Origin of the sequence: Runella zeae DSM 19591 (assembly GCF_000423565.1) — a bacterium.
GTDB classification, from domain to species: Bacteria; Bacteroidota; Bacteroidia; order Cytophagales; family Spirosomataceae; genus Runella; species Runella zeae.
The window spans coordinates 1-45,605 of record NZ_AUIF01000059.1; the positions used below are offsets into that span (position 1 = coordinate 1).

Sequence of the window (45,605 nt, forward strand, 5' to 3'; positions counted from 1 at the left end):
AAAGAGAAAATAAGAGAAAAACTAAATTCAGAAGAAGGAATCAAACATCGAAAACAACGACCCCAAGATGTAGAAGCCACCTTCGGGCAGATAAAATCCAACCACAACTTCAAAAGGCTACGTCTAAAAGGCTTAGCTAAGGTAGAAATTGAAGTTGGGCTGGCTTGTATTGCCCACAATCTGAGGAAAAAAGCCTATAAAGATGCCCCAAAGAACGAAAAAGTGAAAAATAAACCGCAGAAACAGTCGAAATTGCAAAAAACAACCATTTTATCTTTACCACAACAAAAATTTAGACAAAATCAGCCGCTTGCTGCTTAAAATCAAAGAGACCGTCCCAAAATTGCTTTTGAGACGGCCTCATTTTATTTAGAAAATAATCAATTCCTTTGTGACGTAATATTGATGCTCAAAATTACTAAGCAGGTATTTATTACACTTTGTTAGTAATCAGAAAATTGATAGACTTTTACCCTACTTTAAAAGTTATGATTCAAACGCCCAATTAAAGCCGTGTTGCTTTAATTGGGCGTATTTACATTCCGATAGTAGCTTTTACAACTAGGCCCTTTGAGAGTACAATTTTTCGGATTTTACTTTGCCACTACTACATGTTGACTCAAACGATAGGCTCCCGCCTGCACTTGCAAAACATACATACCTGAGGGCAAAAAATTAGCTTTCAAAAAGCGTTCTTGTTTACCCACATTTACATTGAGGGGCTCTTGTTGAAGTATCCTTCCAGTCAAATCAAGTAGCGATACAGTACCTGTCATGCTAGTTAGGCTTTCAAACTGATAATTGATAACATCACTACGGACAGGATTAGGGGCTACTTGAAGATTGGTAAGAGAGAGTGGCTTTACCGACGAAATGGTGTTGTATTCAAACTTGCATAAAAAAACTTCTCTCCCTTTTAGCGTAATCGTCTTTTGCCAGTTTTGATACGAAAGCTTCACTTCAGTGACTTGGGTATCGGAGGTCGTATAGGGATTTTGGGCCGCAATCAAAATTTCATCTCCTTTGATGGCACCACGCCATAGAGGTGATTTGGTACGTGCCGACTCCACCGCTGGTTGGGGAATGACTAATTCGTAATTTCCTTCAAAAAATCCTTTAAACTGAGACAAGCGGTGCAGTCCCGCAATAAAATGTTCGTAAACTGCATAGTTATCTTGGCGGCTTGCCACGGGGCCTTCCCAAAGCCAAAGCCCTTTGGCGCCTGAGAAAAAAGGAAATATAGCCGTAGCTTCTGCCACAAAGTTTGGCACGAACGGAATAGTGGGATTGAAAGCATCATGGTAGCGAAGCCATACAAAAGGAATCACGGGCTTGTCGGACCAAGCACGATTGGCTTCTACCACAAAGAGCAGATAGGATAAGTAATCTTTACCCAAGGGGGATGTATTGTAATCATAATAATAATAGCAAGAAGGCGTCAGGAAATTGAGCTGATTATAAAACGGCCCTCCTACTTTTCCTGTGATTGTGTCGCGCATCACATGGAGTACCAAATTGGGGTCGGTCGTCCAATCTTTCCAAGGGGTTAGCGTCATGGCAAGCCAATTATTAAAACTACCCCGAATCAACACATCGCTGTAGCTACCCAACTTGGTAGAAGCAGGTGCGAGGGTTCGGAAGTATTCTCCCGGAGCCGCATAGAGCTTTTGAATATCTTTTTTATACCTATCAACAAACTGATTATCAGATAAATTACGATAATTAGCCGGTACGCGGGCATTGGTTTTAATGCCTAGTATTTCGCGGTCGGTATCATGGATTCGCTCAATATCAAACGCCACAATGTCGTAGGCAGGACGGTCAGAACCTTGTGTATCATTAAAAATATTAGCATAGCCACGCAATTGGCTATTCCACGAGTTTCGGTATTGAGTCAAATCATTCCCCCAAGGACTTTCTAGGGTACGCTCTGCCCACGGTTGACTACTTACATCGGTTGCAATATGATACCACGTAATCGCCCTTTTCGTAGCAGGCAATGTGGCCCCTTCATTTCCGGAAAAAGTAGCCAAATGACTAAACCCACGACTCAAAGGCAGCGAGCGGCTATCACCGAAGCGAGGGCCTTCATAAACAAGCGTAAAAGGAAGCGAAAACTCAGGAAATTTTTCCCATTCAATAACGTTATTACTTTCAACAGGCTTCCAAGTCAAAGGTGATGGACAATCTTGCGCAAAAGAAGTGGAAAAACACATCAAAGCCGCCGCAACCAAGCCACATAAATTATATCGCATATCTAAAAATTTATTGATAATTTAAACAACCTAAGCACTTATTTATCAGAACCATAAGCTACAATCAACGAAAACATTTACGCTTTTGAATTAAACAATAATCAGAGAAAAGTGCTAAATTTGGTACCAAATATAACCTGTAAATGAAAGCTATGAAAAAACTAATGTCCATTTGTGCGGTATTGCTCGCGTTTGCTTTGGGAGGTTGTAACCGCCAAAGTAGCGACGTTACGCCCACAGACTCCGAAACTACGACAAGAGTTTTAACGACCAACCCGTGGAAGTTAGACAAAATTACGGATTTGAATGGGAATGTCATCAACCCAAATTTACTTCCCCCCGAAGGAAAAAGCTTTTTTGGGGTAAATATCTTATTTAGTGAAGATAAGACAGTTCGCGCCATTGACCCTATCGCCCGCACAGTGGTCAACGGAGGTTCTTGGGATTTTTTGGATGATGCCAAAGCGCTTAATATAGATTTAGGAAAAGATTTTAAAGGTAAATATCCTATCAATAAGTTGGAACGCTCAAGCATGAGTCTCCGTAACACAATGGAATACAACGGAATAAAATTTGAAGTGAACCTAGAGTTAGTACCTGCGCTATAATCATTTCCTGAATCACCTCACAAGAAAAGGGACGGTCGCTATGACCGTCCCTTTTCTTGTGAAGTATATCTTAAAAACAATTAATCTTTCACTTTGCTCCACCCAAGCGTAGCGACCATCCAATCAGGCAAATGTGTTTGTTTTTTACGCTTTTTGAGATTCAAATAGATGCCGAATTTTTTTAGGATAGGCACACGGTGGGTTTCCACAAACTCAATCAACGTGCCATCAGGGTCTTCTACATACGAGAATCTTCCTGCTGCCTCTCCCATATCAAACGAATCGGCACTATCGACGGTAAAAGGAAAGCCATTTTTTTCACAACGAGTTTTGAGAGCGTCCATATCAAGAGCGTCAAAACACAAATGAATAAATCCAGCATCGCCCCAATCACGGTTTTCAAAAATTTTGCGGGGTTTGCGGTCAAGAGCTTGAACTAATTCGATTTCGATTCCCCCCAATAGCTTTCCAAAAGCTCCGTCTTTGCCCAAATGTTTACGCAACAATACCCTACGGAAACGTTGCTGATGAGCATTCAAAAATTTAAAATCTTCAAAAGTGCCGGTTTTATCATAAACGACTTGGTCAATCTGTAATGTATTGGCATAAAACTTTATGGCTTTGTCAATATCACTTACCCCAATTACAGCGCCACATACGCCCCCCGTCAAGAAACCATTGGGTTTAAACCATGACTCGTTAGGTACGATTTGCAGGGGATTACTACGGCAGTCGTTTAGCCAAAAATAAGGCTGATTTTCGGGCGAATTTACCAGCGACGATTTGGCCTCAGAAGACATCAATTGCCCATGAAATTTTGTTACATCAAGGCTTTTTATTTTGATTGAAAAAATCCCAAGGTCACCCAATTCAGGCACAAAAGAAGGTTCGACAGGAATGCGATTTTTGTACTGCCAAATTTCCACTCCCCCACCTCCTGCCATATTTAAGGCCATAATGGCATGACGACGGCGTACCTCTCCCGATGTATAGTTGGTCATGAGTTTGGCATCCGCTTCATCATTAAAAATTGGCACATTCAATCCCAGCGTTTTTCGATACCATTTCCACACTTCATCGGCATTCGGCACTCCAATCCCCACTTGCTGGATTCCACTAATTAACTTATTCATAGAGGTTAGATGTAAGAAAGTTTGTTAAGTACAAGTTATGTTATTCGATATAAAGAAATATTGTGGTTGTTTCGGCACTACAACCATCTTTCTTTTATTTAAAATCAGAAGACAATTCAGCAACACTATTCCCCCATGCGGCATTGGGAGCTGATTGCATTTTCAACACCAACTCGCCTCCTTGTTCTATTTGCTGATGTGAAATATAAGCTTTATCATACGTTTTTCCATTCAAAACCGCAGAGCCAATATAACAATTTTTGGGAGCGTTGTCCAACACCTTTATTTTAAAGGTGTTGCCTGAGCGAGTTTTAACCGAAATTTCGTCAAAACTAGGACTACCTATGATATAGTACGGTTTTCCGGGACATACTGGATAAAATCCCATCATACTAAATACCAACCATGCCGACATTTGTCCGCCGTCTTCGTTGCCACTCAAGCCTCCTGCACCAGTAGTGTACTCATCGTTGATGAGCTGCCTTACCCACCGTTGAGTTTTCCAAGGTACTCCTGCAAAAGCGTACAAATATACAGTATGATGACCCGGCTCGTTGCCATGCCAATATTTTCCCTGCTCAAACATCGTATCTAATTTTGCCACAAAACGCTCTTTTCCACCCACTTGCTTCATAAGTCCTGCTACATCATGCGGCACAAACCACGTGTACTGCGCAGGCGAGCCTTCCGTAATGTAAGAAGTACGAAGCGCAAAGGGATCTGAGTTTTGACTCCAACGCCCGTCGGCATGTCGGCCACGTGCCCAGCCTGTAGAAGGGTTTATTACATTCTGATAATTCAACGCTCTTTTGCTCAACAAAGTATAATCTTGTTTTTTGCCCAGTGCTTTGGCCAACTGTCCCACACAAAAATCATCATAAGCGTATTCTAGGGTACGAGAGGTTTGTTCGCGTTTATGAAACGCCTGCCACACCGAGTCTTCAAGAGGTACATAGTTGTATTTCAAATAACTATCCAAAGCGCGGCGGCCTTTCCCCGCTTCATAGCTTTTGGGATCGGGGTTTGGCACAAAAGCATTTTTACGAAGATACAAATAAGCTTTTTCTACGTCAAATTTTCTGACTCCTTTCACATACGCATCGGCCATTACGGCACCCACGTGGTCACCAATCATAGCAGCTGTGTAATGATTCCAACACGGAAAGATGGGCATCCAACCACCCTGCTCGGCTTTGACTACAAGCGATTGCATAAAATTAGCTGAGCGCTCCGGCTGTAGCAGCACATGTAGAGGCATAGCAGCACGAAAAGTATCCCAAAGACTAAAATCACAATAGTAATCAAAGCCGTTGGTCTTCTGAATTTGGTCGTTTTCTGCAAACCCAGGATAACTACCATCCACATCCGAAAAGAGACGGGGAGTTTGTTTGGTATGGTAGAGGGCAGTATAAAATTTCACTTTGTCAGACTCATTTCCCTGCACTAAAATTTTGTCTAGTTCCTGATTCCAAGCTTTTTCGGCTTGTTGTTGGGTCGAGACAAAATCCCAATCTTTTATTTCAGCCAATAGATTCTTTCTCGCTCCTTCGACATGGGCAAAAGAAGAGCCTACTTTCACCTTTACTACCCGATTGGAGTTGAGATCTATCTCTACAAAACCACCTACATTTTCACCTTTTTTAGTCCCTTTGGCTAGCTTTTGCCCTTTTTTTACATCGTTAGATTTCCATACACCATATGATTTAAAGGGTTTTTCGAAGGTAATCACATAGTACCCACTAAAACCAGCCGATTGGCCATTGCCTTGATAAATACGGTGCACGGGATTAGTAACGATGATTTCTTGTCGCTCTGGATTGATTTCTACGGTTCCTTCTCCTTCATCGCTGTTAGGCTCAATGAGAATATAGGCGGGTTCATTTTTGCGAAAAGTAAACTGAAGAAAACCTGTCCGCTGCGCCCCTGTCAATTCGGCTTTGATGTCCAAATCTTGTAATTCGACACTATAATATGCCGGCGTAGCAACTTCCTGACTATGCAAATAAGTCGAAGCCCTTTCAGCTGGACTAACTTGGAGATTTCCCGCAAAAGGCATGATTGTCAGGCTACCATAGTCCTGTACGCAACTACCATTGAGCCAATGAGTCCCTCGAAAACCATTGATTTTGGTATCGTTATAATAATAGGGAGCAATGCACTTTGTTTCGGTAGCTCGGGTCTGTGGTGTCCAAGTAGTCATGCCATGAGGCCACCCGATAGCAGGCGAAATCTGCCCTCTTAGCTCACTTGCCGCTTCACTATGTCGGCGGGCACTTTCGGTAGCTGCTGGTGCCGAGCCTATCAGCGGATTGACATATTGAATAGGCGTTTTTTGGGCAAAACAAGGAAGGGTAACAAACAAAAAGTAACAAAAACGGTTCATGAAAATGGCTTTAACCATAAAAACAACAAGATTCGGTTTCTTTACTGTAAAGGAAATTAATTTGAAACCTGAATTTTCTCAAATTTAGATGATTCTTAAAAAAACCTTCTGATTTGTATTTAAGCAATGTCTTCTGATGCTCTCCTCTATCAAGCCTATGTCTGACGTCTCCGAAGTCGAGTGTTTATTATAAGAAAATGCTGTTAGTAGAATAATAACTTCGGAGAAGTCAAATTTAGTTTTCGCCGATAGCCTTCATAAAATCTTCTACGTATTGCTCTCCTACTGGAATAATCGCCTCTCCGATATGAATTTTAAGATTACGAACCGATTGAATTTTGTCAAGAGATACAATATATGATTTATGAATCCGCATAAAATCTTGAGAAGGCAATTTTTGCTCTATTCCCTTCAGAGTCATGCGGGTAATCACCGGATGCCTCGCCGACGTCACGTATATCTTAACATAATCTTTAAGACCTTCGATATACATAATTTCATCATATCTAATCTTGACAAGGGCATAATTAGCATTCACAAAAAAATGAGTCGCCGTAACTTCCACCGGAGTTTGTTGGCGCAATCTAAACAACTCATAAGCACGGTTAGCGGCTTTCAAAAAGCGTTCGAAAGCGACAGGTTTGAGCATATAATCGACCACATCCAAATCAAATCCCTCAATGGCATACTCTTCATAAGCCGTGATAAGAATCACCATAGGAGAGGAAGATTGGCCTTGTAGAGATTTCAAAAATTGAATTCCGGTAATGCCTGGCATTTGGATGTCAAGAAAGAGTAAGTCAACAGTCTGTTCTTGTTCATGAAGCAAATCCATGACCTCAAAAGCATCGTGACAACTACCCACCAATTCTAGAAAAGGAACTTGTCGAATATTATCTTCCAACAGTTCGAGGGCTAAGGGTTCATCATCAACGGCAATACAACGTAGTTTTTGCATAGGTTTACTTCAAAATAATTTCTAAATCAGTTATAAACATACTTTTATCCTTTGAGATTTTTAGGGTATGTGTATCAGGATAAAGTAATTCCAAACGCCTCTTGACATTGGCCAATCCAATCCCTGAGCTATTGTCTTTACTACCGCTAAATTCACTATTATAGCGATTTTGTACTCTAAATCTTAATTTTTTTGACTCAGTAGAAAGGGCAATTTGGATAGCAGGCTCTTTGATAAGCCCAGTGCCGTGTTTGAAGGCATTTTCCACAAAGGGTATCAGAAGCATGGGCTCTAAAGCCATGCCTTGCAGTAGCGCATCAAAATCCATATCGACTTTTACCTTGTTGCCAAAACGCATCTGCTGTAGCTCTACGTAGCTTTTAAGGTAGTTGATTTCTTTGTCGAGGGGGATTTTGGCATCATCAGAATCATAGAGCATATATCGAAGCAAATCCGACATTTTTACAATCATAGGCTCCAACAAATCCGATTTTTTTCGTGCCAAAGCCGCCAAACTATTCATGAGATTGAACATAAAATGCGGGCTAATTTGCGAGCGCAAAAAAGATAGTTCAGACTGAAGGCGGGCTTTTTCACGCTCATTTTGAAGTCTATGCTCTCGTTGGTAATCACTCAAAAGCTGAAAACAGGTACTAATCCCAATCACCGAAATCAACGAATAAAAAGTAGAATACGTAAACCATGTACGAGGTGCAAAGCCCATCAACCAATACCTAAAAAAATAGGTAATGGTAAGTACCAAAATCAGGGTCACTAAGATGATTAAAAGATAGATTCCTAACCCATGCTTTTTAAAAACTTTGGGAAGTAAAATTTCGGAATTACAGTAAAACAACAATACCGAAAAAAACTGTCCAAAATAAAAAGTCAATTGCCATATCCGATCACGCTGCTCAGCCGTAAGCCTGGGTTGGCTATCCACTGAGGGCTGCTGCGACTGTATCAGAATAAAAGGCAAGAAAATAAAACAGGCCCAAAAGAAAATATGAGTAACGACCACTAGTACTTGTCGCCATCGGATTTTTCGGGTGGAGGTCGGTAACGAAAGAGTTTGATTAACTAGGCTCTGGGATAACATACTTATTCAATTAAGATAAGGAAGGAGGTAAAATACCTGCCGAGAGACATTTTCTAGCAAGTATATATTTTTTAAATCTTTATTCTATTAATTGAAAGTTAGTAAAAGTTTAAATACCGCTTACCTACGAAGCGACGTTTCGCTCAAATTTTTAGACGAAATTAGCTCTCAGTTATCCCAACTCTACTAATTTCCGCTGATGAGGTTGCTTCATTTTTTCAGGAATGACGGCCAATATTTCGGCTTTCATAGCCTCAATAGGCCCGCGCCGCAAATGATGCCGTAGCGTGACTAGGCTCACTTCTCTTATCGGTTTAGGGTTGTGAAACTGTCTCACTTGTTGAAGTTGGGTCTCTGACAAGTCGGTCAGCGACAGTTCAGGCAGGATTGTGACTCCCCCATACGACTCTACCATGCGCTTGAGCGTTTCGATACTCCCGGATTCATATTCAAAATTACGATTTACAGGGTTTTGCTTCCTGAGCTCGCAAATATTGAGGATTTGCCCTCGAAAACAATGCCCCTCTTCTAAAAGCCATAGACGACTCAAGTCAATATCTTCTGAAAGCAAAAACTCTTTTTGATAAGCAATCTCATTTTCAGACACATACGCCACAAATTCTTCGTAAAAAAGCGGTTCTTCAAAAACCCTTTCATCGTGCAGTGGTGTAGCCACAATCCCCACATCAATCAAATCCTTGTTCAATTTCGCCAATAAATTCTCGGTCGTCAGTTCTTTGATTTTGACTTTAACGTGAGGATATTTTTGGATAAAATTAGCTAAGAAAAGAGGCAGAAGGTAAGGGGCCAAAGTGGGGATAATCCCTATTCGTATTTCACCCGCTACAATTCCCCGATGCTCATCCACAATCTCACGGGTTTTGAGGGCTTCTCTTAGTAATACCCTCGCTTGACGAATCACGGCCTCTCCGATTTCGGTAGGTACTACGGGCTGCTTGCTACGGTCAAAAAGTTTTACGCCCAATTCGTCCTCTAATTTTTGGATTTGCATACTAAGCGTGGGCTGCGTTACAAAGCAATTTTCGGCTGCCGTGGCAAAATGCCGATAAGTATCTAAGGCTACTAAGTACTCAAGTTGTACAAAAGTCATATTCAATTCTCCTTTATTTCGTCAACTCTTGATAAAGTTGATTATTTAAAACAAAGATAGACATATTCTACATTTGGGGCTCTAAATACTCACTTCTCACCCTGTACGACGCGCACTCTTACCAGCATTCGTAATCCTTAGCCGACTATTTTAGTCAACCTTATCGTACAAATATCCCAAAACGAAAAACAAAATAATCACTAATTTATCTAATAATTATGCTAAATTTAAACCTTATTGTACCTTTACCCGACAAGAAGTTTTGAGGTTTAAGTAATAATCGTTCATAGGATTTGTAGTAATGATAGACAACGACTACCTAATCAAACAACTTTCAAATGGGTGCGAACAATCGTTTAGATTGCTCTACGAACGCTATTTTGCATGCGTTTATCGAACGGCTAATAAGTACCTTCATTCTGAAAATCTTGCGCAAGATGTAGTCCAAGAAGTATTTACCAAGATATGGCTCAATCGCACCTCACTCACCGATATACAAAACCTTGAAAGCTATCTGGTAGTGATGACCAAAAATCATACTTTCCGTGAATTGAAAAAAATAGCCTTCGAACAGCACCAACAACAAACTTACTTATCGCAGCTTGAGTTAGACACCAACTTCACAGAAGTGACCCTCGACTCCCAACAACTCGACGAGCTGCTGTTGGAAGCAGTCGAACAGCTTCCTCCCCAACAAAAAACGGTCTTTATTTTAGGCAAGATGCAAAACATGAGCCACGAAGACATCGCTCATCACCTCAACCTGTCTCAAGGAACTGTTAAAAATCACATGGTGAGAGCGCTTAAATTTGTCAGAAAACACCTAGCTCCCCATTTAGCTTCTTTTATCCTCCTTCATTTTTTTTCTAATTAAAAAAATCGGGCAGCGACACAAAGCCCCAATTGCTCTCATTTTCTGACACTTACCCATTCCTCTTTGTTACTAAAAGCAGGATAAATAAAATATTTTCAAAAAAAAGTCAAATTCGACTGTCCCTTCCTCCCTTCAATATGACTCTAAGGGATATATTAGAATAACACCAACTATTCTCAATAAAAGTACACACCTATTTTTACCATATTTGACCTATACCATGATGAAAGAAAGATTTATTTACTTATTAGACAAGCATAAAAACAAAACCCTCTCTGAGACCGAAAAAACGGAACTCATGGGCCTGCTTGTAAGCAATCAATTTGACGAAATTCTCCAACGTGACATTGCCCACACCCTCACAAACGAGTTATCTCAGCCAGTTCTGAATCCTCCCAAAGAGCTTGATTCGGAACGAATAATTCAAGAAATTCTGACACAGCACCCTAGCGCTTCCACACAACCGCTTCCTGTTCAGAAACGCTTATCTTATTTTTGGTGGGCAGCAGCGGCGGCGATTGTTTTGGGCTTAGGAATATACCTCCGAATCCAATCACCTCCGAATCAACCAATTGCCCAACAAACACCTCCACCAACACCTCAAAAATTCACTTATACCAACAAAGAGTTTATCTATTTGCCAGACGGAAGTACAGTACTCCTCAATTCTGAAAGCACGCTTACTTACTTCAACAACTTCAAAAATCAACGCGAAATATTTTTGAGTGGTGAGGCATTTTTTGACATAAAAAAAGACCCCTTACATCCATTTATCATACACACCGGCGATATCACAACCAAAGTTTTAGGAACTGCTTTTAATATCAATTCTCACAATGACAAAGTCATCGTAACCGTGACTAGAGGTATGGTCCAAGTGGAGAAGAAAGATAAAATTTTGGGAATATTAAAACCCAATCAGCAAATCTCCGTCAATAAGAAATCGGCTGATTTTCAGCAGCAAAGTATCCAAGCAGAACAATCCCTTACTTGGAAAGCCAACAGCTTAATCATGGATGACATCACTTTTACGGATGCCATTCATCTTTTGGAGAAACGTTTCAAAACATCTATTAAAATCGAAAATACCGAAATCAATGATTGCCGTATCCGAGCGTCCTTTCTTAACGACGAAAGCTTAGACGAAATCCTGACGCTCATTTGTGGAGCACGCCAAGCCGAATTTGAGCGAGACAAAGACCAGATTATCATTACGGGTGGCTACCCTTGTAAATAAGACATTCTCTAACCTTTAAAAAATTACTAACTCTCAAACGTCAAATTGCCTATGTAAAACCCAAGTGCCGTTTCCCTACCCAATAAAAAAAGGCCATCTGAGGTAGGAGTCAGATGACCTGCGTCATTAAGTAGTCCAAACAACTATTAAAAACAAACAAAGTTATGCATTTATTTTTATCCAAATTCAGGATAGAGACAAATACTCTATGCTCTGAAAAAAAACGAAAAACCCTTCGATTTGTCATGCAGGTAAGTTTAATCAATTTAGCACTCCTGTTGTGTACGATGCAAATGCTGATGGCATTTGACAGTAAAGGACAAAAGCTGGCGGATAGAATCATTCAGTTTGAAGCGCAAAAAGCGAGCCTTTCTCAAGTATTGAAAGACATTGAGAAAAAAACGCAACTTTCGTTCGTATTGCCTGTCGAAGAAGTGGAAGCTATCAGAGACATTACGATTTACAAAGGTGTCCACAATGTACAAGATATATTGACCACTGCTCTCAAAAACACCAGACTTTCGTTCAGGCAAGTCAACGACAAAATGGTACTCATCTACGTAAAAAGTAAAAATCAAGCCAAACGCCTAGAAGAGTCTATCACGGTGCCGAGTATTGAAACAGTCAAATACATAGATATTACTATTACGGGAAAAGTAACCGATGATAAAGGAGAAGGGTTGCCCGGCGTAAGTATCGTCCAAAAGGGTACCACCAAAGGTACTGTCACTAGTCCTTCGGGCGAATACAGCATTTCGGTACCAGATGGTAATGCCGTCTTGGTGTTTTCGTACGTTGGATACCTAACGCAGGAAATCGAAGTAGGCAATCGCACCGTCTTAAACGTCACCTTCAAAGCCGATGAAAAAGCCCTGCAAGAGGTAGTAGTAGTAGGGTACGGAACAGCCAAAAAGCGGGATGTGACGGGTGCCGTTGTGAGAGCCAATATTGAGTCTTTTAGCGAGTCACCCAATGTCAGTATTTTACAATCCCTCCAAGGAGCCGTACCCGGCCTAAACGTTGGGGCTGTGACTCAAGCAGGTAGCGACCCTTCTATCTCTATCAGAGGACGAAACTCCATTTCTGGCGGCACTTCTCCCCTCATCGTTTTGGACGGTATCATCTACCGAGGCAATTTAGTAGATATCAACCCCAACGACATCGCTTCTATTGATGTACTCAAAGATGCTAGTGCGGCGGCTATTTACGGTTCGCAGGCAAGTAATGGCGTGATTTTGATTACTTCCAAAACCGGCAAAAACCAGAAAAAACCGACCATTGAATACAGTACGTCGTATTCGATTCAGCAAGTCTCAAACAAAGCCATGCTACCTGAAGATGGTGCTGGGTTTATTCGCCGTATTGGTGATCGCTTTCTGAACGAGAGCCGCACTGGCACCGATATGCTTACCATGAATCCCAAGTGGGATCCTACCAGCAAATTTTTTGGTCCTGATATTTTGGCAGGGTATCAAAATGGAGTGGAAACCAATTGGTGGAATTTGCTGACCAACAAAAACCCCTCTATCAAAAACCACAACGTAAGCATCAGTGGTAGAAGCGACTTGAGTTCTTATTTCTTTTCGTTGGGATATACCAATCAAGACAATATAGTCATCAATGATAGCTACAAACGCTACAATTTTCGTATCAACCTTGATACCAAAGTTACGAATTGGATGAAAGTAGGGATACAATCCTTTATGGGAATTAGCAACTACTCCAATGTATCTCCTTCGGTGGGCAATGTCATTCAGCTTCCTCCCCAAATACCTTACTTAGACGCCAATGGGGGATACATCCTACAACCTTATCGAGGGATTTTAAATCCTTTTTTACAAATGGACCAAGATAACCTCGATAAACGCAACAATTTATTTGGGTTGATTTATGCCGATATCAATATCCCTTTTATCAAAGGGCTTAGCTATCGCCTCAATTATTCACAAAACCTGATAGAGGGCAAAACCTATAATTTTAATTCATACGCCCAAAACTTTACGGGAGAAGCGTCGAAGCTCAATTCATCCCAACATTTAATGACCCTCGACAATATCGTCTCGTATCAAAATACCTTTGGAGACCATGCCCTCAACGGAACCTTTGTGTATGGTATTGAGCAAAGAAGTTTTGAAAACACGACGGCTACTGCTATCCAATTTGCCAATAATATCCTTGGTTACAACAAACTGGATGCGGGTCAGGCAGGTTTGCAAACTACCAATTCTACGGCTTGGAAAGAGTCTAGCCTTTACCAAATGCTAAGGCTGAGCTATACTTACAAAAACAACTACATCCTCACGGCCACTGTACGAAAAGACGGCTTCTCTGGATTTGGTCCCAACAACAAATTTGGGGTCTTTCCCTCGGCGGCTTTTGCTTGGTGGCTAAGCGAAGAACGTTTCATAAAAGACAACGTTAGGGTGATTGACGAGCTCAAACTACGGGTATCTTATGGTGTCAACGGAAACAGAACCATAGATCGTTATCAAACCTTAGCCAAAATTGGCTCTTCTGTAGCCAATGGCTATTTGTTTGGGGATGGCGCTGCTGCTCAGATTGGCCAAAATATGACTAGCCTTGCCAATAGCGACCTTAAATGGGAATCTACCCGTTCGCTCAATATTGGAGCCGATTTTTCTTTATTTAAAAATCGCCTATCAGGAAGTTTTGAATATTATAATTCCAATACCCACGACTTGCTTTTTAATATCAATATCCCTTCTCTCAATGGTTTTACTTCTACTCCGACCAATATCGGGAAATTAAAAAACAATGGTCAAGAAATCACGCTCACAGGAGTACCTGTGCAGAAAAAGGATTTTCGGTGGGATGTAACATTCAATTTTGCCCGCAACCGCAACAAAGTAATGAGTATTCTAGGGCTTGACAACAACAAAGACGGTAAAGAAGATGATTTGATTTCTTCCAAAATCTTCATCAATCATCCTTACGGAGTGGCTTACGATTTCAATATTATAGGCATGTGGCAACTAGCTGATAGAGAGGCGGGGCTTATTCCGAGTGGTTTTACCTATGGGACTTATAAAGTTGAAGATATCAACGGCGACAAAGCCTACACCGCCGCCGCCGACCGCAAAATTCTGGGCTATACCGACCCTTCATATCGTTTTAGTATTTTCAATACCCTCAAATACAAAGATTGGGAGTTTAAGTTTTTCATAAATTCAATTCAAGGTGGGAAAAACTATTATTATGGACAACCCGGCTCTTCTCTTGCCAATCCAGATAATATTTATGGTTCCAATTTGTTTAAATTTGACTATTGGACTCCCGAAAACCCCAATGCCCGCTACCGCCAAATCGGATATTATACCGTGGCTCTGGGCGAAACATTCTCACCTTATATCCAGCGAAGTTTTGTAAGATTGCAAGACGTAACCCTCTCCTATTCAGTGCCTAGAGTATGGCTTCAAAAGGTAAAACTCAATCGAGCTAAGTTATTCTTAAATGGCAAAAACTTAGTAACTCTTAGCGATTGGGATGGCTGGGACCCTGAGACTGGCTCTGGGCTTGATGTATCGGCCTATCCTCTTCTTCGAAGCTACACCGTAGGTTTAAACATTGAATTTTAAAATACTTTACTCATGAAAAAAATAGCTTTTTATATATGCATCTTGCTTCTAGGAAGCACGATTTCTTGTAATGAGAAAACATTTCTCGAAGAAGAACCCTTGGATTTTTATACCCCTGGCAATTCCCTAGAAAACCGACCACAATTTGAAGCAGCGATTAATTACCTTCACAATCGACTGAGATTCACCTTGTTTGGCGGAATCAACTTAGACGCCAACTTTGCATTTCGCTATGCCACGGATTTTGCGGTCAATGGCACCGATTATAATCCAGCCGTAAAGCTCAATGATTATAAAAACACCATGGTTCCTACTTTCAACGTTCCGCAGGTTATTTGGGAGGCTCTTTATGTCATCATTTCTAATGCCAACGTCGTCATAGACCGCGCTCCCGCTTCTAGCAAACTATCGGAGACAGAAAAGAAGTCATTTCGGGCACAAGCTTTATTTTTTAGAGCATGGTCTTACAAAATACTGGCTAATCTCTTCGGAGGTGTACCTTTGGTAATAGAAGAAATCAAAGTTCCTCGCCGCGACTACGTCAGAGCTACCCGCGACGCAGTCTATTCCCAATGCAAAACTGATTTGGAGGAGGCCATTGCTAGCCTTGGAAACGTGGACCAAGTAAAAGACGGAGCCGTCAACAAACAAGCTGCCCAGCACCTTTTGACTGAAATTTACATTTCTTTGAAACAGTACAATGAGGCAATCAATACCGCCACCCAAGTAATCAATTATTCAGGTGTAAAACTCATGACCGAGCGTTTTGGCCGCCATGCCAATCGCCCAGGTGATGTGTATCGGGATCTTTTTGAAGCCAATAATTTCAATCGAAGTAGCGGGAATCGCGAAGGACTATATGTGATACAGTCTGATTACTTAAATCCAGCCTCTACCCAAAGAGATATTATTCAATGGGCGCTGATTCCCAACATGGGAAGCCTCACTATCCGCACAAAAGTAAATGGAGTCGAACAAAGCGTATCTGCTATCAAAGCATTCAACGACAAACTAGCCGGTCGAGGAGTAGGCTGGATGCGCCCCACCTCTCACTTTTTGTACAATATTTGGCAAAACAGTAAAAACGATATTCGTAATTCTGAATACAATATCATCAGAGATTTTCAAATCGATGGTGTCGCACCTACCTCGCCAGATTATGGAAAGTGGTATGTTAAAGATGGATACAAAGCGAAGGTGGTCAATTTTGGAGACACTATCCGTAACTGGTTTCCAATTTTGAAAAAAGTGACAATGTCGGAAGGCGATTTCCCTGACCAAGTCGTCAGCAAAGATGCTTCGGGCAATGCTCTCGTTTCTCCTTTTGGTGGCAAACTCTTGCTCAATGCTAGTCAAGATATGTTTAGAGACCAATACCTGATGCGTTTGGCCGAAACCTACCTCTTAAGAGCCGAAGCCAATATTTTAAAAGGTGATAATGCGGCGGCGGCAACCGATATCAATGTGATTAGAGCCAGAGCCAAGACTTCTCTCATTACGGCAAGCGAGGCTACCCTTGATTTTTTACTGGACGAACGTCTGCGAGAATTGTACGGTGAAGAACTCCGCATGGTGACACTCACCCGCATGGGCAAACTTTTTGAACGTACCAAAAAATACAATGAAAAATCAGGCCTGTCCATTGAGGAATATCATAATCTCTGGCCGATTCCGTATTCGGAAATAGAACGGAATGTGAATGGTAAAATCGAACAAAACCCTGGCTATAATTAGCACCATTTTGCCCCTGAGAGACCATGTTTTCTCAGGGGATTTTTCTACTCTCTTACTTTTTTTATCATGAAGCAAGTTTTATTTTTAATTATGTTTTGTATAGGCTCTTCTCTGATTGCCCAACAAAACAGCTCCATTTCTATACCATCTCAAGACGATAAGCTTTGGTATGACAAACCCGCCGAAGTTTGGACGGAGGCTTTACCTCTGGGCAATAGCTATATGGGCGCGATGGTATTTGGGGGAACAACTCAGGAACATCTGCAACTCAACGAATCAACGCTATACTCAGGAGATCCTAAAGGTACTTTTAAAAGTATCAACATCCGCAAATACTTCCGAACGGTAGATTCACTGCTGAAAAAAGGGCTTTATCTCGAAGCTCAAAATCTGATTCATAAAGAATGGCTTGGCCGCAATCACCAAAGCTACCAGCCGATGGGAGACTTGTGGATAGATTTTGATCATAAAGCTCCCGTCACTGCCTACAAACGCTCGCTCGATTTGTCGACCGCTACTACCTTCGTGGAGTATCAATACAAGGGGACGCGCTTCACGCGGGAATATTTTATGAGCTATCCTGACCATGCTCTTGTGATGAAATTGAACGCGCAAGGCCCCGAAAAAATAAATGGAAAAGTGTATTTTTCGACGCCTCATACTCCTACTACTACCTTCAAAACAACCTCTCAACAGTTGATTATGAATGGCAAAGTACCTGGTTTTGTTGTTAGGCGTACTTTACCCCAAATCCAAAAAGAAGGGGACCAATATAAATATCCCGAAATCTTTGATAAAGATAACGCCCCTTATCCTAATGCCGACCGCATCTTGTACGGAGCAGACGCCAATGGTTTAGGAATGAGCTTTGATACCCGCCTAAAAATTCTTAAATGCGATGGTAAAATCACCTATGAAAAAGACCATATCCAAATTTTAAATGCCACTGAAATAGTGATCGTGTTGAGTGCCGCCTCTAGTTATAATGGCTTCGACAAAAGCCCTGCTACTGAAGGTCTCGATGCTTCCAAATTAGCAAATGGCTATTTAAACAAAGCGACCAGTAAAAACTTCACACTCTTAAAACAAACACATCTCGCTGACTATCATCGATTATTCAATCGAGTTAAAATTCAAATCGAAAAACCTACGGCACAGTCGGCACTTACTACTGACCAACGCATCATGCGCTTTAAAAATGGCCAAGACCCCTCTTTGGCGGCTTTGCATTTTCAGTTTGGAAGGTATCTAATGATAGCAGGCTCTCGTCCGGGTGGTCAACCACTCAATTTGCAAGGTATCTGGAACGACCAAGTTATTCCTCCTTGGAATGGCGCCTACACCACCAATATCAACGCCCAAATGAATTATTGGCCTGCCGAGCTCACCAATCTTTCCGAATGTCAGGAACCTTTTTTTAGAGCTATTAAAGAACTCTCTATCAACGGCAACAAAACCGCCCAAACTATGTACGGCAACCAAGGGTGGGTAGGGCATCACAATATGGATATTTGGCGTCATGCCGAGCCGATTGACATTTGCAATTGTTCGTTTTGGCCGATGGCCGCAGGCTGGTTTGTGAGTCATTTGTGGGAACATTATCTTTTTACGGGCAACGTTCAGTTTTTACGTAACGAAACTTTCCCCCTCTTGAAAGGTGCTGTGCTTTTTTACAAAGATTGGCTAGTGCCCAATGCCCAAGGGTATTTGGTAACTCCAATGGGGCATTCACCCGAGCACAATTTCAAATACGACGGTGACAAAATTGCGACCTTTAGCCAAGGCCCCACGATGGATATGGCTATCATCCGAGAGTCGTTTGAGCGCTACCTCGAAGCCACTAAAATCTTAAATATTCAAGACCCGCTAGCCCTCGAAATAGCCGACAAACTAAAGCGCCTTCTTCCTTATCAAATTGGCAAATACGGTCATCTGCAAGAGTGGTCGGCAGATTTTGAAGATAGCGAAAAAGAACACCGACATATCTCACACCTTTATGCTTTTCATCCAAGCAATCAAATCAATCCTATCACTACGCCCGAACTAGCCGCAGCGGTGAGCCGCACTATGGAACGGCGCGGCGATAAGGCCACCGGCTGGTCGATGGGCTGGAAACTCAATGTACAAGCACGGCTTTACAATGGAGACAAAGCCTATACGCTTCTGTCTAATTTATTGACCCTTATCAAAGAAAATGACCGCCAAAATTTCAATGGTAGTACCTATCCCAATCTTTTTGATTCGTGTCCTCCTTTTCAAATTGACGGAAACTTCGGTGCCACCGCCGGCATTGTCGAAATGCTCGTGCAAAGTCATGCGGGTGAAATACATTTATTGCCCGCATTGCCGAAAATTTGGAACACAGGTAAAATAACGGGTCTGAAAGCACGAGGAGGATTTATCATAGATTTGGAATGGGAAAAAGGACTGCTCAAAACGGCCAAAATAACTTCTACTCTAGGAGGTAATTGTCGAATTCGGACTTCAAGTCAGGCAATTGTCTCAGTCCCCGCAGCTGTTGTGGACAAGACCTCCAATCCAAATTCCCTTTTCAACTTTATCAATCCCGGAAAACCGCTCATTGTCAATGCGTCGTTACAAGCACCTATACTTACGGTAGATGGCATCGTACAAGAGTTCAAAACGGAGGCAGGAAAAAATTATACCATTCATTTATAACGAATTAGGCGAGGTTTCATGAAACCTCGCCTAATTCGTTATTCCCATTTTTTGGTTGAAAATCTCAGATAAACACTATATCAGTGATAAGTTCATAGCCAAACTCCCGATTAAGTGAATCAATAAGTTTGCGTTTAGCAATGACGAGTTCGTTGGCCAAAGGAGCCGAAGTAAGCCGCAAAAAGAGGATTTTATCTTTTACATATATTTCATTGGTACGGGTCGAAATTTCTTTCCCCACCAATTTTTCCCAATACACCCTCACCGCCGATTCGTCAAATTGCGAACGGAGACGATAAGTTTCAAGCATTTTATTAATAGCTTCGCCTACGGTGGTTACGCCAGGGCGGCGGGCAGCATTTTCTTTTTTGAATCTATAAATCATAACTAAAAGGGCAAAGCATTGACCCTACAAATTTACGAATATCCCCCTAAGCATAGACTAGCTGATAGACTTTTTTAGAAATTATTTTGGATTAAGCTCATTGCGCCGTAATATTGCATTATCAAGTCAGTTGCTTCTCATTCGCACAGCGATTGATTTATAAAGAAGAGGGGAGAGAATAGGCTCCGCGAACCTCTGGCAACCTGTTTTATCATACACAAAATAAGGTGCTAATTCCTACCTAGCAGTAAATGACTAGGGAATATGAATCCAAACACTCATGTTAAGATTTTTCTAAGTTGGCATTCTCTATTTTCAAATACCCCTATACTTTCTCCTTGGAGTTAGGAGGCGAATTGGCAGGCTTTCAATTGGCCTATACGACGCACGGCACTCGCAATGCCGATAGCAGCAATATTCTCTGGATTTGCCATGCTCTCACGGGCAGCTCCGACCCCGTCGATTGGTGGGATGGTCTGGTGGGACCCGGACTTCATTACGACCCTAAAGATTGGTTTATCATCTGTGCCAATGTCATTGGGTCGCATTATGGCTCCACCAATGCCCTGAGTATCAACCCTCAAACAGGCACATCTTACTTTCAGACTTTTCCTGAGATTTCGATACGTGATAATATCGCCGCCTTCGAACTACTCCGCGAGGAATTGGGAATTACCCAAATTCATACGCTTGTGGGAGGGTCGTTGGGCGGACAACAAGCCCTCGAATGGGCAATTATGAAACCCGACTTAATCAAAAATCTTGTATTGATTGCCACCAATGCGCTGCACTCACCTTGGGGTATCGCTTTCAACGAGTCTCAAAGGATGGCTATCAAAGCCGACCCTACTTGGAAAGAAGCACGCCCTGATGCGGGTATAGAGGGTATGAAAGTGGCCCGTTCTATTGCGTTGCTTTCGTATCGCAACTACGATACCTACGATTTTACCCAAGCTAGGGATAGCAACGAACAAACCGAAAATTTTCGGGCGGCTACCTATCAACAATACCAAGGCGACAAGCTCGCCAATCGCTTCAATGCTTTTTCGTACTGGAGCCTGTCGAGGATGATGGATTTACACAATGTGGGCCGCAACCGCCCTAGCGTAGTACATGCCTTATCCCAAATCAAAGCACATACGCTTGTGATTGGGATTAGTTCAGATATTTTATTCCAGCCTAGCGAGCAAAAGTTTTTGACCAAACACATCCCTGACGCCGAATATCAAGAAATCGATTCGCTTTATGGGCACGACGGTTTTTTGATTGAATACAAGCAATTGAAGCAAATTCTAACCTCCTGGGAAACAAAACAAAATTTTCAAGTAGCTAAATAAAAAGGGCATAAAGTATCACCCTTTTTTCTGAAACTTAGCAGTCGATATGGTTCGAAAAATCTTGTTAGGTATTCTATTAATGTTGATTGCAGTCGGTATTTTTTACCGCGACTTGGTCAGTTATGGATATATGCAAGCCAAAGGACAAATTCAGATTTTGTGGAATACCAAACCTGTCACAGAAGTACTCCAAGACCCTACCCTACCCGACTCTCTCAAACAACGCCTCCAACTCATCGGCGAAATCAAACAATTTGCGATAGACTCTTTAGGGCTAGATTCTTCAGAAAGTTATACTACATTTTATAACCAAAATGGCAAGCCTATTTTGTGGGTACTTACCGCTTGTGAAAGATTTCAAATGAAACCCAAAGAATGGCGCTTCCCTGTCATCGGCACATTTGCCTACAAAGGTTTTTTTGATAATGCTCGTGCTCAAACCGAAGAAAAAGCATTTATCGACCAAGGATTTGACACCCAAATCAACGAGGTGTCAGCGTGGAGTACGCTAGGTTTTTTTAAGGATCCTATTTTATCTTCTATGCTATATCGTGGAGAAGGTAGCTTAGCCAATCTTATCATCCACGAAATGACCCACGGCACACTATTTGTGAAAGACAACCTCGAACTCAACGAAAATTTGGCAAGTTTTGTAGGAGATTATGGTGCAGTACGATTTCTAACAGCGAAGTACGGCAAAAACTCTCCGCAACTTGAAAAATATGAATTTAGGAAACAATATAACGACGCCCTAAGCCAGCATATCGTAAGAGGAGCGCATCAACTTGATAGTCTGTACAAAAACTTTCCTTCTTCATTGACCACCGCCCAAAAAGATACCCTCAAAATGGCTACTATCAAGCACATAGTCATTAGTTCGGATACTTTGTTGGGAGGAATAATTGGCAAAAAATACCCGTGGCGTAGCAAGAAACTCCCCAACAATGCGTTTTTCATTGGATATCTGACGTATCATTCCCAACAAAATCAGTTTCAAAAAGAATTTCAAACGCAGTTTAAAGGCGACTTTCGCAAATATCTTTCTCATTTAAAAGCAAAGTATCCTACCTCATTTTGAGGGAGTTATTTGAACTTCTGACCTTTTTTTCTTGTATTTTTAAAAGTAAAAACAGAACTTTCGCCAAGTTAAAAGTATCGGAATATTGATTATAAATCGTATATATTACGGAATCACTGCCTTGACAACAAATAAAAAGTAAGTATGCTACGACGTTTTGCCATCGTCTTCATAGTATTGTTATTGTCAGCCTTTCACACCAAAGACTCTTACCGACGTGTTTCACAAACGAGTTTTGGTACAGGAGAGCATTTTGAGTATCGTGTTCATTACGGTATTTTCAATGCGGCTGATGCAGTAGTGGATGTCAGTCCGCAAATACAGTACGTAAATGGGCGCCCGTGTTATAAAATCAATATTGTAGGTACCACTTTAGGAGCATTTAGCTGGTTTGCCAAAGTGAGAGACGAATGGCAATCATGGATGGATACCTCGGCGATTGTATCCCAAAAGTTTTATCGGAATATACGAGAAAACAATTATCGAAAAGTAGAAACGACAACTTTTAATCATGCCACCGACGACGCCACCGTCACCGACGAAAATGGCACGAAGAAATTTGATGTACCGGATCATATTCAAGATGCAATCAGTGGGTATTTTTATCTCCGAACCGTAGATTTTAATAAGCTACAGCCCAATGATGTAATTGATGTGCCTACTTTTTTTGAGAATGAAGTTTATAAACTAAAAGTCAAATACCGAGGCAAAGACAATGTAAAAACGAAGTTTGGCAAAATAAAAGCGCTTAAACTAACGCCCATTATGCCCAACAATCAGCTTTTCAAGGGCGAAAACTCAATCCGTATTTGGGTCTCCGACGACGCCAACAAAGTCCCTATCAAAGTGGAGGTCGACCTCTGGGTTGGCGCTTTGGTGATGGAAGTGAAGTCTTTCAGAGGAGTCCGCAACACCTTCGATTGGTACTGATTCCGGTAAAGAAGCAATCCACCAAAATCGTGAATCTTCATCTTTAGCAGCCCATTCTCTAAAGGATTCGTTGAATGTTTTAAGATTAAGACACATTATTTTAATGCGATAATAGCTTTCCTTATATGACTTGTTATCACAAAACAAATCATTTACACAAAACATTCAGAGTGAATAGTTTTTAAAAAGGCGGCTCCTCAGAAGGATTAGGCGGTGGGAAATGCATACCTCCTAAGTCATTCGCTTTACTTTTGAATGTTCCACCTACGGGTGGAGAAGTATCAAAAGAAGAAGAGGGAGGCATTTTGGCATCATTCCCAAAAGTAGCTGTGTTTGCGCCACTCGGTGTAGTAGAAGGGTTTGGAGAATAATACCCGTCCAAATCAGCAAATTTGGTATATTTTCCAATAAATCTCAATTGAATAGTATCTAGCGAGCCGCTTCGGTTTTTAGCAATAATCACTTCGCCTACACCCTGCACCGAATTTCCAGCATCATCTTGTGTAAAGCCATAGTATTCAGGACGATACAAAAACGCCACCATATCGGCATCTTGCTCAATAGAACCCGACTCCCTCAAATCTGAAAGTTGAGGACGCTTGTCACCACCACGAGTTTCTACCGCACGACTTAGCTGCGAAAGGGCAATTACGGGCACATTTAGTTCTTTTGCGAGATTTTTGAGGGCTCTCGAAATCGAGGCGATTTCTTGTTCGCGGTTTCCTCCACCTTTACCCCCGTCACCTTGCATTAGCTGCAAGTAATCAATCACAATCATCTGAATGTCGTGTTGCTGCTTTAGGCGACGGCACTTGGCTCTCAACTCCAAAATTGATAAAGCGGGTGTATCATCAATATAAATAGGAGCTCGCATCAAGCGGTCGATACGCTGATGAAGCTGCGTCCATTCGTGAGGGGCAAGGTTTCCTTTTTTAAGTTTCTCACTATCCAATTCGGCTTCTGCCGAAATCATCCGATTTACGAGCTGCACCGCCGACATCTCTAGCGAAAATATCGCCACGGGCATACCAAAATCAACGGCAGCATTGCGCAAAGACGAAACGACAAAGGCCGTTTTTCCCATGGCAGGTCGTGCGGCCAAAATGATAAGCTCAGTAGGCTGCCATCCGGAAGTAAGGCGGTCGAGCTGGGTAAATCCAGAGGGTACGCCTGTTAAACCGTCTTTTTGTTCACGTCGGCGTTCCAATTCTCGCAAGGCCTCCGTCATGATGGCACTCATATCCGCGTAGTTTTTACGGATATTTGATTCCGAAATTTTAAAAAGGGACTGTTCTACCGTATCTAAAAGTGTAAAGACATCAGTAGTATCTTCAAAAGCATCTTGCAAAATTTTGGAAGCTACAGATATCATTTCGCGCTTCATGGCCGACTGCGCCACTACGCGTGCGTGATATTCGATGTTAGCTGCCGAGTTGATTTTAGTGGTCAGGGTAGTGACATACTGCGCTCCACCTACCATTTCTAACTCACCCAGCTGCCGTAGCTGATTGGTGACGGTGAGCAAGTCAATGGGCTCAGAATTGGTAAAAAGCGTAATGATAGCATTGTAGATTCGCTGATGCGATTCCTTATAAAAACTCTCGGCCTTCAAAATATCAATGACTGAGTTGAGTGCATCTTTTTCAATCATCAATGCCCCCAAAACCGCCTCTTCCAACTCAATCGCTTGAGGGGGGAGTTTTCCCATAGAAGCTCCTCCATTGTCTAGCCAACGATTGCTAGAATTGGGGCGGGCCGAACCTCCAGGAAGATTCTTTTTTAAAAAATTATGGGATTTGTCGTTTTCCATGTGTTAAAATCAACCACAATGATACGCCTATTTTTAGGATTCTGAAAATGTCTTGTGCAACAAAAATCAACCTCAACAGATAACTATCTGATAACAAATATACTACATACTGAGCGTTTTTTTCTGACTTCCGGTCATTAATGTTTCGAGCTGCGTCTGTACTATTTGATAGTCGAGTTCAGCACACGTTTTATTTGTGTCTGAAATGATAACAGCATTCTTCCCATTCTGATACGTTCCAGAGTAGGGCATATAATGGCCAAAATTGTTGAGCTTACCAAAAAGCAATACTCCAAACGTCCCTACGGCATTGGCCAAATGCGCCGGCCCACTGTCTATCCCAATAAAATAAGTAGCATGTTTAATAATCTCGGCGGTTTGAAGAATCGTAAACTTACCACACAAATCTAAATATTTAGGGTTTTCGGTCAGCTTTATAGCCGTAAGACCAATTTGAGCTACATAGTATCCTCTTTCGTTAATCAACCAATCTACCAGTTTTTGCCAGTTCTCAACTGACCAGTCTTTGGCGGGATAGTTAGAACTACAATGAATCACCACTAGGTTGTGAGGGAGTCCTAAGGATTTTATTTTTTCTTCATCTGCCTTCGAAATTATGAGGCGAGGAGCATCATCTCGGATTGGCAAATCAGCACACAACTGAAAAATAGTGAGCAAATTACCCTTTTCAAAATAATTAAAAACCGTGATGTCTTTTTGAGCTGCAACTTCATTTTTGTGCACTTGGCCACTGACCAAATCGAAGTTACTTTGCCAAAATTCGAGGTTATAAATTTTATCAAAAACCCCCGATTTACATAGCACCAATCTCCTTAAAACAGAAGGCTGCGCCCAAGCCTCGTCCACTGCAGGGTGGTGCACTACAAGTTCTTTAAATACCGGCTTTACCATCCACACTATATAATCTTTGGGATGAATCTCTCTTATTTGTCTAGCAAGCGGCTCAGCCGCTACAATATCACCAAAATGTTCGGTGCGGATGATTGTTATCAGCTTACGTCTCCCCAAAAATGAGATTTTAAGTAACAAAAAACGGATTATCTCCCCCACCGCTCCTAAACATTCTTTGGCTATGTATGAATATTTCCGATAACGATGTTTCCAAAGTGCAATGGTTGTAGCAACACTCATCTTAAAACAGGTAAATCTAAGTTTTGGTAAGTTTGTTAGAACGAATCGACAAAAAAAGAAAAATGAATTTCCTACACTTCTTTCATTTCAACACTTTCAATTTTACAAAATTAGGTTAAAAACCTTTTTTGGGTATGTTCATCTCTCTTTATTATTGTTATTAGTTTTTTAAAGGTATGATTTCCTATCACAAATTATTCTACCCACAGGCTAATAGGGTATGGACGAAAGTGCCTATTTTTGAGTTTTCTAGGGTTTTTAACCAAGTAATCATCATCATGACAAATAAACTTTTTCTTCAAGCAGGTGCTATTTTAGGATTATTGGGGGTTGCTCTGGGTGCTTTTGGCGCCCATGCGCTCAAGCCTTCACTCGAAGCTTCAGGACGATTTGACACTTTCGAAACCGCCGTTAAGTATCAATTTTATCATGCCTTAGCCTTGATTCTGATTAGCATTTTACTTCAAAATGCTTCTGTGTCGGCAGCCAAGTGGTACAATTGGGCCGGCTATGCCACGCTCGGAGGCGTTATTATTTTTTCGGGGGCGTTATATACCATTTGTTTTACGGGTATCAAAGCCTTCGGGGCAGTGGCTCCTATCGGAGGTACATTGATGATTGTAGGCTGGCTGTTGCTTTTTTTGGGGGCTACCAAATCATAAATTTAGCTATGTTTAAAATAAAAAAAGGGTAGCGAGATTGTCTCACTACCCTTTTTTTATTTCTTTTCAATCGACTATCCTCCCAACACAGTCATATATTGCTGTAGAAGTGTTTCGTATTTTTTCGCCATTGCTTCTTGTTTGCCTTCTCTGCACGCATTGGAGAGGGTTTGCAAAACATAAAGCTGTATGTTAGTATCATTATTTACATGATGCTGAACATTGTACTTCAACATTTCTTCAGCCCGCGCGCCCATCACCGTCGCAATCTCAATCGCTTTTTTGTTTTCGCCCAAGATAAAAAGATAATTGACGTAGTTTGCGGATATCTGATCATAAGGGATAGTCTTATCAGGCATTTTTGCCAAAATAAAATTTAAGGCTTCTTTGGCTTTGTCATTTTTACCTTCCCGAATGAGCTGATCCACGAGCCTCATGAAAGCAATACGCGCCGAAAACGCAGGCGAACCTTTGTAAGTACCATCGTAGTACGTATTTGGATTATCCAACTCGCGCCAGAAGGTTTTCTTCATGAGGTTGTTAGCCATTACATCCGTATTGACATAGCCGTCTGTAGCCCCTGGCACACGTACAGGAAGCAATCGATACGCATAACCTTCGAGTTGCATAAACTCTTTCAGGTTCAAGTAATTGTCGTTGGTAAGGGTTCCTGAGAAGTAAATCGGGCGTTTCCAGTCATTAGTTGCAATCATATCAAGCATGATTAAATCTGACTTATAGAGGTCACGCTTACCGATAGTCCACTGCATAGTATCTTTTACAAACGAAGATAGCTCAGGCTTAAGAATCTTCATTTTTGTCACTTCATCAGAGTTAATCCCCAGCACTAGCACCGAAGAAGGCAAAATACTGGTCATTTCGCCGCTGGTAAGAGGAACTTGAATCGCCGCATTGTTTTGTTTTACCAATGCAATATACTCTTTAAGATTGATACCATTTTTTACAGCTGGCATTTCATAAAAAGGTACAATGTCGTTTTTGCCAGCGGCAAAATTGGCATAATCCAACGAAATCGGCAGTGGGTCAGACTCATACGTTTTACGTTTCATCTGGCCAATGTACCAATCTGTTCCTAATAAACTTAAGTTACATACTCGTACATCGGTACGGAAGCCTTCGACCTCCTGCACGTACCATAAGGGGAAGGTATCGTTGTCTCCACCCGTAAACAGAATCGCGTTTGGCGCGCAAGAATTGAGGAGGTTTTTGGCAAAATCGACTGAGTGGTATCGATTACTTCTATCGTGATTGTCCCACCCTTTGGCTCCCATCAGGATAGGTGCCGCCAAACCAAGTACTGTAGCCAAACCTGCACGCGTACTAGCCGGAGGAAGAACCTTTGATAAGAAATCATAGATAAACACCACTCCCAATCCAATCCAGAAAGCAAAGATGTAAAACGAACCTACATAAATATAATCCCGCTCACGAGGCTCTACAGGAGGGGAGTTGAGGTAAACTACCAGTGCTATACCCATCATCATAAATAATAGACCCGTAACGAGTAAATCATTTTTACGACGGAAAGCTTGACCAAGTATCCCCAAAAGACCCAGTAAAAATGGAATCATATAATAATTGTCACGTCCAGGATTGTTGGCCATTGGGGCAGGCAATCCCGCAGAAGTTTCCCAAGGACGCAAACCACCTGCACCTTCTTCATCACTTTCACGACCCACAAAATTCCACAAGAAATAGCGCCAATACATATGGCCTAATTGGTGAGAGAAGAAAAACGAAAGGTTGTCGCGCATAGAAGGTTTTTGCCCTTCTGCTAAGCCTAGTTTTTCACGGTACAGCTGAGGGTGATTCATCTGATTGCTGTGCACCCGTGGAAATAGCATTTGTTGGTTTTTCTCGTATACATACTCAGGGCGATAATCTGCAATCACATAACGCCCATTGGCTTTGCGATACATCGGTTCTCCTTTTTCTGAACTTACAGGACGTGCCGTAAACACAGGTCCAAACAACAACGGACGACTACCATACTGCTCCCGTTTGAGGTAAGACACATAGCTGATGACATCGCTAGGGTCGTTTTCGTTGATAGGAGGGTTGAAATTTGAACGCACCAATACTAAGAAATAAGAAGAATAGCCAATTACCACAAAAGCAAAAGCCAAAAGAGCCGTGTTCCAAAGCACTTTTTCTTTTTTCGCAGTATATATGATTCCCCATACTAGCGCCCCAATAAATAAAACTAGGAAAAATAAAATACCCATCGAATAGGGCGCACCTAAGGTATTTACAAAAAAGATTTCAAACTTACCGGCCATTGAAGGGAGCCATACAATTACCCCAGAATTGATAATTGCCAATACAACCAATCCTCCAAAAAAAGCAGCAACTCCGCCCCAAAGCGTAGGTTGTTTGTATTTTTTGAAATAATAAACCAATGCTAATGCAGGTATCGTGACAAGATTGAGTAAGTGAACACCTATCGAAAGCCCTACCAAATAGAAGGTAAAAATAAGCCAACGATTGGCAGCCGCTTCGTCTTCGATGCGCTCCCATTTGAATACGGCCCAAATCACAATGGCAGTAAAAAACGACGAAAGTCCATATACTTCTGCTTCAACCGCCGAAAACCAAAAAGAGTCGGAGAAAGTATATGCCAAAGCACCTACAATCCCAGCACCTAATACCGCAAAAGTCTCTCCTTGCGTAAGCTCATCGTCTTTCTTACCAATGATTTTGCGGGCTAAAAGGGAGATTGTCCAGAATAGGAACAAGATTGTAAAAGCACTTGATACTACCGAAACCATATTGATCCAATAGGCCACTTTGGTCACATCTCCAAAAGAGAGCAACGAAAACATCCGACCTATCAAAAGAAATAAAGGAGCACCAGGTGGGTGGGGTACTTGTAGTTTATAAGCGCAGGCGATAAATTCGCCGCAGTCCCAAAAACTAGCGGTACGCTCCACAGTAAGCACATAAGTTACCAGCGCTACTGCAAATACGAGCCAGCCGGTGATGTTGTTAATTCGATTGAATTTTGACATTTTAGAGATGATATATTTTCGATTTTGGGTTGGTGTTATTCCTAAATTGTTGAGTATAAAATTGCAAAAGACAGAAGTGAAAATGCCCCAATGCCCTCACTAAAACATTGGCTACAATCTATATTCAACAATCCAACGTAACCAAAGGCGTGCCAAAAATAGCAAATTCGACCTAAAGGGTAAGGAAGAAAGCTCTTAAAAGTTGTTAAAAGAGATTTTAATTTCGGAGAACTGTCAGCAATTCGCTTATCATCATGGCAGTAGCACCCCATACTTTGTGACCTTGAATATCATAAAAAGGAGCATCCACCGTCATTCCACGGACTTCCAGCTGCGTAGCTCCAATGATCTTTTCATCCTTCAACTCCTCTAGCGATACCTCAACTATCGCTTCTACTTCTCGCGGGTCTGGATAAAAATCAGGTTTATAGGCTAGCTTGCCTATCACTGGTAAAACAAAAAAATTGCTAGGAGGAATAAAAAGCTCCGTTAAGGTTCCCAACACTTTAACATCCGCAGCTTTGATGCCTATTTCTTCTTGAGCTTCACGAAGCGCCGTCCGAATAAGGTTTTCGTCGGTTTTCTCATAACGCCCTCCCGGAAAGGCCATTTGTCCAGCATGAACACCGTCGTATTTAGGGCGTAATATGAGGGGAAGGTATATTTCTTGCCGAAAAGGATAAAACAAAATCAAAACTGCCGAGCGGCGTGTTTTTTCATTTGGCTGCATTTTTAATCGCAACCTCGACGCTGAAGCCATTTTAAGATGGGCTTCTAGCCCGGGAAGCGGCTTCTGAAGTTGAACTTGGACAATATCAATAAATTCGCTAAAAAGCATCCGTTTGGTATATGAACTAATTGTTAAGGGTCTTTGAAGCTAAAGTAGCTGTTAGTTTCTAAACTAACCATTTTTTTTACAACAATTTATCTAACGTTTGCTATTATCGCACATAGTAATGAGGGTTGTCTATATGTCTAACTTTGATATTGCTTCAAAAGCTGCTCGATCACAAAAGTACCATCCAAAGCCGCCGACATAATTCCCCCCGCATATCCAGCTCCTTCCCCACAAGGATACAATCGCCTGACAGTCAAGTGTTCTGCCGTATTTTTATCACGCGGAATACGCACTGGAGAAGACGTACGGCTCTCTACTCCAATCAACTGCGCCTCGTTTGAAACATACCCCTGCATCTTTTTCCCAAAATCTTGTAACCCTTGGCGAAGGGGTTCGGCGATATGCTCAGGCAAGTATTCTCGCAAATCCATTGATTGAAGCCCTGGTTGATAAGACGTTTCTAACAATTCGGGTGAGTTTTTTCTTTTTACAAAATCCAGTACCCGTTGGGCCGGTGCTGTTTGACGCCCCCCCACTAACATGCTTGCGCGTTGCTCAATTTTTTTCTGAAGTTCTAAACCTGCTAAAGCTCCAAATTTCTCAAACGGCTTCGTATCAACGGCCTCAATACTGACCACCATACCAGAATTGGCAAAACGAGAATCGCGCCTTGAAGGCGACATACCATTGACAACCAACTCTCCAGGGGCGGTTGCGGAAGGTACAATAAAACCTCCCGGACACATACAAAACGAAAATACCCCTCTTTGTACATTTTGATGATAGGTCTGAGTTACCAAGCTATAGGATGCGGCGGGCAAATAGGCCCCTCTATCACTACAATGGTACTGAAGTGAATCTATCAGCTGTTGTTGATGCTCGATTCTTACACCTATGGCAAAAGGTTTGTTTTCAATCAATACTTCTCTCGACTGACACAATTCAAAAATATCACGTGCCGAATGCCCCGTTGCCAAAATTACCCCTATACCTACAAACTCACGCCCCTCGGAAGTCACCACTCCTCTTATTTCTTTTTCGAAAGGAGGTTCCAATACTTTTTGGTTACTAAAAATAAAATCCTGAACCCTGGTTTCAAAATATATTTCTCCTCCTGCATTCAATATGCTCGCACGCATATCTGCAATAAGCGGAGGAAGTTTGTTGGTACCTATATGCGGGTGAGCATCATACAAAATTTGTTCGGTAGCACCGTGGGCTACCATAATTTCGAGAATACGCCTTACGTCTCCTCTTTTGCTAGAGCGTGTGTAAAGCTTCCCGTCCGAATAAGTACCTGCCCCTCCTTCTCCAAAACAATAATTTGAATCAGGGTCTACGAGATGGTCTTTGTTGATAGCTGCCAAGTCACGACGGCGTTTACGTACATCCTTACCACGTTCCAAAACAATAGGCTTAAAGCCCAACTCCACCGCACGTAAAGCCGCAAACAAACCCGCAGGGCCAGCCCCTACTATAATGACTGCCGACTTTTGAGAAACATTGGGATAGTCTTTTTGATAAGAAATCACAGGAGTAGGCGGCTCCCCCACAAAAACCTCCGCTTGAAGGCTCACTTTTACTTGCTTAGAACGAGCGTCTATCGACTGTTTTATTTTCCGAACCAGTAGTTCGTGGTCATCAGCGATGCGGAGGTGCTGGATTATATACTGCCGCAAAGCGGCATCATCTAGGGCCGTTTGGGGCGGCAGAGTAAGTTGGAGTATTTGGTGCATCAGAAAGGGATTTAGCCTTTAATAGCGCAAAAATACGTCAAAATAGAAGTCAAATAGCCGCTTTAGGAGAAAAATATAGTACTATTTCAAATACTTCGCCAACTCAATGTTGTTTTTCACGTAAAAGGAAGGATTTTTACCTATAAACTCCGTAAACTCTTTAATGAAGTGAGATTGATCATAGTAGCCACTTTGATAAATCAAATCTTGCCAATCTTTAATCTGCCATTCTTGTTGTGCCAATACATTGCATAGGAAGCTGACACGACGAATACGCGCATAATATTTAGGGCTTACGCCTACTTTTTGCAAGAATTTACGCTCAAGTTGTCTCCTACTCATACACACTTCATCTATCAATTCATTGATATTGAAAATTCCTTTTTCATCCACAATCAAATTTGCGGCATAGTCTATGGCATCAGGAGTAGGGTTTTTACGAAGAAACTGAAAATTCAGAAATTGTTCGAGCAATACTATACGTTCGTTGGGTGAAGCAGCTTCTTCTATTTTATCATACAATTCATCAATATTCTTTCCCAATACATCCCGTAGATTGATACGCTCATCCGAAAATTCGTACATAGGTAAGCCAAACAAACTACATAAACCCGCAGGCCGAAACACAATCCCGACCATACCTATCTTACCTGATAAATGAAGCTGATAACTTTTTGTGGCCTGCCCAGTCAGAAAAGTTTTAGGGGCAATGCTTCCATTAAGTTTTTGGGAAACTACTCGGTAAGGATTTCCATAATTAAAAACCATAGAAGCAAACCCATTGGGAGGAGATTCAATAGGTAGCTGTGTGGTGAGAATTTTACTACACTCCCACACATAAAAACATTCAACATATTGCCTCAAATGGGGCGCAGGGACGTACTTCCGGTAAAACATACATTCCAATTTTACCGAAAGTACTTATTTATTAAAAAACATACAAAATATCCCTGATTAAATTTAGCAAACGGTTTAGGATATTTAATTGCCACTAAGTTGAGCTACAAAACTCTCGTGATTCCAATCGATAGTAAGAGAGGTAATTTTGTCGTTTTCGTCAAATTTGAACACAAAAATATGCTCACTATTAAACTTCAAACCTTTGCTTGGAAGTCCCATAAACTCTTTTTCTTGGGTTCCAAAAATTACAACCTTACAAATGATTGAATCTCCTTCGGCGTACATACTATCTATGGTATTGTCGATATCAGGAAAACAATCCATCAACAATTCCCAAACAGCCTTACCAAACTCTTTAAATAGACCTTTTCCGCCTTCTCCCAGCGGTTCGAACCATACAGTAGCGTCAGGGGTAGCAAGACTAACCATGCGATTTGTGTCAAGTTCTTGATAAGCAGAAAAAAATTCTACACACGTACCTTTTCTAGTCAATTCAGCAATCGACGATGATATTTTTGTAGTTTCCATTGTTTGTGGTACGGACGTCCCGTCCGTAAGGATAAAGTAGTATAAATTAAACAAAAGCTCCGTCCGTAAGGATAAAGTAGTTAAATCAAATAAAACTCCCGTCCGTAAGGATAAAATAGTAAAAATTAAACAAAACTCCCCTCCGTAAGGATAAAATAAAAGCACCTCGTATTTTAGAAATGAATGAGTCACTTAGGAAAACTAGGATTAGCCTTAATTCTTCTAATCTGTCTCAAGTGTCTATCCACATGCCCATAGTGGACGATATAAATCTGAGCCAAATCCCGATGTCTCCCATTAATACCTGGTCTAACAAACTTTCTAAAATTCAACTTTGATTTTTCAATCGCCATAATAATTTCGTCATATTTGCTATTGAAAATTTTCAGATTAGCCTCATCTTTAACTAGCCCCATTGGGATTGTATGATCAGGAGATACATGTGGATTTGTTTCATAAATAAAGGAAGTATTTACGCTATCAGAAGCAACCATATTCGACAACTCTGGATTTTCGCCCAGCATAATCACATACCGAGCATCATGCTGAGTCAAAAGTGACCACATATTCAAGTGTTCAATCACTTGCGCAATACTCCATTTATCAGGCCCTTCTTTAAAACTCCACTGAGCAGAGGTCAAACTAGCAGTTTCAGAATTAACTTCCGATTTTGTACGGATGTATTGTTTTACCAATAAATTCTTTTCCTCAATAGACCACGACTTTTGGGCATTTGCCCCTTTCCAAAGCAATACAAAACACAAGAAAAATAGCAACTTAGGTTCCATAAAATATTATAGTTTATACTGACAAAATTAGACCCATATCAAAGACAAACATTGTAAAAATGCGACATTCTGTAGCACGGACGACCCGTCCGTGAATAATTTATCTAAACTCCCGTCCGTGAATAATTTATCTAAACTCCCCTCCCTGAATAATTTATCTAAACTCTCCTCCGTGAATAATTTATCTAAACTCTCCTCCGTGGATAATTTATCCAAACTCTCCTCCGTGAATAATTTATCCAAACTCCCCTCCGTGAATAATTTATCTAAACTCCCCTCCGTGAATAATTTATCTATCCTAAGTGAATAATCTAACCTTCCTCCGTAAGCAATCTAACCTACAATTTCTCTTTAAAAATTTTCACAAAAGTGACTTACTCTCACCTACTCCGTCTTGTAATCAGTGATTTAACCTCCTGAACACATGAAACAATTCAAACCGGAGTATTATCGATACCTTCCTCATTTCCAACCCAAAGACGGAACTTTTTTTGTTACGACACGGCTACACGGAAGCCTTCCCAAAGAAGCATTGGAACGATTAAGAGAAGAAAAAGAACAAGCTTATAGAGATATTTTAGCTAATTCTAAAAGCGAAGAAGAAAGGAAAATTGCGGTACGAAATCTACACAAACGTCATTTTGCCAAATGGGATAAGTACTTAGACCAAAACCCCAATGATCCCCAATGGCTCAAGCAGCCGGAAATTGCCCGCATTGTTATTGAAGCATTACATTTTTGGGATAAGAAATCTTACGAACTCGTTTGTTATACCATCATGCCCAATCATTTTCATCTGGTTGTTGATACTTATGAATACAATAAGCCTCTCTACAGAATCATGCACAGTCTCAAAAGTTATACTGCTAAGTTAGCCAACAAACTATTGAATCGAACGGGGACTTTTTGGCAAGAAGAAAGCTATGACCACGTCGTACGTAATGGTCAAGAATTGTATAATATCAATAAGTACATTTTAGCAAATCCCGTTAAAGCAGGCCTTATCAACAACTGGGAAGAGTACCCTTTTTCTTATTTAAACCCCAAATACTTTGAATAACCTGTAGCACGGACGTCCCGTCCGTAACAATATAGAGATTTGGTATTGAAAAGACGACGTCCCGTCCGTAACAATAATATATTGGTATTGACAAGATGGACGTCCCGTCCGTAACAATAATATATTAGTCTTGGAAAGACGACGTCCCGTTCATAACGATAATATATTGGTATTGGAAAGACGACGTCCCGTCCGTAACAATAATATATTGGTATTGGAAAGACGACGTCCCGTTCATAACGATAATATATTGGTATTGGAAAGACGGACGGGACGTCCGTGCTACAGGGATTATACTTTGAGGGCTGTCTCGTGTTTGATTTCGCTCATCACAAAAATGCTATGCGTATTCCCAATACTATCCAAAGCCCCTAATTTTTCCATCAGAAATCGTTGGTATTCGGGCATATCATTTACCACTACTTTTAGCATAAAATCATATTCTCCCGAAATATTATAACACTCCATTACCTCTTCAAACGTCATAACGGCCGACACAAACTTCTCACCATTGGCCCGACTATGCTCCTTCAAAGAAACATTACAAAAAGCGACTAAATTTTTGCCAATGCCTTCTCTATCAACCAATGCCACATATTTCTTTATAACTCCTTCCCGCTCCAATTTGCGAACCCTCTCATATACAGGAGTGTATGACAAATTTAGTTGCGCCGCAAGCTCTTTAGTCGTCAAAAGTGCGTTTTGTTGCAGATAGCGTAAAATCCCTTTATCCGTAATATCCAACTTTATCATATAGACTTATTATATGGTTTATAAGATATAAAATCTTTATAAAGGTAATAATATTTGAATTTTTATCTAAAAAATGTCAAAATATTAAACAAATCAACAAAAACGCCTTCACAACTTAATACCACCACCCCAATTCGAGCAAAATTTTCCACACAAAAAATTTTTCACTTTACCTAAACCACAACACCAAAAAGCATAATGCACTAATTGTCAAATAATTACAAAATACACAAATCCACAAGGTATGCTTTTTTAGTATTTCTTAATAAATCAAATTTCAAAAAATTATGAAGACGCTAACCAAGTATATAGTTTTAGGTTATGTCACTTTGATAGCCACCTCTGCCCCTGAGGTTGCATTTTCTCAACAGTCAACTAAGAAAAAAAATACAACTACCAAAACCGATAAAACAAAGCTCAAAAGATCTCAAAAAGGAGCTTTGATTGGGGTAGGTGCTGGAGCTATCGTAGGAGGAATTATTGGCAAAAACAACAAAAATACCGCGATTGGAGCCATTATAGGTGCTACTGTAGGTGGTGCCGCTGGGGCAATAATAGGTCAACGTATGGACAAGCAAGCTGAAAGGCTAAAAGAAGATTTAGGTAAAACTGCAAGAGTAGAACGCGTAGGAGAAGGTGTAAAGCTTACTTTCGACAACGCCCTTTTGTTTGATTTCGGCTCTTCATCACTACGTCCCGAAACCCAAGAAAGTCTCCGAAAAATGGCCAATACCCTCAAAGACGAACAAAAGACTGAGCTTCTTGTAGAAGGACACACCGACAACGTAGGTTCTGAAGCTTTTAACAGAGACTTGTCCAACAAACGCGCTCAAGCCGTTGCCAATTTTTTGATTGGAGAAGGAGTTTCCACTAGTCGTTTCAAAGTCATTGGCCAAGGCGAAGCCAATCCTGTCGCTTCCAACAATACCGAAACAGGACGTCAACAAAATCGCCGGGTAGAAATTGGTCTTTATGCCAGCGAAGAAATGAAAAAAGCCGCTCAAAACGGCACTATCAGTCTTAGATAATCAATCATCAACAGTGCTACGAAAACTAATAATTTTTTTGTAGCACTACAATCCCTCCACAACAATGAAAAAGTTAAACATACTCCTCATCGCATTAGTCTCTTTACTATCTATTTCTGCTGCCTACTCACAAGATTACCGTACAGGTATTGGTCTTAGAGCAGGGAGCACCAATGGCCTCACTATCAAGCACTATACCAAGCCTCGCGTAGCTGTCGAAGGTATTATTTCCTCGCGCTGGAGAGGACTTGGATTCACGGGTTTGATTGAAGGTCATACACGCGCTTTTGATGTCAATCGTCTTAATTTTTACTACGGTGCAGGTGCTCATATTTACTTTTGGGGTGAAGGAAGACGCGGCTCATCTCCTTTTCCAGAACGTAATAGCGTAGTAGGACTAGATGGTATCTTAGGGCTAGAATATAACTTCCGCGAAATCCCTATCAATTTGAGTATTGACTGGAAACCTACCTTCAATTTCAACGTAGCTGACAATTTCTGGGGTGATGATGCCGCCCTTTCTATTCGCTACATATTTTGATATAATTTTTCTAACCACTCACTAAAAATATCATAAAGCCATGAAATTCAACCCAATATATCTTTTTTTAGGATTAAGTACTTTACTCTTTCAAGCCAATCTTAAGACTTATGCGCAAGATGCTTCAGCCCGTACAGGTATCAGAGGGGGACTCAATGTATCTAATCTTTATATCAAAGACGTGACTGACCGTAATCCTCGCTACGGATTTCATGTGGGTCTTTTTACGCAAGTACCTCTTATCAAAGGTATGCTTTACTTACAACCTGAGGTAGGATATTCTACCAAAGGCGTCACTGCTCGGTACAATTTGCTCAATGGCACATTTAGAGGACAAAATACCTTCAAAATGGATTACTTTGAAATCCCTGTATTAGCTACGCTCAAGGTTGGCAATTTTGTTGATATTCACGGTGGGCTTTACGGAGGTTTTTTAGTAAATGCTTCGACCGAAAGTAAAAGCGACGCAGGCTTTAACGCCACCGTACTCAATCGCGACAATTTCAACAATTTTGACTATGGTCTTGCGGCTGGTTTAAGTATTTATTTTGGAAAAATAATGCTAGCTACTCGCTACAACTATGGCCTACGCCCCGTAGCGTCAAGTACCGCAGCCAAAGTATTCCTAGACAATGCCAAAAATTCTGCCGCTCAGCTAAGCATAGGGTATACGTTTTAGCCTCCATTACAACTACTCTATACAATCCCGTTTGGCGTAAGTCAAATGGGATTTTTTATGCATAACTCTATTAGACAAAATATCTATATTCTTTGATTGTCACCTCTCACATTTGTTTAACCCTTCTTCTTATACGTATTTATTTGCACAAATTATCTATTTTTATATTCATATATAGAATATTCATCTAAAAAAAAAGCTATCCGTATCTTTCTGTGTAAATTTGTAGCTTGTTAAAGTGGACGCTACAAGCCTACTTTTGAGTTTGTGTTATAGGCCTCGTTCCTGAATAAATTATAATTTGTAAAAATGCAAAACCCAGACATTCAAGAAATCCTCAAATCACGAATCCTTGTACTCGACGGTGCGATGGGTTCGATGATTCAGCGTTATAAATTGACCGATGCCGATTATAGAGGCGAACGTTTCAAAGATTTCCCCCACGAACTCAAAGGCAACAATGACCTGCTGTCGTTGACGCGGCCCGATGTGATTCAAGAAATTCATGAAGCTTATCTGGAAGCAGGGGCAGACATTATCGAAACCAATACTTTTAGTGGTACCACTATCGCTATGGCCGATTATCACATGGAAGACTTGGTATATGAGCTTAATTATGAATCGGCTCAGCTAGCCCGTCACGCTTGTGATAAATACATCGCTGCCAATCCCGATAAGCCACGCTTTGTAGCGGGGTCGATTGGGCCTACCAACCGCACCGCGTCGCTTTCTCCCGATGTAAACGACCCTGGCTACCGTGCCGTTACTTTTGATGAATTGGTAGATGCTTATTATGAACAAGTGCAAGCCTTGGTAGATGGTGGTTCGGATATATTATTGGTCGAAACCATTTTTGATACTTTGAATGCCAAAGCCGCTTTGTACGCGATTGATTTGTACTTTGATGATGTCAAAAAAGGAACGATTCGGGCTATCAATGGAGCATTTACGCCTCAAGCTATAAATACTACGAAAACGCAATTGCCTATCATGGTGTCGGGAACGATTACGGATGCTTCTGGCCGTACGCTTTCAGGACAGACTACAGAAGCTTTCTTGACGTCGGTATCGCATATGCCCCTGCTCTCCGTGGGTCTCAACTGCGCCCTTGGTGCTGACTTAATGCGCCCGTATGTTCAAACTCTCGCCAATCAAGCGCCGTTTTATACCTCAGCTCACCCCAACGCAGGCTTACCCAACGAAATGGGCGAATATGACCAAAGTCCCGAACAAATGGCGGTGATTATTGACGATTTCTTAAAAAATCGTTTTATCAATATCATCGGCGGATGCTGCGGTACTACCCCACCCCATATCAAAGCCATTGCCGACGTAGCAGCCAAATACGAACCTCGTGATATTCCCGAAAACGACCATGTCCAAAAACTATCAGGACTAGAACCCCTAAAAATCACGAAGGAGACCAACTTTGTCAATATTGGGGAGCGGTGTAATGTGACAGGTTCCAAAAAATTTGCACGCCTCGTCCGCGAAGGCAACTATGATGCCGCTATTGCAGTAGCACGCGAGCAGGTAGATTCGGGAGCACAAGTTCTGGACATCAACATGGATGAAGGGATGATTGACGGCGTGCAAGCCATGACGAAGTTTTGCAATTTATTGATGGCCGAGCCTGATATTGCCCGTGTTCCTTTCATGGTCGATTCGTCTAAGTGGGAGGTGATTGAGGCGGGTCTAAAATGTTTGCAAGGCAAAGCCATCGTCAATTCTATCTCACTGAAAGAAGGAGAAGAGAAGTTTATCCAACAAGCCGAAAAAGTAAAACGCTACGGTGCATCGGTCGTAGTGATGGCTTTTGACGAAGTAGGCCAAGCCGACAATTATGAGCGCCGTATCGAAATCTGCGAACGCGCCTATTGGATTTTGGTAAATAAAGTAGGATTCCCTCCGCAAGACATCATCTTTGACCCCAATATCCTGACCGTAGGTACGGGTATGGAAGAGCACAACAACTACGCTGTTGATTTTATCAACGCTACTCGTTGGATTAAAGAGCATTTGCCTTATGCCAAAGTAAGTGGAGGAGTCTCAAACGTATCCTTTTCATTCAGAGGGAATGAGCTTGTTCGTGAGGCAATCCATACGGTATTTTTATACTATGCTATCAAAGCAGGGATGGATATGGGTATTGTCAATGCAGGGCAGTTGGGGGTTTATGACGACCTCCCCAAAGATATGCTCGAACATTGCGAAGATCTGATTCTCAACCGTCGCCCTGATGCTACCGAAAGGATGTTGGCCTTTGCCGAAACCGTAAAATCTAAAGGTAAAGAACAAGTAGTAGATAATGCTTGGCGCGCTCAACCCGTCTCCAAACGCCTCGAACATGCCCTCATCAAAGGACTGACTGAGTTTATAGATGAAGACGTAGAAGAAGCTCGTGCTCAGTCGAGCCGCCCACTTGATGTGATTGAAGGCCCACTTATGGATGGTATGAACGTGGTTGGTGACTTATTTGGGGAAGGAAAAATGTTTTTGCCCCAAGTAGTAAAATCAGCCCGAGTCATGAAAAAAGCGGTAGCTTATCTTACGCCTTTCATCGAAGCTGAAAAAGCTGGCGGCGCTGCCGCCGCTGGCAAAATCTTGATGGCTACGGTAAAAGGAGACGTACACGACATCGGCAAAAATATAGTGGGCGTAGTACTTGGCTGCAACAACTACGAAATCATTGACTTAGGAGTAATGGTGCCTACCGATAAAATTTTGGCTGCTGCCAAAGAACACAACGTGGACATCATTGGTCTATCGGGTTTGATTACGCCTTCACTCGATGAAATGGTAGGCGTGGCCAAAGAAATGGAACGCCAAGGTTTTAAATTACCATTACTCATCGGAGGAGCTACTACTTCACGGATTCATACGGCCGTAAAAATCGACCCTCATTATAGCGGCCCCGTTATCCATGTGTTGGATGCGAGTCGTGCGGTACCGGTGGCTGGAAAATTGACCCAAAATGAACAGACTTACGCCGACGTTTTGACTGACATCAAAAAAGAATACGCTAAACTTCGTGAGGACCACGCCAAACGCCAACAAGCGAAAGAAGCCGTAACATTGGAGGCAGCAAGAGCCAACAAAACTAAGATTGATTGGGAAAATTTTGAGCCTACCAAACCGAAGTTTTTGGGTAATAAGTATTTCTATGACTACCCGCTCGAAGACATTGCCAAATACATAGACTGGACTCCTTTTTTCCAAACTTGGCAGCTGCATGGTAAATACCCCAAGATTTTTGAGGATGCGACTGTAGGAGCAGAAGCTAAGAAATTGTACGATGATGCCAAAGCAATGTTAGCCGAAATCATCAAAAACAAATCTCTGAAAGCCAACGCAGTCATTGGTTTTTATCCTGCCAATTCGGTAGAAGATGATATTGTTTTGCATGAGTTTGAAGAATTGGAAGTAAGTTTTGCAGGGCAGGGCCAAGCCAAACGAAAAGATTTTAGAGTCAAAAATCTTGACTTGGAGACTTCTAGCCTCACGCAAACAGTACTACACAACTTACGTCAACAAAATCAAAAAGCGGCCAATCTTCCCAATTTGTGCCTTTCTGACTATATAATGCCAGCCTCGGCCAAACGTACCGATTATATAGGCGCTTTTGCCGTCACTGCGGGTATTGGTATCGAAGCATTATTGGAAAAATACGAAGCCGACCATGACGACTACAGTAGCATCATGCTCAAAGCTGTCGCCGACCGCTTAGCCGAAGCTTTTACAGAACTGATGCACGAACGTGTCCGTAAGGAGTTTTGGGGCTATGCTCAAGAAGAAACATTCAGCAATGAAGAATTGATTTCCGAAAAATACCAAGGTATTCGTCCAGCACCAGGCTACCCTGCTTGCCCCGACCATACCGAAAAACGTACGTTGTTTGACCTCCTAGATGCGGAAGCTCAAGTAGGAATTGAATTGACCGAAAGCTTTGCGATGTATCCTGCTAGTTCAGTGAGTGGGTGGTATTTTGCGCACCCTGCCTCTCGGTACTTTGCCCTTGGCAAAATCGCCAAAGACCAAGTCGAAGACTATTCACTCCGTAAAAACATGAGCCTCGAAGACACCGAACGCTGGCTAGCTCCTGTGTTGAATTATGATTAAATGGCTAACGCAGGCAGGGTTTCGACCCCTGCCTGCGTTTTCTGTGTTTTTATCACCAAACGCTGCATAGCTCCTGTGTTGAATTATGATTAAATGGCCAACGGGGACGGGTTCCAAAGCTAACGCAGGCAGGGTTTCGAACCCCCTGCCTGCGTTTTCTGTCTCGAACCCTGCTTGCGTTTTTTGCATTTTTTTTACTACATATTTCTCCGATACTGCCCTCCTACCTCATACAATGCCGCCGAGATTTGTCCCAAGGTACATACTTTGGTAGCTTCCATGAGTGATTCAAAAAGATTGGTATTCTGAAGCGCCGCTTCTTTGAGTTGATTAAGAGCAGCAATTGCTTCATCCTTGTAGCGAGTCTGAAAATCTTGCCGATACGCTACAGCATATTGCTTTTCCTCATCTGTAGAGCGAATGACCTCCGCCGGTAAAATCGTGGGCGAACCACGCTCATCCAAAAATGTATTGACCCCAATAATAGGCAATGCCCCCGTATGTTTTTGCATTTCATAATGCATCGATTCTTCCTGAATCTTGCTGCGTTGATACATACGCTCCATCGCGCCCAAGACGCCCCCACGTTCGCTAATACTCAAAAATTCCTGATAGACAGCCTCTTCTACCAAATCGGTCAACTCTTCTACGATAAAAGCTCCTTGCAAAGGATTTTCGTTTTTGGTAAGACCAAATTCTCGATTGATAATCAACTGTATGGCCATCGCACGTCTGACACTCTCTTCGGTCGGGGTCGTAATTGCTTCATCGTAAGCGTTGGTATGGAGCGAATTACAATTGTCATAAATCGCCAACAAGGCTTGCAAAGTAGTACGGATGTCATTAAACGCAATCTCTTGGGCGTGCAAGCTCCGCCCAGAAGTCTGAATATGATACTTTAGTTTTTGACTGCGCTCATTGCCTTTGTACTTGTGTTTCATAGCTTTGGCCCAAATACGCCTTGCCACTCTTCCCAGCACCGTGTATTCGGGATCCATACCGTTGGAAAAGAAAAAAGAAAGATTTGGCGCAAAGTCATCAATGTGCATTCCTCGGCTGAGGTAATATTCTACAAAGGTAAATCCATTAGAAAGCGTAAAGGCTAATTGGGAAATCGGATTGGCACCCGCTTCGGCAATATGGTATCCCGAAATCGAAACCGAATAAAAATTACGCACCTGATTATCAATAAAATACTGCTGAATATCGCCCATGAGCTTAAGCGCAAACTCAGTCGAAAAGATACAGGTATTTTGCGCTTGGTCTTCTTTCAGAATATCGGCTTGTACCGTACCTCGCACCTGACGAAGCGTATCTGCTTTGATTTTTTGGTAAACTTCGAGAGGCAATACTTGGTCGCCCGTAGTGCCCAATAGCCCCAATCCTAGCCCATTGTGTCCTTCTGGCAAAGTACCACTGTAAGTCACTTTGGGTTCAAAACAAATATCGCTTTGTGCTTGTAGCCATTTTTCGCATTGCTGGTCGATAGCAGCATTCAAAAAGAACCCCAACACAATAGGCGCGGGGCCGTTGATAGTCATCGAAACGGAAGTAGAAGGGTCGCACAAATCAAAACCACTATACAGTTTTTTGGCATCGTCGAGGTTGCAAATACTAACGCCTGAGTTACCCACTTTACCATAAATATCGGGCCGAAAATCTGGGTCTTCGCCGTAGAGTGTTACTGAATCAAAGGCTGTCGAAAGCCTTTTAGCGGGCATTTGTTTAGACAAATAATGAAAACGGCGATTGGTACGTTCGGGACCACCTTCTCCTGCAAACATCCGCGTCGGGTCTTCCCCTTCCCTCTTTAACGGAAAAACACCCGCCGTAAAAGGAAACTCGCCAGGTACATTTTCAGTCAGTACCCACTTTAAAATATCTCCCCAATCGCTGTACTTAGGCAGTGCAATCTTCGGAATTTTGAGGTGCGACAATGTCTCCGTCCACAAATCTTGCTCAATGATTTTATCCCTCACCTTGAACTGATACTTATCGGCACGGTATTTTTTGACGGTTTCGGGCCAATTTTCGAGCAATTTTTTACAATCAAAATGCAGATGACTTTCCAATTCTTGATAAATATCCCGAAGACTTTCGGCATTGTCCAAAAGCTGAAGTTGAGTCAAGGTCTTAATTGTACCATCAAGCTGATATAACTGACGCGCAATAGCGGCTTGGTCGTTCACAAATTGCTCATAATTCCGCGCATTTTCGACAATTTCGGCCAAATACCGTACTCTCTCGGGAGGCATTATACTGTTTGTGTGGCCTAATTGTGAATTCCCTTTTTTGACCGAAAGCTTATTAAACAATTGCCCCTTTGTCCAGTATTCTTTGTTTTCTTGCTTTTGCTCCAACACCTCCACCAACCTGAGATAGAGCGCATTCATACCTGCATCGTTGAATTGACTCGCAATCGTCCCAAAAACTGGCAAAGCTTCTTCAGCCACGTCCCAAAGTTGGTGATTGCGGCGGTATTGTTTTTTTACATCGCGCAACGCATCAAGTGAGCCACGTTTATCAAACTTATTGATGGCGATGAGGTCGGCATAGTCGAGCATATCAATTTTTTCGAGTTGCGT

General features: G+C 41.8%; 33 protein-coding genes and 1 riboswitch. Of the genes, 16 read left to right on the forward strand and 17 right to left on the reverse strand.

Going from position 1 to position 45,605, the window contains the following annotated elements; translation table 11 throughout:
* The coding region (locus G563_RS39215; protein ID WP_211235280.1) for a transposase at positions 1-321 on the forward strand (321 nt) is incomplete at its 5' end.
* 272 nt (positions 322-593) lie between these two features.
* On the opposite strand, the gene G563_RS34945 is transcribed toward G563_RS39215, so the two are convergent.
* The gene (locus G563_RS34945) at positions 594-2,255 is read right to left on the reverse strand and encodes a T9SS type A sorting domain-containing protein (RefSeq protein WP_051211013.1); all 1,662 of its coding nucleotides are present in this window, start codon (positions 2,253-2,255) and stop codon (positions 594-596) included.
* A gap of 152 nt (positions 2,256-2,407) precedes the next feature.
* On the opposite strand from G563_RS34945, the gene G563_RS0115875 reads away from it, so the two are divergent.
* Positions 2,408-2,863: a hypothetical protein gene (locus tag G563_RS0115875; protein ID WP_157585374.1), complete on the forward strand. Its 456-nt coding sequence runs from the start codon at positions 2,408-2,410 to the stop codon at positions 2,861-2,863.
* 80 nt (positions 2,864-2,943) lie between these two features.
* On the opposite strand, the gene G563_RS0115880 is transcribed toward G563_RS0115875, so the two are convergent.
* The 5 genes from G563_RS0115880 to G563_RS0115900 form a co-directional block, all read right to left on the reverse strand.
* Positions 2,944-3,996: a VOC family protein gene (locus G563_RS0115880; RefSeq protein ID WP_028666183.1), complete on the reverse strand. Its 1,053-nt coding sequence runs from the start codon at positions 3,994-3,996 to the stop codon at positions 2,944-2,946.
* 94 nt (positions 3,997-4,090) lie between these two features.
* A complete protein-coding gene (locus G563_RS0115885) occupies positions 4,091-6,379 on the reverse strand; it encodes a GH92 family glycosyl hydrolase (RefSeq protein WP_051211017.1) in 2,289 nt (762 codons plus the stop codon).
* A 235-nt stretch (positions 6,380-6,614) separates the two neighbouring features.
* Positions 6,615-7,337, reverse strand: a complete 723-nt coding sequence (locus G563_RS0115890) for a LytR/AlgR family response regulator transcription factor (protein WP_028666185.1) — start codon at positions 7,335-7,337, stop codon at positions 6,615-6,617.
* A 4-nt stretch (positions 7,338-7,341) separates the two neighbouring features.
* Positions 7,342-8,436, reverse strand: a complete 1,095-nt coding sequence (locus G563_RS0115895; protein WP_063828413.1) for a sensor histidine kinase — start codon at positions 8,434-8,436, stop codon at positions 7,342-7,344.
* A gap of 172 nt (positions 8,437-8,608) precedes the next feature.
* Positions 8,609-9,547, reverse strand: a complete 939-nt coding sequence (locus G563_RS0115900; protein WP_028666187.1) for a hydrogen peroxide-inducible genes activator — start codon at positions 9,545-9,547, stop codon at positions 8,609-8,611.
* Positions 9,548-9,848: 301 nt separating this feature from the next.
* Between G563_RS0115900 and G563_RS0115905 the strand changes: the two genes are divergently transcribed.
* The 5 genes from G563_RS0115905 to G563_RS34955 all read left to right on the forward strand — a co-directional run bounded on the left by G563_RS0115905 (position 9,849) and on the right by G563_RS34955 (position 19,667).
* The gene (locus G563_RS0115905; RefSeq protein WP_028666188.1) at positions 9,849-10,421 is read left to right on the forward strand and encodes an RNA polymerase sigma factor; all 573 of its coding nucleotides are present in this window, start codon (positions 9,849-9,851) and stop codon (positions 10,419-10,421) included.
* A 220-nt stretch (positions 10,422-10,641) separates the two neighbouring features.
* The gene (locus G563_RS37060) at positions 10,642-11,658 is read left to right on the forward strand and encodes a FecR family protein (protein WP_084650881.1); all 1,017 of its coding nucleotides are present in this window, start codon (positions 10,642-10,644) and stop codon (positions 11,656-11,658) included.
* A gap of 245 nt (positions 11,659-11,903) precedes the next feature.
* Positions 11,904-15,254, forward strand: coding sequence for a SusC/RagA family TonB-linked outer membrane protein (locus G563_RS0115915; RefSeq protein ID WP_051211015.1), 3,351 nt, complete (start codon positions 11,904-11,906; stop codon positions 15,252-15,254).
* Positions 15,255-15,266: 12 nt separating this feature from the next.
* Positions 15,267-16,988 carry a RagB/SusD family nutrient uptake outer membrane protein gene (locus tag G563_RS0115920; protein ID WP_028666191.1) on the forward strand — a complete coding sequence of 574 codons (1,722 nt, stop codon included), beginning with the start codon at positions 15,267-15,269 and terminating at the stop codon, positions 16,986-16,988.
* A gap of 66 nt (positions 16,989-17,054) precedes the next feature.
* Positions 17,055-19,667: a glycoside hydrolase family 95 protein gene (locus G563_RS34955; protein ID WP_037327130.1), complete on the forward strand. Its 2,613-nt coding sequence runs from the start codon at positions 17,055-17,057 to the stop codon at positions 19,665-19,667.
* A 64-nt stretch (positions 19,668-19,731) separates the two neighbouring features.
* Here the strand turns inward: G563_RS34955 and G563_RS0115930 are convergent, their stop codons facing one another.
* Positions 19,732-20,052: a DciA family protein gene (locus G563_RS0115930; RefSeq protein WP_028666192.1), complete on the reverse strand. Its 321-nt coding sequence runs from the start codon at positions 20,050-20,052 to the stop codon at positions 19,732-19,734.
* A gap of 154 nt (positions 20,053-20,206) precedes the next feature.
* A riboswitch (SAM riboswitch) is annotated at positions 20,207-20,323 on the forward strand.
* Positions 20,324-20,351: 28 nt separating this feature from the next.
* On the opposite strand from G563_RS0115930, the gene G563_RS0115935 reads away from it, so the two are divergent.
* From G563_RS0115935 to G563_RS0115945, 3 genes are all read left to right on the forward strand, one after another.
* Entirely contained in the window at positions 20,352-21,389 is a 1,038-nt protein-coding gene (locus G563_RS0115935) for a homoserine O-acetyltransferase family protein (protein WP_028666193.1), read from the forward strand.
* A 46-nt stretch (positions 21,390-21,435) separates the two neighbouring features.
* Positions 21,436-22,467, forward strand: coding sequence for an aminopeptidase (locus G563_RS0115940; RefSeq protein ID WP_028666194.1), 1,032 nt, complete (start codon positions 21,436-21,438; stop codon positions 22,465-22,467).
* Positions 22,468-22,611: 144 nt separating this feature from the next.
* Positions 22,612-23,397, forward strand: coding sequence for a DUF3108 domain-containing protein (locus G563_RS0115945; RefSeq protein ID WP_028666195.1), 786 nt, complete (start codon positions 22,612-22,614; stop codon positions 23,395-23,397).
* A 181-nt stretch (positions 23,398-23,578) separates the two neighbouring features.
* On the opposite strand, the gene dnaB is transcribed toward G563_RS0115945, so the two are convergent.
* Together dnaB and G563_RS0115955 are read right to left on the reverse strand one after the other, a co-directional pair.
* Entirely contained in the window at positions 23,579-25,207 is a 1,629-nt protein-coding gene (gene dnaB / locus G563_RS0115950) for a replicative DNA helicase (protein ID WP_028666196.1), read from the reverse strand.
* A 102-nt stretch (positions 25,208-25,309) separates the two neighbouring features.
* Positions 25,310-26,359: a glycosyltransferase family 9 protein gene (locus G563_RS0115955; RefSeq protein ID WP_028666197.1), complete on the reverse strand. Its 1,050-nt coding sequence runs from the start codon at positions 26,357-26,359 to the stop codon at positions 25,310-25,312.
* Positions 26,360-26,637: 278 nt separating this feature from the next.
* Here G563_RS0115955 and G563_RS0115960 point away from each other — a divergent pair, with 278 nt between their 5' ends.
* Entirely contained in the window at positions 26,638-27,021 is a 384-nt protein-coding gene (locus tag G563_RS0115960) for a DUF423 domain-containing protein (RefSeq protein ID WP_028666198.1), read from the forward strand.
* A 74-nt stretch (positions 27,022-27,095) separates the two neighbouring features.
* Here G563_RS0115960 and G563_RS0115965 read toward each other — a convergent pair whose 3' ends face one another.
* The 6 genes from G563_RS0115965 to G563_RS0115990 all read right to left on the reverse strand — a co-directional run bounded on the left by G563_RS0115965 (position 27,096) and on the right by G563_RS0115990 (position 34,840).
* Positions 27,096-30,050 (reverse strand): glycosyltransferase family 117 protein, encoded by a 2,955-nt coding sequence (locus G563_RS0115965; RefSeq protein WP_028666199.1) that lies wholly within the window; start codon positions 30,048-30,050, stop codon positions 27,096-27,098.
* 217 nt (positions 30,051-30,267) lie between these two features.
* Positions 30,268-30,888, reverse strand: a complete 621-nt coding sequence (locus G563_RS0115970) for an NUDIX hydrolase (protein WP_028666200.1) — start codon at positions 30,886-30,888, stop codon at positions 30,268-30,270.
* A gap of 137 nt (positions 30,889-31,025) precedes the next feature.
* On the reverse strand, positions 31,026-32,624 hold the full coding sequence (locus G563_RS0115975) for an NAD(P)/FAD-dependent oxidoreductase (protein WP_037327132.1): 1,599 nt from the start codon (positions 32,622-32,624) through the stop codon (positions 31,026-31,028).
* An 81-nt stretch (positions 32,625-32,705) separates the two neighbouring features.
* On the reverse strand, positions 32,706-33,521 hold the full coding sequence (locus G563_RS0115980) for a helix-turn-helix transcriptional regulator (RefSeq protein ID WP_028666202.1): 816 nt from the start codon (positions 33,519-33,521) through the stop codon (positions 32,706-32,708).
* 84 nt (positions 33,522-33,605) lie between these two features.
* Positions 33,606-34,052: an ester cyclase gene (locus G563_RS0115985; protein ID WP_028666203.1), complete on the reverse strand. Its 447-nt coding sequence runs from the start codon at positions 34,050-34,052 to the stop codon at positions 33,606-33,608.
* 188 nt (positions 34,053-34,240) lie between these two features.
* Positions 34,241-34,840 (reverse strand): DinB family protein, encoded by a 600-nt coding sequence (locus tag G563_RS0115990; protein ID WP_028666204.1) that lies wholly within the window; start codon positions 34,838-34,840, stop codon positions 34,241-34,243.
* Between the two features lie 424 nt (positions 34,841-35,264).
* Between G563_RS0115990 and G563_RS0115995 the strand changes: the two genes are divergently transcribed.
* Positions 35,265-35,900, forward strand: a complete 636-nt coding sequence (locus tag G563_RS0115995; RefSeq protein ID WP_028666205.1) for an REP-associated tyrosine transposase — start codon at positions 35,265-35,267, stop codon at positions 35,898-35,900.
* 291 nt (positions 35,901-36,191) lie between these two features.
* Here the strand turns inward: G563_RS0115995 and G563_RS0116000 are convergent, their stop codons facing one another.
* The gene (locus G563_RS0116000) at positions 36,192-36,653 is read right to left on the reverse strand and encodes an Lrp/AsnC family transcriptional regulator (RefSeq protein ID WP_028666206.1); all 462 of its coding nucleotides are present in this window, start codon (positions 36,651-36,653) and stop codon (positions 36,192-36,194) included.
* 287 nt (positions 36,654-36,940) lie between these two features.
* Here G563_RS0116000 and G563_RS0116005 point away from each other — a divergent pair, with 287 nt between their 5' ends.
* From G563_RS0116005 to metH, 4 genes are all read left to right on the forward strand, one after another.
* Complete coding sequence (locus G563_RS0116005; RefSeq protein WP_028665711.1) at positions 36,941-37,681, forward strand: YiaD family glycine zipper/OmpA-like lipoprotein; 741 nt, start codon at positions 36,941-36,943, stop codon at positions 37,679-37,681.
* 64 nt (positions 37,682-37,745) lie between these two features.
* Positions 37,746-38,222: a hypothetical protein gene (locus G563_RS0116010; protein WP_028665712.1), complete on the forward strand. Its 477-nt coding sequence runs from the start codon at positions 37,746-37,748 to the stop codon at positions 38,220-38,222.
* Positions 38,223-38,262: 40 nt separating this feature from the next.
* Positions 38,263-38,901 (forward strand): porin family protein, encoded by a 639-nt coding sequence (locus G563_RS0116015; RefSeq protein WP_028665713.1) that lies wholly within the window; start codon positions 38,263-38,265, stop codon positions 38,899-38,901.
* 309 nt (positions 38,902-39,210) lie between these two features.
* Complete coding sequence (gene metH / locus G563_RS0116020; protein ID WP_028665714.1) at positions 39,211-43,020, forward strand: methionine synthase; 3,810 nt, start codon at positions 39,211-39,213, stop codon at positions 43,018-43,020.
* 197 nt (positions 43,021-43,217) lie between these two features.
* Here the strand turns inward: metH and G563_RS0116025 are convergent.
* Positions 43,218-45,605: methylmalonyl-CoA mutase family protein (locus G563_RS0116025; protein WP_028666207.1), on the reverse strand; the 2,388-nt coding region annotated here is incomplete at its 5' end.

Coding starts and splice junctions, on each gene's coding strand:
- dnaB (WP_028666196.1), bottom strand. CDS start 25,207: ATGGAAAACGACAAATCCCATAATTTTTTAAAAAAGAATCTTCCTGGA.
- G563_RS0116015 (WP_028665713.1), top strand. CDS start 38,263: ATGAAATTCAACCCAATATATCTTTTTTTAGGATTAAGTACTTTACTC.
- G563_RS0115985 (WP_028666203.1), bottom strand. CDS start 34,052: ATGGAAACTACAAAAATATCATCGTCGATTGCTGAATTGACTAGAAAA.
- G563_RS0115875 (WP_157585374.1), top strand. CDS start 2,408: ATGAAAAAACTAATGTCCATTTGTGCGGTATTGCTCGCGTTTGCTTTG.
- G563_RS0115885 (WP_051211017.1), bottom strand. CDS start 6,379: ATGAACCGTTTTTGTTACTTTTTGTTTGTTACCCTTCCTTGTTTTGCC.
- G563_RS0115965 (WP_028666199.1), bottom strand. CDS start 30,050: ATGTCAAAATTCAATCGAATTAACAACATCACCGGCTGGCTCGTATTT.
- G563_RS0116010 (WP_028665712.1), top strand. CDS start 37,746: ATGAAAAAGTTAAACATACTCCTCATCGCATTAGTCTCTTTACTATCT.
- G563_RS0115930 (WP_028666192.1), bottom strand. CDS start 20,052: ATGATTTATAGATTCAAAAAAGAAAATGCTGCCCGCCGCCCTGGCGTA.
- G563_RS0115920 (WP_028666191.1), top strand. CDS start 15,267: ATGAAAAAAATAGCTTTTTATATATGCATCTTGCTTCTAGGAAGCACG.
- G563_RS0115880 (WP_028666183.1), bottom strand. CDS start 3,996: ATGAATAAGTTAATTAGTGGAATCCAGCAAGTGGGGATTGGAGTGCCG.
- G563_RS0115895 (WP_063828413.1), bottom strand. CDS start 8,436: ATGTTATCCCAGAGCCTAGTTAATCAAACTCTTTCGTTACCGACCTCC.
- metH (WP_028665714.1), top strand. CDS start 39,211: ATGCAAAACCCAGACATTCAAGAAATCCTCAAATCACGAATCCTTGTA.
- G563_RS34955 (WP_037327130.1), top strand. CDS start 17,055: ATGAAGCAAGTTTTATTTTTAATTATGTTTTGTATAGGCTCTTCTCTG.
- G563_RS0115975 (WP_037327132.1), bottom strand. CDS start 32,624: ATGCACCAAATACTCCAACTTACTCTGCCGCCCCAAACGGCCCTAGAT.
- G563_RS0115970 (WP_028666200.1), bottom strand. CDS start 30,888: ATGCTTTTTAGCGAATTTATTGATATTGTCCAAGTTCAACTTCAGAAG.
- G563_RS0115960 (WP_028666198.1), top strand. CDS start 26,638: ATGACAAATAAACTTTTTCTTCAAGCAGGTGCTATTTTAGGATTATTG.
- G563_RS0115990 (WP_028666204.1), bottom strand. CDS start 34,840: ATGGAACCTAAGTTGCTATTTTTCTTGTGTTTTGTATTGCTTTGGAAA.
- G563_RS0115915 (WP_051211015.1), top strand. CDS start 11,904: ATGCAGGTAAGTTTAATCAATTTAGCACTCCTGTTGTGTACGATGCAA.
- G563_RS34945 (WP_051211013.1), bottom strand. CDS start 2,255: ATGCGATATAATTTATGTGGCTTGGTTGCGGCGGCTTTGATGTGTTTT.
- G563_RS0115945 (WP_028666195.1), top strand. CDS start 22,612: ATGCTACGACGTTTTGCCATCGTCTTCATAGTATTGTTATTGTCAGCC.
- G563_RS0115890 (WP_028666185.1), bottom strand. CDS start 7,337: ATGCAAAAACTACGTTGTATTGCCGTTGATGATGAACCCTTAGCCCTC.
- G563_RS0116000 (WP_028666206.1), bottom strand. CDS start 36,653: ATGATAAAGTTGGATATTACGGATAAAGGGATTTTACGCTATCTGCAA.
- G563_RS0115955 (WP_028666197.1), bottom strand. CDS start 26,359: ATGAGTGTTGCTACAACCATTGCACTTTGGAAACATCGTTATCGGAAA.
- G563_RS0115900 (WP_028666187.1), bottom strand. CDS start 9,547: ATGACTTTTGTACAACTTGAGTACTTAGTAGCCTTAGATACTTATCGG.
- G563_RS37060 (WP_084650881.1), top strand. CDS start 10,642: ATGATGAAAGAAAGATTTATTTACTTATTAGACAAGCATAAAAACAAA.
- G563_RS0116005 (WP_028665711.1), top strand. CDS start 36,941: ATGAAGACGCTAACCAAGTATATAGTTTTAGGTTATGTCACTTTGATA.
- G563_RS0115980 (WP_028666202.1), bottom strand. CDS start 33,521: ATGTTTTACCGGAAGTACGTCCCTGCGCCCCATTTGAGGCAATATGTT.
- G563_RS0115995 (WP_028666205.1), top strand. CDS start 35,265: ATGAAACAATTCAAACCGGAGTATTATCGATACCTTCCTCATTTCCAA.
- G563_RS0115940 (WP_028666194.1), top strand. CDS start 21,436: ATGGTTCGAAAAATCTTGTTAGGTATTCTATTAATGTTGATTGCAGTC.
- G563_RS0115905 (WP_028666188.1), top strand. CDS start 9,849: ATGATAGACAACGACTACCTAATCAAACAACTTTCAAATGGGTGCGAA.